Source organism: Synechococcus sp. CS-603 (genome assembly GCF_977929215.1).
In genome coordinates, this window is record NZ_OZ376778.1 from 1,053,938 (window position 1) to 1,105,978 (window position 52,041).

The 52,041-nt window shown below is 65.5% G+C and carries 65 protein-coding genes, 3 tRNA genes and 1 pseudogene (2 of these 69 only partly in view); 16 read left to right on the forward strand and 53 right to left on the reverse strand.

The genetic code is table 11. The annotated features are described in order from the left end of the window. A protein-coding gene (locus ACXMDM_RS05400) for a C40 family peptidase (RefSeq protein ID WP_499570227.1) crosses the window boundary here: on the reverse strand, positions 1-33 show its 5' end (the start). 750 nt of this gene lie to the left of the window's left edge; only the first 33 of its 783 coding nucleotides appear in the window; the start codon lies at positions 31-33; its stop codon lies off the left edge, out of view. 17 nt (positions 34-50) lie between these two features. Between ACXMDM_RS05400 and ACXMDM_RS05405 the strand changes: the two genes are divergently transcribed. Next, entirely contained in the window at positions 51-989 is a 939-nt protein-coding gene (locus ACXMDM_RS05405; RefSeq protein WP_259722814.1) for a serine hydrolase, read from the forward strand. Positions 990-1,056: 67 nt separating this feature from the next. Here the strand turns inward: ACXMDM_RS05405 and ACXMDM_RS05410 are convergent. Further along, a tRNA-Ser gene (locus tag ACXMDM_RS05410) sits at positions 1,057-1,145 on the reverse strand. Positions 1,146-1,164: 19 nt separating this feature from the next. Then, the gene (gene alr / locus ACXMDM_RS05415) at positions 1,165-2,358 is read right to left on the reverse strand and encodes an alanine racemase (protein WP_071800915.1); all 1,194 of its coding nucleotides are present in this window, start codon (positions 2,356-2,358) and stop codon (positions 1,165-1,167) included. A 112-nt stretch (positions 2,359-2,470) separates the two neighbouring features. On the opposite strand from alr, the gene ACXMDM_RS05420 reads away from it, so the two are divergent. After that, a complete protein-coding gene (locus tag ACXMDM_RS05420) occupies positions 2,471-2,968 on the forward strand; it encodes an HNH endonuclease (RefSeq protein ID WP_071800916.1) in 498 nt (165 codons plus the stop codon). 17 nt (positions 2,969-2,985) lie between these two features. On the opposite strand, the gene prfA is transcribed toward ACXMDM_RS05420, so the two are convergent. The 30 genes from prfA to rplC form a co-directional block, all read right to left on the reverse strand. Further along, positions 2,986-4,089, reverse strand: a complete 1,104-nt coding sequence (gene prfA, locus ACXMDM_RS05425; RefSeq protein ID WP_259722813.1) for a peptide chain release factor 1 — start codon at positions 4,087-4,089, stop codon at positions 2,986-2,988. Positions 4,090-4,185: 96 nt separating this feature from the next. Next, entirely contained in the window at positions 4,186-4,455 is a 270-nt protein-coding gene (gene rpmE / locus ACXMDM_RS05430) for a 50S ribosomal protein L31 (protein ID WP_259722812.1), read from the reverse strand. 10 nt (positions 4,456-4,465) lie between these two features. After that, on the reverse strand, positions 4,466-4,873 hold the full coding sequence (gene rpsI, locus ACXMDM_RS05435) for a 30S ribosomal protein S9 (RefSeq protein WP_071800919.1): 408 nt from the start codon (positions 4,871-4,873) through the stop codon (positions 4,466-4,468). After that, complete coding sequence (gene rplM / locus ACXMDM_RS05440; RefSeq protein ID WP_071802139.1) at positions 4,870-5,322, reverse strand: 50S ribosomal protein L13; 453 nt, start codon at positions 5,320-5,322, stop codon at positions 4,870-4,872. Before rplM ends, rpsI begins: the two co-directional genes overlap by 4 nt. Before the next feature lie 115 nt (positions 5,323-5,437). Next, complete coding sequence (truA, locus tag ACXMDM_RS05445; protein ID WP_259722821.1) at positions 5,438-6,304, reverse strand: tRNA pseudouridine(38-40) synthase TruA; 867 nt, start codon at positions 6,302-6,304, stop codon at positions 5,438-5,440. Further along, complete coding sequence (gene rplQ / locus ACXMDM_RS05450; RefSeq protein ID WP_071800921.1) at positions 6,301-6,651, reverse strand: 50S ribosomal protein L17; 351 nt, start codon at positions 6,649-6,651, stop codon at positions 6,301-6,303. The genes truA and rplQ overlap by 4 nt, the downstream gene beginning before the upstream one ends. A 49-nt stretch (positions 6,652-6,700) precedes the next feature. Beyond that, positions 6,701-7,639, reverse strand: a complete 939-nt coding sequence (locus ACXMDM_RS05455) for a DNA-directed RNA polymerase subunit alpha (RefSeq protein ID WP_259722811.1) — start codon at positions 7,637-7,639, stop codon at positions 6,701-6,703. A gap of 69 nt (positions 7,640-7,708) precedes the next feature. Then, on the reverse strand, positions 7,709-8,101 hold the full coding sequence (rpsK, locus tag ACXMDM_RS05460; protein ID WP_071800923.1) for a 30S ribosomal protein S11: 393 nt from the start codon (positions 8,099-8,101) through the stop codon (positions 7,709-7,711). Between the two features lie 64 nt (positions 8,102-8,165). Beyond that, positions 8,166-8,531 (reverse strand): 30S ribosomal protein S13, encoded by a 366-nt coding sequence (gene rpsM, locus ACXMDM_RS05465; RefSeq protein WP_071802141.1) that lies wholly within the window; start codon positions 8,529-8,531, stop codon positions 8,166-8,168. Positions 8,532-8,637: 106 nt separating this feature from the next. Further along, positions 8,638-8,751 carry a 50S ribosomal protein L36 gene (gene rpmJ / locus ACXMDM_RS05470; RefSeq protein ID WP_071800924.1) on the reverse strand — a complete coding sequence of 38 codons (114 nt, stop codon included), beginning with the start codon at positions 8,749-8,751 and terminating at the stop codon, positions 8,638-8,640. Positions 8,752-8,797: 46 nt separating this feature from the next. Continuing rightward, positions 8,798-9,346: an adenylate kinase gene (locus ACXMDM_RS05475; RefSeq protein ID WP_259722810.1), complete on the reverse strand. Its 549-nt coding sequence runs from the start codon at positions 9,344-9,346 to the stop codon at positions 8,798-8,800. Continuing rightward, positions 9,343-10,662: a preprotein translocase subunit SecY gene (gene secY, locus ACXMDM_RS05480; protein ID WP_071800926.1), complete on the reverse strand. Its 1,320-nt coding sequence runs from the start codon at positions 10,660-10,662 to the stop codon at positions 9,343-9,345. Before secY ends, ACXMDM_RS05475 begins: the two co-directional genes overlap by 4 nt. 166 nt (positions 10,663-10,828) lie before the next feature. Further along, positions 10,829-11,281, reverse strand: coding sequence for a 50S ribosomal protein L15 (gene rplO, locus ACXMDM_RS05485; RefSeq protein WP_259722809.1), 453 nt, complete (start codon positions 11,279-11,281; stop codon positions 10,829-10,831). A gap of 8 nt (positions 11,282-11,289) precedes the next feature. Beyond that, entirely contained in the window at positions 11,290-11,952 is a 663-nt protein-coding gene (rpsE, locus tag ACXMDM_RS05490) for a 30S ribosomal protein S5 (protein WP_071800928.1), read from the reverse strand. Positions 11,953-11,965: 13 nt separating this feature from the next. Beyond that, a complete protein-coding gene (gene rplR, locus ACXMDM_RS05495) occupies positions 11,966-12,331 on the reverse strand; it encodes a 50S ribosomal protein L18 (protein ID WP_071800929.1) in 366 nt (121 codons plus the stop codon). A 32-nt stretch (positions 12,332-12,363) separates the two neighbouring features. Continuing rightward, positions 12,364-12,903, reverse strand: a complete 540-nt coding sequence (gene rplF / locus ACXMDM_RS05500; RefSeq protein WP_071800930.1) for a 50S ribosomal protein L6 — start codon at positions 12,901-12,903, stop codon at positions 12,364-12,366. A gap of 14 nt (positions 12,904-12,917) precedes the next feature. After that, on the reverse strand, positions 12,918-13,319 hold the full coding sequence (rpsH, locus tag ACXMDM_RS05505) for a 30S ribosomal protein S8 (protein WP_071800931.1): 402 nt from the start codon (positions 13,317-13,319) through the stop codon (positions 12,918-12,920). An 18-nt stretch (positions 13,320-13,337) separates the two neighbouring features. Then, a complete protein-coding gene (gene rplE, locus ACXMDM_RS05510; RefSeq protein ID WP_071800932.1) occupies positions 13,338-13,877 on the reverse strand; it encodes a 50S ribosomal protein L5 in 540 nt (179 codons plus the stop codon). Positions 13,878-13,974: 97 nt separating this feature from the next. Further along, the gene (rplX, locus tag ACXMDM_RS05515) at positions 13,975-14,331 is read right to left on the reverse strand and encodes a 50S ribosomal protein L24 (RefSeq protein WP_071800933.1); all 357 of its coding nucleotides are present in this window, start codon (positions 14,329-14,331) and stop codon (positions 13,975-13,977) included. Between the two features lies 1 nt (position 14,332). Then, on the reverse strand, positions 14,333-14,698 hold the full coding sequence (gene rplN, locus ACXMDM_RS05520; RefSeq protein ID WP_071800934.1) for a 50S ribosomal protein L14: 366 nt from the start codon (positions 14,696-14,698) through the stop codon (positions 14,333-14,335). A 9-nt stretch (positions 14,699-14,707) separates the two neighbouring features. Beyond that, the gene (rpsQ, locus tag ACXMDM_RS05525) at positions 14,708-14,959 is read right to left on the reverse strand and encodes a 30S ribosomal protein S17 (protein ID WP_071800935.1); all 252 of its coding nucleotides are present in this window, start codon (positions 14,957-14,959) and stop codon (positions 14,708-14,710) included. Between the two features lie 17 nt (positions 14,960-14,976). Then, positions 14,977-15,192: a 50S ribosomal protein L29 gene (gene rpmC, locus ACXMDM_RS05530; RefSeq protein ID WP_071800936.1), complete on the reverse strand. Its 216-nt coding sequence runs from the start codon at positions 15,190-15,192 to the stop codon at positions 14,977-14,979. A gap of 2 nt (positions 15,193-15,194) precedes the next feature. Next, entirely contained in the window at positions 15,195-15,680 is a 486-nt protein-coding gene (gene rplP / locus ACXMDM_RS05535; protein ID WP_071800937.1) for a 50S ribosomal protein L16, read from the reverse strand. A 16-nt stretch (positions 15,681-15,696) separates the two neighbouring features. Next, a complete protein-coding gene (gene rpsC, locus ACXMDM_RS05540; RefSeq protein WP_071800938.1) occupies positions 15,697-16,425 on the reverse strand; it encodes a 30S ribosomal protein S3 in 729 nt (242 codons plus the stop codon). A 19-nt stretch (positions 16,426-16,444) separates the two neighbouring features. Then, on the reverse strand, positions 16,445-16,807 hold the full coding sequence (gene rplV / locus ACXMDM_RS05545) for a 50S ribosomal protein L22 (RefSeq protein WP_083544485.1): 363 nt from the start codon (positions 16,805-16,807) through the stop codon (positions 16,445-16,447). A gap of 13 nt (positions 16,808-16,820) precedes the next feature. Continuing rightward, positions 16,821-17,096, reverse strand: coding sequence for a 30S ribosomal protein S19 (gene rpsS / locus ACXMDM_RS05550; protein ID WP_071800940.1), 276 nt, complete (start codon positions 17,094-17,096; stop codon positions 16,821-16,823). 38 nt (positions 17,097-17,134) lie between these two features. Continuing rightward, positions 17,135-17,998: a 50S ribosomal protein L2 gene (gene rplB, locus ACXMDM_RS05555; protein ID WP_071800941.1), complete on the reverse strand. Its 864-nt coding sequence runs from the start codon at positions 17,996-17,998 to the stop codon at positions 17,135-17,137. 15 nt (positions 17,999-18,013) lie between these two features. Next, positions 18,014-18,316: a 50S ribosomal protein L23 gene (locus tag ACXMDM_RS05560; protein WP_071800942.1), complete on the reverse strand. Its 303-nt coding sequence runs from the start codon at positions 18,314-18,316 to the stop codon at positions 18,014-18,016. Further along, positions 18,309-18,944 (reverse strand): 50S ribosomal protein L4, encoded by a 636-nt coding sequence (rplD, locus tag ACXMDM_RS05565; protein ID WP_071802143.1) that lies wholly within the window; start codon positions 18,942-18,944, stop codon positions 18,309-18,311. The genes ACXMDM_RS05560 and rplD overlap by 8 nt, the downstream gene beginning before the upstream one ends. Positions 18,945-18,955: 11 nt before the next feature. Further along, positions 18,956-19,603 (reverse strand): 50S ribosomal protein L3, encoded by a 648-nt coding sequence (gene rplC, locus ACXMDM_RS05570; protein WP_071800943.1) that lies wholly within the window; start codon positions 19,601-19,603, stop codon positions 18,956-18,958. A gap of 440 nt (positions 19,604-20,043) precedes the next feature. On the opposite strand from rplC, the gene ACXMDM_RS05575 reads away from it, so the two are divergent. The 6 genes from ACXMDM_RS05575 to recA all read left to right on the forward strand — a co-directional run bounded on the left by ACXMDM_RS05575 (position 20,044) and on the right by recA (position 25,595). Beyond that, the gene (locus ACXMDM_RS05575; RefSeq protein ID WP_071800944.1) at positions 20,044-20,505 is read left to right on the forward strand and encodes an NAD(P)H-quinone oxidoreductase subunit N; all 462 of its coding nucleotides are present in this window, start codon (positions 20,044-20,046) and stop codon (positions 20,503-20,505) included. Further along, the gene (locus ACXMDM_RS05580; RefSeq protein WP_071800945.1) at positions 20,492-21,535 is read left to right on the forward strand and encodes a Light dependent period protein LdpA domain-containing protein; all 1,044 of its coding nucleotides are present in this window, start codon (positions 20,492-20,494) and stop codon (positions 21,533-21,535) included. Before ACXMDM_RS05575 ends, ACXMDM_RS05580 begins: the two co-directional genes overlap by 14 nt. Before the next feature lie 140 nt (positions 21,536-21,675). After that, positions 21,676-23,328, forward strand: coding sequence for an AAA ATPase domain-containing protein (locus tag ACXMDM_RS05585; RefSeq protein ID WP_071800946.1), 1,653 nt, complete (start codon positions 21,676-21,678; stop codon positions 23,326-23,328). 118 nt (positions 23,329-23,446) lie between these two features. Then, positions 23,447-23,518 (forward strand) — tRNA-Gln (locus ACXMDM_RS05590). Positions 23,519-23,542: 24 nt separating this feature from the next. After that, entirely contained in the window at positions 23,543-24,292 is a 750-nt protein-coding gene (locus tag ACXMDM_RS05595; RefSeq protein WP_071800947.1) for an HAD family hydrolase, read from the forward strand. 133 nt (positions 24,293-24,425) lie between these two features. Continuing rightward, a complete protein-coding gene (gene recA, locus ACXMDM_RS05600; RefSeq protein WP_071800948.1) occupies positions 24,426-25,595 on the forward strand; it encodes a recombinase RecA in 1,170 nt (389 codons plus the stop codon). 39 nt (positions 25,596-25,634) lie between these two features. On the opposite strand, the gene ACXMDM_RS05605 is transcribed toward recA, so the two are convergent. The 3 genes from ACXMDM_RS05605 to ACXMDM_RS05615 form a co-directional block, all read right to left on the reverse strand. Next, positions 25,635-25,991 (reverse strand): DUF1815 family protein, encoded by a 357-nt coding sequence (locus ACXMDM_RS05605; RefSeq protein ID WP_071800949.1) that lies wholly within the window; start codon positions 25,989-25,991, stop codon positions 25,635-25,637. 85 nt (positions 25,992-26,076) lie between these two features. Further along, positions 26,077-26,322 (reverse strand): DUF2839 domain-containing protein, encoded by a 246-nt coding sequence (locus ACXMDM_RS05610; protein ID WP_071800950.1) that lies wholly within the window; start codon positions 26,320-26,322, stop codon positions 26,077-26,079. 29 nt (positions 26,323-26,351) lie between these two features. Then, a complete protein-coding gene (locus tag ACXMDM_RS05615) occupies positions 26,352-27,782 on the reverse strand; it encodes an ATP-dependent DNA helicase (protein ID WP_071800951.1) in 1,431 nt (476 codons plus the stop codon). Between the two features lie 42 nt (positions 27,783-27,824). On the opposite strand from ACXMDM_RS05615, the gene ACXMDM_RS05620 reads away from it, so the two are divergent. Next, complete coding sequence (locus tag ACXMDM_RS05620) at positions 27,825-28,700, forward strand: prephenate/arogenate dehydrogenase (protein ID WP_071802145.1); 876 nt, start codon at positions 27,825-27,827, stop codon at positions 28,698-28,700. 33 nt (positions 28,701-28,733) lie between these two features. On the opposite strand, the pseudogene crtD reads toward ACXMDM_RS05620, so the two are convergent. Beyond that, positions 28,734-30,217: pseudogene (crtD, locus tag ACXMDM_RS05625) on the reverse strand (C-3',4' desaturase CrtD). A gap of 91 nt (positions 30,218-30,308) precedes the next feature. Between crtD and ACXMDM_RS05630 the strand changes: the two are divergent. Continuing rightward, complete coding sequence (locus tag ACXMDM_RS05630; protein WP_071800953.1) at positions 30,309-31,265, forward strand: fructosamine kinase family protein; 957 nt, start codon at positions 30,309-30,311, stop codon at positions 31,263-31,265. A gap of 66 nt (positions 31,266-31,331) precedes the next feature. On the opposite strand, the gene ACXMDM_RS05635 is transcribed toward ACXMDM_RS05630, so the two are convergent. Beyond that, on the reverse strand, positions 31,332-31,733 hold the full coding sequence (locus tag ACXMDM_RS05635) for a CAAD domain-containing protein (protein WP_071800954.1): 402 nt from the start codon (positions 31,731-31,733) through the stop codon (positions 31,332-31,334). A gap of 46 nt (positions 31,734-31,779) precedes the next feature. On the opposite strand from ACXMDM_RS05635, the gene ACXMDM_RS05640 reads away from it, so the two are divergent. Then, entirely contained in the window at positions 31,780-32,313 is a 534-nt protein-coding gene (locus ACXMDM_RS05640) for a M67 family metallopeptidase (RefSeq protein WP_071800955.1), read from the forward strand. A 47-nt stretch (positions 32,314-32,360) separates the two neighbouring features. Further along, positions 32,361-33,530 (forward strand): molybdopterin-synthase adenylyltransferase MoeB, encoded by a 1,170-nt coding sequence (gene moeB, locus ACXMDM_RS05645; protein ID WP_071800956.1) that lies wholly within the window; start codon positions 32,361-32,363, stop codon positions 33,528-33,530. Between the two features lie 36 nt (positions 33,531-33,566). Here the strand turns inward: moeB and ACXMDM_RS05650 are convergent, their stop codons facing one another. Further along, positions 33,567-34,718 carry a cob(I)yrinic acid a,c-diamide adenosyltransferase gene (locus ACXMDM_RS05650; protein ID WP_259722808.1) on the reverse strand — a complete coding sequence of 384 codons (1,152 nt, stop codon included), beginning with the start codon at positions 34,716-34,718 and terminating at the stop codon, positions 33,567-33,569. 45 nt (positions 34,719-34,763) lie between these two features. On the opposite strand from ACXMDM_RS05650, the gene larE reads away from it, so the two are divergent. After that, complete coding sequence (gene larE, locus ACXMDM_RS05655) at positions 34,764-35,669, forward strand: ATP-dependent sacrificial sulfur transferase LarE (protein WP_259722807.1); 906 nt, start codon at positions 34,764-34,766, stop codon at positions 35,667-35,669. Positions 35,670-35,711: 42 nt separating this feature from the next. On the opposite strand, the gene speD is transcribed toward larE, so the two are convergent. Then, positions 35,712-36,194, reverse strand: a complete 483-nt coding sequence (speD, locus tag ACXMDM_RS05660) for an adenosylmethionine decarboxylase (protein ID WP_071800958.1) — start codon at positions 36,192-36,194, stop codon at positions 35,712-35,714. Between the two features lie 37 nt (positions 36,195-36,231). Beyond that, positions 36,232-37,317: a DNA replication/repair protein RecF gene (gene recF / locus ACXMDM_RS05665; protein WP_499570366.1), complete on the reverse strand. Its 1,086-nt coding sequence runs from the start codon at positions 37,315-37,317 to the stop codon at positions 36,232-36,234. 102 nt (positions 37,318-37,419) lie between these two features. On the opposite strand from recF, the gene ACXMDM_RS05670 reads away from it, so the two are divergent. Then, positions 37,420-37,493: transfer RNA gene (locus tag ACXMDM_RS05670), tRNA-Arg, on the forward strand. A gap of 2 nt (positions 37,494-37,495) precedes the next feature. Here the strand turns inward: ACXMDM_RS05670 and ACXMDM_RS05675 are convergent. The 8 genes from ACXMDM_RS05675 to ACXMDM_RS05710 form a co-directional block, all read right to left on the reverse strand. Further along, the gene (locus ACXMDM_RS05675; protein ID WP_071800960.1) at positions 37,496-37,972 is read right to left on the reverse strand and encodes a GNAT family acetyltransferase; all 477 of its coding nucleotides are present in this window, start codon (positions 37,970-37,972) and stop codon (positions 37,496-37,498) included. A gap of 7 nt (positions 37,973-37,979) precedes the next feature. Next, positions 37,980-41,024, reverse strand: a complete 3,045-nt coding sequence (ppc, locus tag ACXMDM_RS05680; RefSeq protein WP_499570244.1) for a phosphoenolpyruvate carboxylase — start codon at positions 41,022-41,024, stop codon at positions 37,980-37,982. Then, positions 41,021-42,199: a glutamate--cysteine ligase gene (gene gshA / locus ACXMDM_RS05685; protein WP_259722805.1), complete on the reverse strand. Its 1,179-nt coding sequence runs from the start codon at positions 42,197-42,199 to the stop codon at positions 41,021-41,023. The genes ppc and gshA overlap by 4 nt, the downstream gene beginning before the upstream one ends. Further along, complete coding sequence (locus tag ACXMDM_RS05690) at positions 42,196-43,722, reverse strand: anthranilate synthase component I family protein (protein ID WP_071800962.1); 1,527 nt, start codon at positions 43,720-43,722, stop codon at positions 42,196-42,198. Before ACXMDM_RS05690 ends, gshA begins: the two co-directional genes overlap by 4 nt. Positions 43,723-43,808: 86 nt before the next feature. Next, entirely contained in the window at positions 43,809-44,240 is a 432-nt protein-coding gene (locus ACXMDM_RS05695) for a photosystem I reaction center subunit II PsaD (protein ID WP_071800963.1), read from the reverse strand. A 123-nt stretch (positions 44,241-44,363) separates the two neighbouring features. Next, positions 44,364-45,752: a sensor histidine kinase gene (locus ACXMDM_RS05700; protein WP_259722819.1), complete on the reverse strand. Its 1,389-nt coding sequence runs from the start codon at positions 45,750-45,752 to the stop codon at positions 44,364-44,366. Further along, positions 45,746-47,014: a rod shape-determining protein RodA gene (rodA, locus tag ACXMDM_RS05705; RefSeq protein WP_259722818.1), complete on the reverse strand. Its 1,269-nt coding sequence runs from the start codon at positions 47,012-47,014 to the stop codon at positions 45,746-45,748. Before rodA ends, ACXMDM_RS05700 begins: the two co-directional genes overlap by 7 nt. 11 nt (positions 47,015-47,025) lie before the next feature. After that, positions 47,026-48,111: an Mrp/NBP35 family ATP-binding protein gene (locus tag ACXMDM_RS05710; protein ID WP_259722804.1), complete on the reverse strand. Its 1,086-nt coding sequence runs from the start codon at positions 48,109-48,111 to the stop codon at positions 47,026-47,028. Positions 48,112-48,273: 162 nt separating this feature from the next. On the opposite strand from ACXMDM_RS05710, the gene hemF reads away from it, so the two are divergent. Next, positions 48,274-49,323, forward strand: a complete 1,050-nt coding sequence (hemF, locus tag ACXMDM_RS05715; RefSeq protein ID WP_259722803.1) for an oxygen-dependent coproporphyrinogen oxidase — start codon at positions 48,274-48,276, stop codon at positions 49,321-49,323. Here the strand turns inward: hemF and ACXMDM_RS05720 are convergent. Together ACXMDM_RS05720 and ACXMDM_RS05725 are read right to left on the reverse strand one after the other, a co-directional pair. Continuing rightward, on the reverse strand, positions 49,250-50,140 hold the full coding sequence (locus tag ACXMDM_RS05720; protein ID WP_259722802.1) for a dehydrogenase: 891 nt from the start codon (positions 50,138-50,140) through the stop codon (positions 49,250-49,252). The genes hemF and ACXMDM_RS05720 overlap by 74 nt on opposite strands. Before the next feature lie 7 nt (positions 50,141-50,147). Beyond that, a complete protein-coding gene (locus tag ACXMDM_RS05725; protein WP_259722801.1) occupies positions 50,148-50,702 on the reverse strand; it encodes a cofactor assembly of complex C subunit B in 555 nt (184 codons plus the stop codon). Positions 50,703-50,809: 107 nt separating this feature from the next. Here ACXMDM_RS05725 and ACXMDM_RS05730 point away from each other — a divergent pair, with 107 nt between their 5' ends. Then, complete coding sequence (locus tag ACXMDM_RS05730) at positions 50,810-51,475, forward strand: ribonuclease D (protein WP_259722800.1); 666 nt, start codon at positions 50,810-50,812, stop codon at positions 51,473-51,475. A 50-nt stretch (positions 51,476-51,525) separates the two neighbouring features. Here ACXMDM_RS05730 and ACXMDM_RS05735 read toward each other — a convergent pair whose 3' ends face one another. Continuing rightward, positions 51,526-51,783, reverse strand: a complete 258-nt coding sequence (locus ACXMDM_RS05735) for a DUF8658 family protein (protein WP_071800967.1) — start codon at positions 51,781-51,783, stop codon at positions 51,526-51,528. A 31-nt stretch (positions 51,784-51,814) separates the two neighbouring features. Then, positions 51,815-52,041, reverse strand: partial view of a lipid-A-disaccharide synthase-related protein gene (locus tag ACXMDM_RS05740; protein ID WP_259722799.1) — the 3' end only. 1,069 nt of this gene lie beyond the right edge of the window; the window shows 227 of its 1,296 coding nt (coding positions 1,070-1,296); its start codon lies beyond the right edge, outside the window — the gene reads right to left on this strand; the stop codon is at positions 51,815-51,817.

Below are 52,041 nucleotides of genomic sequence, written 5' to 3' on the forward strand. Positions count from 1 at the left end.
AGAGCTGGGGATCGAGGTGCCTAATCTCAGCATTATTGCGGCCTTGGCTGATGGCGTTTTACCGCCTTGAGGGGGCGATGGGCGACATCCTGCACGAGCGGATCCGCGAACTGGAGCAACAGGGCCGCCCCGGACTCGCGGCCCAGCTCTCGGTGTGCTGGCTGCGTTACGACCGTTCCTTGATCGGCAGGGCGGACAGCCTGAGCGATCCACAGGCCTTTTGGACCGAGCCCGTCTCTGGCGCCTGCTGGCGGGGAGACCAGGCCGTTTATCCAGCCAGTGTGGTGAAACTGTTTGTTCTGGCCGGGGTGGAGGCCTGGTTGCAGGCTCGCTTGATCGAGGACGGCAGCGAACTGAGGCGGGCCATGGCCGACATGATCAGGGATTCCAGCAATGACGCCACATCCCTGCTGGTGGACGTGCTGAGCGGCACCAGCAGTGGCCCGGCTCTGCCTGAGGCCAAGCTGCAGGCCTGGATCGCCCAGCGTCAGCTGCTCAATCGCTGGTTCGGCGGCCTGGATTGGCCCGAGTTGACGGGTTGCAATCTCTGTCAGAAAACCTGGGGTGATGGCCCCTATGGACGGGAACGCCAGTTCTATGGACCGGCGATGGAGAACCGCAACCGGCTCAGTGTTGAGGCCACCGCGCGCCTCCTGCACGCGATTGTGGCCGGCAGCTTTGTCTCACCCCCGGCCTGCAGCAGGATGCGTCACCTGCTCAGGCGATCGCTGGATCCAGGTGAACGACGGGCCGATCCGGAGAACCAGGTGGATGGCTTCCTCGGTGAAGGCCTGCCGGAGGGGGCGAGGCTTTGGAGCAAGGCCGGCTGGATGAGCCAGGCGCGCCACGACGCCGCCTATGTGGAGATTGATGGCCACCATCCCTTCATCCTGGTGGTGTTCAGCGAGGGTGCTGCCCGCGCTACCGACCACACCCTGCTGCCGGAGCTGGCCCGCCGGCTGGCCCAGGCCTGCCGGCGCCCTGACTGAAGCTGGGGGCAGAACGCCCAGCACGCCGGTCTTGGCGCCAGCGGCGCGAGCCAGGGCATCAAAGAAACGGAGAGGGAGGGATTCGAACCCTCGACAGAAGTTGCCTCCTGTAACTCCTTAGCAGGGAGCCGCTTTCAACCACTCAGCCACCTCTCCAGGGGGCGATCCGAGCTTATCAGCGCTCTCGCCGACCTGCCTCGGCCTGGAGCCTCGGCAGGCGGTGCTTGAAGCCGCAGAGGATTTCCCAGGAGATGGTGCCCGAGGCCTCGGCCCAGTGCTCCGGTCCGATCACCTGGCCACCTTCTTTGCCGAGCAGGGTCACCACCGATCCCTGCACCAGTTCATGGCAGTCGGTGGCATCGATGATCAGCTGGTCCATGGTGATGGCACCGACCTGGGCCAGCCGTTTCTCGCCGAACAACACCGTCAGAGTGTTGGAAAGGCGCCTGGGCACCCCATCGGCGTAACCAATCGCCACCACCGCCAAGCGACTCGGCCGCTGGGTCAGGAAACGGTGCCCGTAGCTCACCCCTACCCCGGTGGGCACCTCGCGGATCAGGGTCACCCTGGCGCGAACGTCCATCGCCGGCTCCAGTGCGACGCTGCCACCGAGATGGGGAGCAGGGCAATGGCCATACAGGGCCAGCCCCACCCGCACCAGGTCGTAGTGGAGGGATGGGCTGCGCAGGGTTCCTGCCGAGTTGGCCAGGTGGCGGCGGCCGGTGGACAGCCCCTGGCTGGCCATCGCCTGGAGCGCCGCCCCAAACCGCAGCTTTTGCAAGGCGGTCAGGCTGGCGTCGCCATCATCGGGGCTGTCGGCATCGGCCAGATGGGAATACACCCCGGCCACCTGCACGGCATCGAGCCCGTTGAGCACCGCCAACAGCTGGGCCCCGTCTGGCCAGTCAATGCCCAGACGGGTCATGCCCGTATCGAGCTTGAGATGCAGGGCCATGCGGCGGCCACTGCCACTGGCCAGGCTCTGGCAGAGCAGGGCTTGGCGTTGGCTGCTGATCGTGGGCATCAGCTGCCAGTGCAGGCAGCTCCTCAGTTCCTCGGGTTCACTGAGGTTGCCCATCACCAGCAAGGGGGCCTCGATCCCCGCCTGGCGCAGTTCCACTCCCTCCTGGAGGGTGGCCACACCGAGGCTGTTGGCCCCCCCGGCGAGGGCCGCCTGGGCCACCGGCAGGGCACCGTGGCCGTAGCCATCGGCCTTGACAACCGCCATCAGCTCGCAGCCTTGGGCCAGCAGGGCCTTGAGACGGCGAGCATTGCGGGCGATGGCGGCCCCGTCTACCTCCACCCAGGCCCGTTGGCGGGGATGGAGCAGTCCACAGGTTGGGGAGGCAGAGCCTGGCTCAGCGGCCATCGAAGTGGAAGGTACCCAATCGACCGTAGGGCGGACCCGTGATCAGACGTGATTGAACCGTTAGCATGGCGCCATCGGCCGGAACTGGCACCCACTTCATGGGTCGAGCACCGTGAGCCAGGTCCTCGTTCTCAACGCCTCCTACGAGCCGCTCAACATCACCAGCTGGCGCCGCGCCACTGTGATGGTTCTCAAAGGAAAAGCCGAAGGACTGGAGCACGATTCAAGTCACTTCATCCGCAGTGATTTGCTGCTGCCCACGGTGATCCGTCTGCGGCAATTCGTGCGGGTTCCCTTCAAGCAACTTCCGCTCACCCGTCGCAACGTCTTTCAGCGCGACAGCCATTCCTGTCAATACTGCGGCTACCAGGGGGATCAGCTCTCGATCGACCATGTGATCCCCCGCAGCCGCGGCGGCATCGATAGCTGGGAGAACGTCACCACAGCCTGTTTGCGTTGCAATGTGCGCAAGGGCAGTCGCACGCCACGGGAAGCGGCGATGCCCCTGGCGAAAGTGCCCCGCCGGCCGGTGAGCACCTTGTATTTTGAAGCCACCCGCCACATCCGCTCCGGCCGCGGGGAATGGGCCAAATATGTGATCGGGGCCTGAATTGGCCCGCCCTCTGATCACCCGCTTCCACTGGCCTCAGTGGCCAGCTTCTCCATCTGCTGGCGCTGGTCGTCGGCGATGCAGGCGCCGATCAGCTCATCGAGTTGCCCCGCCAGGACCGGCTCCAGGCTGAAATTGCGGTGCAGACGGTGGTCGGTGATGCGGTTGTCTTTGACGTTGTAAGTGCGAATCTTCTCGCTGCGATCACCCCGCCCCACCTGGGCCCGGCGGGCGGAACTCTCCGCTGCTGCCGCTTCGGCCAGCTCCCGCTCCAGCAGCTTGGCCCGCAGGATCTCCAACGCCCGTTCCTTGTTCTGAAGCTGGGAGCGCTCCTGGGTGCAGAACACCCGGATGCCCGTGGGCTTGTGCAGCAGGTCGACCGCCGTTTCCACCTTGTTGACGTTCTGGCCACCGGCGCCACCGGAGCGGGCGGTGCTGATCTCCAGGTCGCCGGGGTCGAGCCGAACTTCAACCGGATCGGCTTCCGGCATCACCGCCACGGTGGCGGTGGAGGTGTGCACCCGTCCCTGTGATTCGGTGGCCGGGACCCGCTGCACCCGATGAACGCCGGCCTCGTACTTGAGCTGGCTGTAGACCCCTTCGCCACGGATCGAGAGGATCAGTTCCTTATAGCCACCAAGATCGGCTTCTGAGGCACTCAAAGGTTTCACGCTCCAGCCCAGGGTCTGGGCATGGCGCTCGTACATCCGGGCCAGATCACCGGCCCACAGCGAAGCTTCATCACCGCCGGCTCCTGCCCTGATCTCCAGCATCACGCTGCGCTGATCGCGCGGGTCGCGGGGCAGCAGGGCGAGAATGAGGCGATCGCGCAGAACTTCGATCTGGGCATTGAGCTCCTGCAGCTCATCCTCTGCCAGCGCTTCCATCTCAGGGTCGCCGCGGTTCTCCCTTAGCAGTTGCCGCGTCTCGCCGAGCTGCCTCTGGAACTGCTGAAGTTGGCCATGGCCCAGCACCAGTGGCTCGAGGCGCGAGCGCTCCCGGGCGAGTGATTCCAGCTGGGTGGGATTGGAAGCCACGGCCGGATCGGCCAGTTGTCGCTCCAGGGTGGCGAAGGTGCGGCAGGCCACCTCCAGCCGCTCGCTCAAAAACGAGACATCCATGGGCCCAGCTCAGCGGACAACAAAAAACCGGAAGCCCAGAGGCTTCCGGCAACGGCTGGGGGCAGACCCCTTGGCCGCAGGGCATGGGGACCCTGATCAGGACGCGACGTCGTCGGTGGCGGCAGCGGGCTGCTCAGCCTGGCTGGCGGCACTGTCGATGCTGCCCATGCCGTACTTGCGCATGAAACGATCAACGCGCCCTTCGGTGTCGAGGATCTTCTGGGTGCCGGTATAGAAGGGGTGGTTGCCACTCCAGACGTCGACATGGAGCTCGCTCTGGGTGGAGCCTGTGGTCATCACCACTTCTCCGTTGCAGATCACCTTGGCGTCGGGATACCAGGTGGGATGAATGTTGGCCTTGGGCATGGGAGGAGAATCAGCGCTTGGAGAACTGGGGAGCCTTACGGGCTTTCTTCAGGCCGTACTTGCGGCGCTCTTTGGCGCGGGGATCCCGGCTGAGGTGGCCTTCGGTCTTGAGCGGCTTGCGGTTGTCAGGCGAGAGATCGCAGAGCGCACGGGCCGCACCTTGCTTAATCGCATCGGCTTGGCCGGTGAGGCCGCCGCCCTTGACGTTCACCAGCAGGTCGTAGGCGCTGGCAAGGCCGAGGGTGTCGAGGGGGGCCTTCACCGCTGCCAGGTAGCTGGGGTTGTAGTTGAGGTAGTTGTCACCGGGGCGGCCGTTGATGGTGATCGAACCGGTGCCGGGAACCACCCGCACCCGTGCCACAGCAGTTTTGCGGCGGCCGGTGCCCCAGTACACGACGCGGTTGGAAGGGGTGCTCATTGGGCGGAGGCGGAAGGATCGAGGGTCATGATCTGGGGCTGTTGGGCCGTGTGGGGATGGTCAGTTCCCTTGTAGACCTTGAGTTTGCGGAACAACTGCCGGCCCAGGGCGTTGTGGGGCAGCATGCCCTTGATCGCCTTCTCGACGATCCGCTCGGGCAGCCGGGCCTGAAGGGCGGCAAAGGTTTCCGTCTTCATGCCGCCTGGCCTGCCGGAGTGGCGGCGGTAGATCTTCTGATCGGCCTTGTTGCCACTGATGCGGATCTTGTCGGCGTTGACAATGATCACGAAATCACCAGTGTCGAGGTGGGGCGTGAAGGCGGGTTTGTTCTTGCCCCGCAGCACGCTGGCCACTTCAGTGGCCAGGCGGCCAAGGGTCTGATTCTCGGCGTCTACCAGGAACCACTGGCGTTCGAGGGAATCCAGGGAGGGAACGGAGGTCTTGTTCATCGCACCGGCAGGCCGGATCACATAACGCCCCATCTCGGCGGAGGGGCTGGACAGGGAAGGAACGGCAGGGAATCCGCTGAACGGGCTCTGGTCTGCGCATTCACAGCTCTTGAGCTTAAACCTTGGCCTGCCCCCCATCGCCAAACCCTGGAGGAAGAGGTGGTGGATCGTTGCCCTGGAGGACGAAGTGCGGCTGGCCATCGAACCAGAGAGCTGGCGCAAACAGCTCCTCGGGGTACCCCACGCGCAGCAGGCAGAGGCCCTGGGGCGGGGCCGCTTCCTTGACCTCCTCCCGAGCCTGCTGGCGCCAGCGCCGCTCGAACTGGGCTAGCGACAGCCGGCCTTCGCCGACCAGGACGAGTTGGCCCATGAGCAGGCGCACCATGCCGTAGAGGAAGCCGCTGGCCTGGATCTCGCAGACGATCAGATCACCGCGCCGCTCCAGAGCCACCTCCTGGACCGTGGTGCGGGAATGCAGCCGCCGGCTGCCGGCTTTGCGAAACGTGGAGAAGTCGTGGTGGCCCAGCAGACCCTCCAGCGCTTCGGCCATCGCCCGCTCGTTGAGGCGGAAGCGGTAGCGGTGCCAGCTGTAGGGCGCCAAGAAAAGATTGGGCGTGCGGCCGTTATAAAGGGTGTAGCGGTAGCGCCGGTAGGTGGCCGAGTAACAAGCATGCCAACTGGAGGGAACCTCGGCGGCGGCGCGGACCCGAACCGTGGGCGGCAGCGGACCATTGAGTGCCTTCGGCCAGCGCGGGGCGGGGATCGGGCCGCTGGCGTCGAAATGAACCACCTGGCCGGCCGCATGCACGCCGCTATCGGTGCGACCGGCGGCCACGCAGGCCATGGGCCGCAAGGGATCGAGCCGGGCTAGGGCCAGCTCAAGGGTGGCCTGGACACTGGACTGGGCGGTTTGGCGCTGCCAACCGCAGAATGCTGAACCCTCGTATTGGAGGCAGAGGGCAATCCTGCGCAGGGCGCTCAGACCAGTTCGATGATGGCCATCTCGGCATTGTCGCCGCGACGGGGCACCGTGCGGATGATCCGGGTGTAGCCACCCTGGCGCTCTCCGTAACGCTCCTGCGCCTTGTCAAACAGGGAGTGGACCAGCTGCTTGTCGAAGATGTAGCCCATGGCCCGGCGGCGGGCGGCCAGGCTGCCTTCCTTGGCCAGGGTGATCATGCGCTCGGCCTCATTGCGCAGCGCCTTGGCGCGCGCTTTGGTGGTGGTCACGCGACCTTCCCGGATCAACTGGGTGGTCAAGCCGCGGAGCAGGGCTTTGCGTTGGTCGGCGGGGAGGCCCAGCAGGGGGACTCGGCACTGGTGTCGCATGGTTCCGGGGCGGTGAGAAGAAAGGGGGCGAGCTGAGGGGGGCGGCCGTTCAGGCTGTGGTGCGGCTCTGGGGCAGGGAAATGCCGATGCGCTCGAGGGCTTCGATCACTTCGTCGGCCGACTTGGAGCCGAAGTTCTTGATCTCGAGGAGATCCTCATAGCTGAAGCCCATCAGATCGGAGACCGAATTGACCTGGGCGCGCTTGAGGCAGTTGTAGGCGCGAACCGAAACGTTCAGCTCCTCCAGGGGGATCTGGCTTTCGGCGGAGGGTTCTGGCTCCAGGCCAGGCTCCTCAACCATGGTGAGGCTGGCCAGGGGCTGGAACAGGGCGATCAGTTGATTGGCTGCCTGGGCCATGGCGTCGTCTGGGGTGATGGCGCCGCTGGTGTGGATGTCGAGGCGAAGGCGCTCACGGGCCGAGCCGCCTTCGCCCACGGCCGTTTCATCGATCGTGTAGTTGACCCGCCGCACCGGCATGAACACGGCATCGATCTGGAGCAGATCGATCGAACTGGTGTCTTCCTGATGACGATCCACCGGGCGATAGCCCACACCTCGCTCGACGTGAACCTCCAGCTCCAGGCTGTGGCCATCGGCCACTGTGGCGATCGGGCGATCCAGGTCGATGACCTGTACCTGCGAGGAGAATTGGAGATCGGCGGCAGTGACCGTGGCGGGGCCGGTAACCACCAGCCGGCCGATCTCCACTTCGCGGGTGCGGCTGCTGACAACCACTTCCTTGCAGTTCAGCAGGATGTCGAGGACGTCTTCACGCACCCCAGGGATGGTGGCGTATTCGTGGTTCACACCGGCGATGCGCACGGCGGTGATGGCACTACCTTCCATGCCACCCATCAGGACACGCCGCAAGGCGTTACCCAGGGTGACAGCTTGACCACGGTCGAGGGGCCCGATCACGAACACCCCGGTCTGGGAGCGGTCGTCGGCAATCTCATGCTCGACGCGATCGATCTGATACTGATGCACGGCCGGAAGGAGGGGGGAATGGAACGCCCGAGGGCTTGGTGAAGCCGAGGGCTTAATGGAAACGACGACTCAGACCCGGCGCCGCTTGGAACGGCGGCAGCCGTTGTGCGGCAGGGGGGTGACATCGCGGATCAGGGTGATCTCCAGACCGGCCACCTGCAGGGCACGGATCGCGGTTTCCCGGCCTGAGCCTGGGCCCCTGACCAGCACTTCGATCTGGCGCATGCCCTGATCGAGGGCGCGGCGTCCAGCGGCTTCTGCGGCCGTCTGCGCAGCGAAAGGGGTGCCTTTGCGAGCGCCCTTGAAACCGCTGGCACCAGCCGACGACCAGGAGATCACTTCACCTGCCGAGTCGGTGATCGACACGATGGTGTTGTTGAAGGTGCTCTGGATGTGAGCAACGCCATTGGGGACGTTGCGCTTGGTTTTTTTGGCGCCGGTTTTCTTGGCTGGCTTTGCCATGGATCGTGGCCTGGGGTAGGGGAATGGAGAACCTGAGCGCCGCAGCTGGCATCAGGGGGACGGCTTATTTCTTCTTGCCGGCCACGGTTTTGCGAGCACCCCGGCGGGTGCGGGCGTTGGTGCGGGTGCGCTGGCCGCGAACAGGCAAGCCCATGCGATGGCGACGACCGCGCACACAGCCGATGTCTTGCAGACGCTTGAGGGCCATGCCCTCCTGCCGGCGCAGATCGCCCTCGAGGGTGAAGGATTCGGCGGCGGCACGCAGCTTCTGAATGTCGCCGTCTTCGAGATCCTTGACGCGGATATCGGGGCTGACACCAGCCTTGGCCAGGATCTTGTGGGACCTGGTCAACCCCACGCCGTACACGTAAGTGAGTGAAATCTCGACCCTCTTGTCACGAGGGATATCAACACCGGCAATCCGAGCCACGAATGAAAACAATCAGTTGGGAAGGTTGGGTCGCCCGGCCCCTTGGGGTCTGGGCGGTTGCGCCCCCGAAGCGGGGACGGCAAAGTTAGGAGAAGAGCCGTTCGGCTCAGCCCTGGCGTTGCTTGTGCTTGGGATTGGAGCAGATCACCATCACCCGGCCGTGGCGACGAATCACCCGGCACTTGTCACACATTTTCTTGACTGAGGCACGCACCTTCATGGGCGTCGGCTCTCCAATTTTTCAAACAGCTAAGCTATCACAGGGGCTAACCGACAACAGCAGCCACCCGCTGGGCGATGGCGTCGATCGAACCGGTGGCATCGACCGGCACCAGCAGGTTGCGTGAGCGGTAGAAAGCGATCAGGGGCTCCGTTTGCTCCTGGTAGACAACGAGGCGATTGCGGATCACCGCCTCGTTGTCGTCGTCGCGGCCGCGGCTGAGCAGTCGTTTGATCAGCTCGTCATCATCGAGCTCCAGCAGCAGAACCGATTCGATCGGTTGCTGGAGTTCTTCGAGCAACAGAGTGAGGGCTTCGGCCTGGGCGACGTTGCGGGGAAAGCCATCCAGCAGCCACCCTCCGGTGTGGGCCTCCAGTCGGTGGCGAACGATCGCCAGCACCAGGGCATCGCTGACCAGCTCGCCCCGGGCCATCACCGCCTCGGCTTCCTGGCCAAGCGTGCTGCCGGCCTTGACTTCGGCCCGCAGCAACTCGCCGGTGGAGAGGTGAAGCAGCTCGCGATCGGCTGCCAGCCTCTCGGCCTGGGTGCCCTTGCCGGCCCCAGGCGGACCAAGGAACAAAATACGGTTGGTCATTGACGCACCATCCCTTCGTAACGTTGAGAGATCACATAGGTTTGCACCTGCTTGGCCGTGTCGATGGCGACGCCCACCAGGATCAGCAGGGATGTGGCCCCCAAGCCTTGAAAGGTGCGCACCTGGGTGGCACCCTCGACGGCTGAGGGAATGATGGCCACGGCACCAAGGAAGAAACCGCCGAGCAGGGTGAGACGGTTCTGAACACCGCTCAGGTAGGTGGCCGTGGCGGAGCCGGGCCGGACCCCCGGGATCGCCACACCGGTGCGCTTCAAATTGGTAGCGATGTCGACAGGGTTGACAGTGAGCGAGGCGTAAAAGAGTGAGAAGCCGATGATCAAGCCGAAAAACACCAGCGCATAGAGCCAAGGCGTGCTGCTGTTCGGGTTGAGATAGCCGGCCAGACGGATCAACCAGGGCGATTGCGTCAGGTTGGCGACCGTGAGTGGCAGGAACACCACCGCTGAAGCGAAAATGATCGGCATTACCCCGCCGGCGTTGAGTTTCAACGGCAGATAGCTCTGGCGGGCCGCGAGCAGGCTGACCTGGCCCACCTGGCGCTTGGCACTCACGATCGGGATGCGGCGGCTGCCCTCCTGGACGAAGATGATGCCGACGATCGTGACGAGAAAAATCACCACCAGGATGATGATTCCGCCCACGGTGGCCCGGTCACCGCTCTGGGCGAGCTCGACGGTGGAGCCGAGCGCCCTGGGCAGGGTGGCCACGATGTTCACGAAGATCACCAGGGAGGCACCCTGGCCGATGCCGCGCTCGGTGATCACCTCACTGATCCACATCACCACCATCGAACCGGTGACTAAGGCCAGGGCGGTCTGAATCACGAAGACAGGCTCGGGTACACCCGGCAGGGCGTACTGCCGCAGGATCAGGGCAAAGACGGTGCTTTGCAGCACGCCCCAACCCAGGGCCACATAGCGGGTGATCTGGGCGATCTTGCGCCGTCCGGCCTCCCCTTCGTTCTTCTGGAGATCTTCGAGCTGGGGAATGGCCGCTGTGAGCAGCTGCAGGATGATCGAAGCGTTGATGAACGGCAGAATCCCCAGCGCGAACACGCCGAGGGTGGAGATGCCGCCGCCGGTGAAGATGTCAAGGAAGCCGATCAGCTGGCCGCCCTGCTGGATGAATTCCTGAAAGGCCACCCGATCGATGCCTGGCACAGGGATGTAGATCCCGAGCCGCACCAGAAGCAGCAGGCCGAGGGTGGTCAAGACGCGGTCGCGCAGCCCCTTCGATTGGACCAGTTGGGTGAGGATTTCACCGGCACTGGGGTTACGCCCCCGGCTGACGAGCATGGTGTGAGCGAGCGAAGAACGGGGGCGAGATAGTCAAAGCCGCCTGCGCAGCCGGTGATCGGTGGCAGACGGCTCAGGTTGCGGAGACCGACTCCGGTTCCAGCAGTTCATTCAAGCGGTTCAAGGGGATGGCGGCGGTTGCCGCCTCCTTGTCGATCAGGGTTGATCAGGCAATCAGTTCACAACTGCCACCAGCCGCTTCGATCTTCTCACGGGCACTGCTGGTGAAACCAGCGGCCTGGACAGTGAGGCTGACGCCCAGATCACCATCCCCGAGCACCTTGAGGGGATGCTTCGGGCTGGTCACCAGCCCAGCGGCCTCCAGCGAATCGAGGTTGACCGTGCTGCCAGCAGCCAGGCCGGCGAGTTTGCCGACATTCAGCACGGTGAAGGCTTTCGGATTCACCAGGGTGAAGTGCTTGAGCTTGGGCAGACGCCGATAGAGGGGCATCTGGCCACCCTCAAAGCCGGGCCGGGTCGGACGGCCGGAGCGGGATTTCTGCCCGCGCATGCCGAAACCGCAGCTGGCGCCCTGACCGGCGGCGATGCCGCGCCCCTTGCGCAGCTTGCGGCGGCGGGAGCCGACCTGGGGTTTGAGGGTTTGGAGTGAAAGTGTCATCAGGGGGCTCAGGAGTAGATCTGCTCGAGGGAGATGCCCCGCTCTTTGGCGGTCTCCTTGTGGGTGCGCAACACCTGCAGGGCGTGGATGGCGGCGCGGGCGTTGTTGAGGGGTGTTTTGCTGCCCAGGCGCTTGGCCAGGACGTTCTTGATGCCGGCGAGCTCAAGGACCGTGCGAATCGAACCACCCGCGATCACGCCGGTGCCCGGTGCGGCCGGCCGCATCATCACGCTGGCGGCACCGTCTTCGCCGCGGCTGTCGGTGGGGATCGAACTGGTGCGGGTCAGGGGCACCTTGACCAGATGCTTTTTGCCATCGGCCACGCCCTTGCGGACGGCACCGATCACATCACCGGCCTTGCCGACACCGACACCGACCTGGCCGCGCTCGTTGCCGACGACGACGATCGCCCGGAAGCTCATCTTCTTACCGCCTTTGACGGTTTTGGAGACGCGGCGGATCTGGACCACCCGCTCCTGCCATTCGGAGTCGCGCTCCTGACCACGCCGGTTGTCGCCCCGACGTCCACCACCGCGTCGGTCACCCGACCTGGCATCGCCACCCCTGCCGCCGCCGCCACCGCGGCGCTCCTGCTGGCCTTCGGCCGCTGCTGGGACAGCGGCGGCTCCTGGAATCTCGCTGGACTGGACCTGTTGGTTGATTTCGCTCATGGTTGGATCCGGTTCAGAACAGGAGGCCCGCTTCTCGGGCGGCATCGGCAAGGGCCTTGACCCGGCCGTGGTACAGCTTGCCACCGCGGTCGAAGACGACCTGCTGGATGCCCTTGGCCAGGGCCCGCTGGGCCACCAGCTGCCCCACGGCTATGGAAGCATCGCAACAGGCGCTCACTTCGAGGCTGGCGCGCAGGTCTTTGTCGAGGGTCGAGGCGGCACAGAGGGTGTTCTGGGCCTCGTCGTCGATGACCTGGGCGTAGATGTGGTTGTTCGAGCGGAACACAGCAAGCCGCGGCCGTGCCGCCGTGCCGTTGAGGTGGCGACGCAGGCGACGGTGACGCTTCTGGGTCTGCTGTTTGCGTGGAAGGGAGGACATGACGGATAGGGGTAGGGAGGCTTAGGCCGTCCTCATTTCTTGCCAGATTTGCCGGCCTTGCGCAGGATGCGCTCGCCCTCGAACTTGATGCCCTTGCCCTTGTAGGGCTCAGGAGGACGAATGGCGCGGATCTTGGCGGCTTCATTGCCTACCAGCTCCTTGTTGGAACCGGAGACCATCACCTGGGTGTTGTTCTCAACGGAGAAGGTGATCCCCTCGGGAGGAACCATCTCAAGCGGGTGGCTGTAACCGGCGCTGACCATCAGCTTGCGGCCTTGGACTGCGGCCCGGTAGCCGACGCCGATGATCTCGAGCTTGCGGGAAAAACCTTTGCTCACCCCTTCGACCATGTTGGCCACCAGGGTGCGGCAAAGCCCATGGCGTTCGCGGGAGCGACGGCTGCCGTTGGCGGCCTCAACGCGGACAAAGCCATTGTCCTGGCTGACAACAACGCCATCGGGGAGGACGCGGCTGAGCTCACCCTTGGGACCTTTGACCGACACGGCCAATCCGCTCAAGGTGACGGTCACCTTGTCGGGGATGGGGATCGGCGCTTTACCTATGCGTGACATGGATGACCTTCGTATCAGTAGATGTAGCAGAGCACTTCACCGCCCACGCCCTGCTTACGGGCGTCACGGTCGCTCATCACACCCCGGGAGGTGGAGATGATCGCCACACCCAGGCCACCCAGCACCTTGGGCAGCTGACGGGTGTTCTTGTAGATGCGCAGACCGGGCTTGCTGACGCGCCGCACGGAGCGGATCGTCGGCTGGCGATGCTTGCCGCTGTACTTGAGTTCGAGGACGAGATGCCTGAGAACGCCTTCGCCTTCTTCGCTGATCTCAGCGATGAAGCCCTCTTTCTGCAGCACCTTGGCGATGCTGTGGGAGAGGCGCGAAGCCGGAACTTTGGTGGACTGGTGCTTCTTCTCACTCGCATTGCGAATGCGGGTGAGCATGTCTGAAATCGGGTCGTGGTTGGCCATGGTGGGTCCGAAGAGGGCTCAGTTGCTGCGGAACGGCATTCCCATCTCGCGGAGGAGGGCCCGGCCCTCTTCGTCGTTACGGGCACTGGTCACGATGGTGATGTCCATACCGCGGATGGCGTCGATCTTGTCGTAGGAGATTTCGGGAAAGATGATCTGTTCCCGCACCCCGAGGGTGTAATTGCCCCGCCCGTCGAAGCTTTTGGGGCTGACGCCACGGAAATCCCGGATCCTCGGAAGGGCCAGGTTGATCAGGCGCTCCAGGAAGGCGTACATCCGCTGACCACGAAGGGTGACGGCCACGCCGATCGGCATGCCCTCGCGGATCTTGAAGGCCGCAATGGCCTTCTTGGCCCGGGTCACCACCACTTTCTGACCGGTGATGGTGGCCAGCTCCGCGATCGAAGCCTCCAGGGCCTTGGCGTTCTGGGCGGCTTCGCCAAGTCCCCTGTTCAGGGTGACTTTGACCACCTTGGGAACTTCGTGGACGTTGGAGAGGTTCAGATCCTTGAGCAGCTTGGGCTGGATCGTCTCCCGGTAGCGCTGTTTGAGTGACATGGCGGGCTGGGGTTTGCGCTTCTGGACGTGGTCAGAAAGCGAGGAGAGGGGGGAAAGGAAAGGACGCTGTGGCGTCGGTGGTCAGAAGGAAGGCTGATCAGTCGATCAACTCACCGGTTTTCTTGAGCCGGCGTTTTTTGCTGCCGTCGGCCTGGATCTCGATGCCGACCCGGCTGGCCACGGACTTGCTGGTGGAGAAGACCATCAAGTTGGAGGCATGCACGGAGGCTTCCTCGGTGGAGATGCGTCCGCTCTCCCCTTCCTGGACGGGTTTGATGTGGCGTGTGCGCAGGTTGACCCCTTGCACAACAGCCCGGTTCAGGTCGGGAAGGGTGCGCAGAACCTCGCCGGTTTTGCCCTTGTCCTTACCGGCAATCACCTTGACGGTGTCGCCTTTACGGATCCGCATCTTGATGCGTTCCGTTGGCTTTTTCTTAGCGATGGCAGTGGCCATTTCAGATCACCTCCGGGGCGAGCGACACAATCTTGGTGAAGTTCTTTTCCCGCAGTTCGCGAGCGACCGGACCGAACACCCGTGTGCCTTTCGGGTTGTTGTCCGCGCCGAGGATCACCGCCGCGTTGTCATCAAAGCGGATCGAATTGCCGGTGTCGCGGCGCATGGTGGCGCGCGTCCGTACGACCACCGCCTTCACCACATCCGACTTCTTGACTCCCATGTTGGGCATGGCGTCCTTGACGGCGGCAACGATCACATCACCGACGTGGGCGTAGCGGCGGTTGGTGCCCAGAACGCGGATGCACTGGATGCGTTTGGCGCCGCTGTTATCAGCGACATTGAGGTAAGTTTCCTGCTGAATCATGGGGTGACCTCAGTTGGCGCCGGTGGGGTTGAGCACCTCGGCGACAGCCCAACGCTTGGTGCGGCTGAGCGGACGGGTCTCGGTGATACGGACTCGGTCGCCGACTTGGCAACGGTTGTCTTCGTCGTGGGCTTTGTAGCGGATGGTGCGGCTGACGGTCTTTTGATAGATGGGATGGGGAAAGCGGTTTTCGACCGCTACCACCACCGTTTTATCCATCTTGTCGCTGACGACGGTGCCGACCCTTTCCTTGAGTGCCATGGTGGGTATCGGGGGGATCAGGAGGCGGTGAGAGCGGAGCGCTGCCGCTCCTTCTGCACCGTCAGCAGCTGGGCCAGCTTGATGCGGCTCTGCTTGAAGCGGTGCGGGTGCTCCAGACGGCGGGTGGCCCGCTGGAAGCGCAGATCGAACAATTCACGGCGGCAACCGTTGATCTGATCGATCAGATCGGCGTCATTGAGGAGACGCACTTCGGCGATGTCAGGACGGGCCATGGTTAGGACTCTCCAGCGGGAACGGCGTCGAGAATGGGCTCGGGACCGGGAAGATCACCCAGCTCCGTTGCCATTTCGGCTTGGCCGATGAACTTGGTTTTGACCGGCAGCTTGTACTGGGCCAGACGCATCGCTTGCTTGGCGATGGCTTCGGTGATCTCAGGTCCACCCATCTCAAAGAGGATGCGACCGGGTTTGATCACGGCCACCCAGAACTCCGGGTTGCCCTTACCGGAGCCCATCCGTGTTTCGGCAGGGCGCATGGTGACCGGTTTGTCGGGGAAGATCCGGATCCAGATCTTGCCCCCCCGCTTGACGTAGCGGGTCATGGCCCGGCGGCTGGCTTCGATCTGGCGGGATGTGATCCAGCCACATTCCTGGGCCTGCAGTGCAAACTGACCAAAGGCAATGGTGTTGCCTCGGGTGGCGACACCGCACATGCGGCCTCGCTGCTGTTTGCGGAATTTGACGCGTCGTGGACTCAGCATGGTTCAGGGCTCCTGATCACTCTTTGTTGGAGCGGTCTTCAAATTCTTGGGGACGCCGGTTGGCGCGGCGACGTGGTGCTCCAGCGGCGGGCAGTTGCTCCTTCTGCCCGGGAAGCACCTCCCCTTTGAACACCCAGACCTTGATCCCAAGCACCCCGTAGGTGGTGGTGGCCACCTTGGTGGCGTAATCAATGTCGGCGCGCAAGGTGTGCAAGGGCACCCGACCTTCCCGGGTCCATTCGGTCCGGGCGATCTCGGCACCGTTGAGGCGCCCGCTCACCTGGATCTTCAGGCCGAGAACACCGGCACGCTGGGCCCGTTGGACGGTCATGCGCATCACCCGCCGAAAAGCCACACGCTTTTCCAGTTGTTGGGCGATGTACTCGGCCAACAAAAAGGCGTCGGCGTCGACCCTTTCGATTTCCACCACGTTGATGCGCACCTGACGGTTGCGATCGCCGAGGGTGGTTTGGATGCCCGTCCGCAAATCTTCGATGCCGCTGCCTTGGCGACCGACCAGCACGCCGGGGCGTGCGGTTTTGAGTTCCACCTCAAGTTGGTCGGCCTTGCGGGCGATCAGCACATCGCTGATGCCGGCACTCGCATACTTCTTGTGGATGAATTTGCGAATCCGATGATCCTCCTGGAGCAGGAGGGGATAGGTCTTGCTTGGGGCGTACCAGCGGGAGCGGTGCTCCTGGGTAATCCCCAGTCGCAGGCCGGTTGGATGGATCTTGTGTCCCATCAGTCGGTGTCCTCGGGATTCAGGTGATGGGTGCTGCCACAGCAATGCTGATGTGGCAGGTTTGTTTTTTGATGGCGAAGGCCCGCCCCTGGGCGCGGGGACGGAATCGCTTCAGGGAGGGTCCCATGTCGGCGATCGCCGTGCTGATGATCAGCGAGGCGGGGTCAAGGCCGAGATTGTTTTCGGCATTGGCCACTGCTGAGCGCAGCACCTTGGTGATCGGTCCTGTGGAGCGGTAGGGCATGAACTCAAGCAGGATCAGCGCCTCGCGATAGGAGCGGCCGCGGATCTGATCGAGCACCCGGCGCACCTTGGAAACGGATCCGCGGATGTAGCGGCCGTGGGCGCGGGCTTCTGTGCTGGGTGGGGTTGGATTGACCATGGTGTTTCGCTCCTTAACGGGCACCTTTTTTGTCCTTGATGTGGCCGCGGAAGGTGCGGGTGGGGGCGAATTCCCCCAGCTTGTGGCCCACCATCTGCTCGGTCACGTAGACCGGCACATGGCTCTTGCCGTTGTGAACGGCAATGGTGTGGCCGATCATCATCGGCAGGATCGTCGAAGCCCGTGACCAGGTTTTGATCACGGATTTATCGCCGGAGCTGTTCTGCGTCTCGACCTTGCGCAGAAGGTGATCGGCGATGAATGGTCCTTTTTTGAGTGAACGTCCCATGGCGGATTAAGCAGAGTGCAAAACGGGGTTGATGACCATCACGAATCCCGTCCGCCACGGCTCCGCTTGGAGGTGCGGCGACGTTTCCGCAGCACAAACCGGTTGCTCGGCTTGTTGCGCTTTCGGGTTTTGAGGCCGAGGGCAGGCTTGCCCCAGGGGGTGACCGGACCAGAGCGGCCGATCGGAGCGCGGCCCTCGCCACCACCGTGGGGGTGGTCACAGGGGTTCATCACACTGCCGCGCACCTGGGGACGGCGGCCGAGCCAGCGCTTGCGTCCGGCTTTGCCCAGGCTGGTGTTGCGTATTTCCGCGTTGCCCACTTCCCCGAGGGTGGCGTAGCACTCGCGACGCACCAGCCGCACTTCGGTGGATGGCAACTTGAGGGCGACGTAATCACCTTCTTTGGCCATCACCTGGGCACTGGCCCCTGCGGTGCGAACCATCTGGCCACCCCGGCCGGCGTAGAGCTCGACGTTGTGAACGCTCGAACCCAGGGGAATGGCCGAGAGGGGCAAGGCATTGCCGGTTTCGATCGGCACCTGAGCGCCGGCGACAACCGTTTGGCCCAGCTCAATCCCAGCAGGCGCAAGGATGTAACGCTTTTCGCCGTCGGTGTAGAAGAGCAACGCCAACCGGGCGTTGCGGTGGGGGTCGTAGTGGATGGCGGCCACGCGGGCGACCACATCGTGCTTGTCACGGCGGAAGTCAACCATGCGGTAGAGCCGCTTATGGCCGCCGCCACGGTGGCGGCAGGTGATCACGCCGCGGTTGTTGCGACCCTTGCTGCGGTGCTTGGCGACGACCAAGCTGCGCTCGGGTTTGCGCTCAGTGATTTCACTGAAGTCGCTGACGACGCGGCCGCGGGTGCCGGGGGTGTAGGGGCGGTACTTGCGAATTGCCATAACGTTTTAGATCCCTCAGGCCTCTGGGAACAGCTGGATGGCATTGCCTTCGGCAAGGCGCACCACCGCTTTTTTGACTTGGGCGCGTTTGCCCGCGAACCGACCGATCCGCCGGGAGCGACGCGGTGGGTTCATGGTGCTCACGCCGATCACCTTCACCGAGAACAACTCCTCGACGGCGGCCTTGATGTCGGGCTTGGCCGCACGCGGATCCACTTCAAAGGTGTACTGATTCAATTCAAGGCCTCGGGTGGCCTTCTCGGTGATCAGTGGCCTGCGGATCACATCCGCCAAACGGCCTGCAAAACGTTCAGTCATCGTTGTAGACCTCCTGAATCTTGGCCAGTGCCTCCTCGCTCAGCACCAATTGCTTGGCATTGAGCAGGTCGAACACGTTCAACTGGTCGGCGGCGATCAATTTCACCGTTTCGAGATTGCGAACCGAGAGACGCACCGCTTCAGACGGCCCGTCGAGGATCAGCAACACTTTCGCCCCTGCGGCAATATCGAGGCGTTGCAGGGCTGCCACGATCTCGCGGGTTTTGGGGGCTTCCAGGTCGGCGGCGAAACCCTTGACCACGACGATGTCAGCGGCCCGGCTGATCAGGGCCGTACGCAGGGCGAGCCGACGCTCTTTGCGGTTCATGGCCACGGCATAGGAGCGAGGCTTGGGACCGAAGATCACGCCACCACCGGGGCGGAGTGGTGTGCGGATGGAACCCTGGCGAGCGCGACCCGTTCCTTTTTGCTTGTAAGGCTTGCGGCCACCGCCCCGCACCTCGGCGCGGGTGAGTGTGCTGGCCGTGCCCTGTCGGGCATTGGCCAGTTGCCGCACCACGGCGCGATGGACCAGTCCGGCGGCGGACGATTTCTTGGCGACTTTCAGGTCGAGGGAAGCTTCACCAGCTTCCTTGCCTTGCCAGTCGCGAACGACGCATTGAATCATGGTTGCCATCCTCAGTTCGCGTCCTTCGCACCGACACGCAGCGCCGGACGGATGTTGAGCAGGGCGCCGGGCTTGCCCGGAACCGAACCCTTCACCACCAGCAAATTGCGCTCGGTGTCCACCTTCAGGATCGTCAGACCCCTCGTGGTGATTTGCTTGCCGCCGTAGCGGCCGGCCATCCGCTTGCCGGGATAAACCCGGCCCGGCGTGGTGCCGGCACCGGTCGAGCCGGGCTGGCGGTGGTTCTTGGAACCGTGGGTCATGGGGCCGCGGCTGAAGCCGTGGCGTTTCTGATAACCACTGAAGCCGCGGCCGATGGTGTCACCACTGACATCGACCTTCTGACCGGCTTCAAAGCGCTCGACTGTGATCGGTTCACCCAATTCCAAACCTTCAACTGTGTTGAGGCGGTATTCGGTGAGATGACGCAGCAGCTCGCTGCCTGATTTGGCCAGGTGCCCCCGAGCTGGCTGGTTGACGAGTTTCTCGCGAATCTCGCCAAAACCAACCTGCACGGCGGTGTAGCCGTCGCTGCTGGGGGTTTTGAGTTGGGTGATGCGGCAAGGACCTGCCTCGATCAAGGTGACCGGGATGGACTTGCCCTCCGCGTTGAAGAACTGGGACATGCCCAGTTTCTTCCCAAGAATGCCGATGGCCATAGGAAGGGAATAACGCCAGCAAGGACAGCGCCTCAAAGCTTTTGCAAGCCTGAAGACGTGAAGCTGATTCGGGCGAACGCGCTGGACCAGACTGGAAGTCTGATTCCGGGGCTGCACCTGAAAATTCAGGGCAGAACCGGTTGGGCTAGCGGTAGGGCGAAACAGCAGGCTGGGACTTTCCCGCCCGATCGAAATCAGGCGACAGTTTCCCGCCATTCCGATGAATTGCTCTTCTGTCCTTTCAAACGGAAGTGAAAAACCTGGAAATGGACTGGCCTAGGTAGACCTCACCGACAGCGGTGAGGTCCTGCAATGGTCCGGAGGCCCGGCTAGCGGTCGGGCGCAGATCAATTGCACAGCTTTAAACCATACCCCACAGCCTTTCTGACCGGTTTAGGCTTCCGGCTGTCAGATTCAGTCCAGTTGTTCTGGAGCCTCCCATGCCCCTCTTGCTGACTGGCCGCCGCTTCCGTGACGACCTTGAGCAAGCAGGAGCGTTGGCCCTTTATGCCCCGCTCGAAGGCGGAGCCGAAACTCGCCTGATGCGCCGCCTGCGCGCTGCCGGCTACCGGGCCCAGATGACCTCGGCGCGAGGGTTGGGTGACCCCGAGGCCTTTCTATTTGAGCTTCATGGGGTTCGTCCACCCCACCTCGGCCACCACAGTGTTGGCCGTGATGCGGCGGTAGGAACCGTTCAGCGGGTCATGCCGCAGTTGGGTTCCCTCTTGGTCGGTAGCCAACCGATGTTGTTGTGGTTGCTTGAGGCCCAGGTGTTGTCCTCGGCGGAGAGGACATCCCTCTGCAACCTGACCCGCAGGGAACCACGATTGAAGATCGTGGCGGAGATGGGCGGCTCGCGCAGTTTGCGCTGGGAGCCTTTGGAGCAGTGTGTCGACGCCTGAGCAGGCCCTTGCCGCTGGTCGCTGGGTCAAGTTGATCTGCGGGGCCAGCAATCAGGACCTTGCCGGGATCGAGGATCTCTGCGGGATCTACACCCTGGCTGGGGTTCATTGTATTGATGTGGCCGCAGACCCCGCTGTTGCCGCAGCCGCTCGTCGGGGCATGGCCTGGGCGCTTGATCAGGCCATGCCCCGACGAGCGGCTGCGGCTCCGCCCTGGTTGATGGTCAGCCTCAGCGATGGGGACGATCCCCACTTCCGCAAGGCCTGGTTCGATCCGCTGTGCTGCCCAGCTGATTGCCCCCGTCCCTGCCAGCAGGTCTGCCCTGCCCTGGCGATTGCAGCGACCGGTGCTGTTCAGTCCGATCGCTGTTATGGCTGCGGCCGCTGTCTGCCGGTCTGCCCCCATGGGCTGATTGAGGAGCAGGGGCAGATCCTCTCGGCCTCGATGGTGGCGCCGCTGCTGGCCCGCCTCCGGCCCGAGGCGGTGGAGATTCACACCCGCGTTGGTCGTGGCGAGGCCTTCGCCAAGCGCCTGCTGCAGGTGGAGGCTTCCGGGCTGAGCCTGCGGCGGCTGGCTGTGAGCTGTGGCCTGGAGGGCCCTGCCGGCGTCCGCCCGCTCCAGCTGGCCGAGGAGCTCTGGGGGCGGTTTGCCCGGCTGCGCGCCGGTGGCCTCCGCCCGCTCTGGCAGCTCGATGGGCGGGCCATGAGCGGGGATATCGGCCAGGGCACGGCCCACGCGGCTCTGCGCCTGCTCGCGGCGGTGCGACCGATCGCTCCTCCAGGCCCCCTCCAGCTGGCCGGCGGAACCAATGCCTCCACCCTGCCGTTGTTCCGCCGCCAGGCCGGTTCCGCCCTGGCGGCCAGGAGCCAGGCCGCTGGCGTGGCCTTCGGCGGTGTGGCTAGGGCGTTGCTGCAGCCTTTGATCCTCCAGGCCGAACAAAGAGGGCACCGTCTGCTTGATGACCGGCTGCTCTGGCCCCGGGCCCTTGAGCTGGCACGGGGGCTGGTGGCTCCCTGGCTGGCCTGCTGATCGCTAGAACTGCTGGTCAGGGCTTGCCAGACTGCCCTTCGAGTGAATTCGTGATCCCTCCCGGCCCTATCCCGCCGTCTGCTGTCGTCCCGCCCGTTCTCCCTCGGCGGGTCATCGATGACCTCGACCTGCTCCTGGAGATGTTGCCGGATGGCGTGCGTCTGGCGCTGGCGAGTCCTGCCAGCCGCGAGGATCTCCTGGAAATTGTCCTGGATCTGGGCCGCAGCCCCCAGGCGCGCTATTCCGGCCGTACCGTTCAGCTGGAGGCTCGGCTGATCGAGCGCGCCGACCTGGCCTCGGTGGTTCAGCGGCTCGGTCCATTCGGCGGCGACAACCGGGCCGGAATCGAGCGCACCCTGCACCGGATCAGCGCCATCCGCAACCGGGTGGGCGAGGTGGTTGGCCTCACCTGCCGGGTGGGCCGGGCCGTGTTCGGCACCGTGGCGATGGTCCGTGACCTGCTCGATTCCGGCCAGTCGCTGCTGTTGCTGGGCCCGCCTGGCGTTGGCAAAACCACGGCGCTGCGCGAGATCGCCCGGGTGTTGGCGGACGACCTGGAGCGTCGGGTCGTGGTAATTGACACCAGCAATGAGATCGCCGGGGACGGGGACATCCCCCATCCCGCCATCGGCCAGGCCCGGCGCATGCAGGTGGCGCGGCCGGAACTTCAGCACGAGGTGATGATCGAAGCGGTTGAAAACCACATGCCCGAGGTGATCGTGATCGATGAGATCGGCACCGAGCGCGAGGCCCTGGCGGCTCGCACCATTGCCGAGAGGGGGGTGCAGCTGGTGGCCACGGCCCATGGCAACGAGCTGGCCAACTTGATCCGTAACCCGACGCTCTGCGACCTGATCGGTGGTCTTCAGTCGGTCACCCTGGGCGATGAGGAGGCGCGCCGGCGCGGCAGCCAGAAGGCGGTGCTCGAGCGAAGCGCCGCCCCCACCTTCCCGCTGGCGGTGGAGATGCGCAGCCGCAGCCGCTGGCTGGTTCACGTCGATGTAGCCGCCACCGTCGATGGCCACCTGCGCGGCCAGCCGCGCCAGCCCCAGATCCGTGAGCTGGAGGCGGACGGGCGGGTGCGGCTGGAGCATCCCGTTGCGCCGCAGGCGGGCCTGCGGCCGCCACGGCGCCAGACTGCCGCTCTGAGCGCACGCCAGCCCCTGGCCCCGCTCCCCCTGCCTGATCCGGCCGCAGCGCGCCCCGATCGACTGCCAGAGCGACTGCTGGAGCGATTGCCAGATCAACCGCCGCCGCCAGCTCTGATGCGGATCTTCTGCTGCGGTGTCAGTTCCCAGCTGCTGGAGCAGGCGGCGCGCAGCCGTCAGTTGCCGGTGCAGCGGGTGTGTGACCTGGAGCAGGCCGAGGCAGTGCTCAGTCTGCGCCTGCAGCTGGGCCGCGACCCGGAGGTGCGCCGCCTGGCCCAGCGCCATCGCCTGCCGATCCTGGTGATCAAGGCCGACACCCTGCCCCAGGTTGTACGCGGGCTTGAGCGGTTGTTGCGCCGTCGTCAGGAGCTGCCGCCAGGGGGGATCACCCCTGGGGAGTTGGCCCCAGGGCAGGCAGGGGTGGCCATGGGTCCTGTTCCGTGGCCCGAGGATGAGTCTGAGGCGATCAAAGAGTGCCGCCTGGCGGTGGAGCAGGTTGTGCTGCCGATCGGCCGCCCGGTGGAGCTGCTGCCGCGCAGCCCCAGGGTGCGGCGGCTTCAGGCGGAGGAGGTGAGCGGTTACGGCCTTCGCAGTGCGGAATTCGGCAGTGGTGATCAACAGCGTCTGCGCGTCTTCCCCCGTTGAAGGCCAAAAGCGTCGGTCGGCTTCGGCGCGCCGAGGGAGAGGAGATTGACGAAGGACGGCCCGCTGTGGGTAACTAGCAAAGCAACCGGTCCCGAGACGTTCGGCTCCACCGGGTTATTGGGCCGTCGCCAAGTGGTAAGGCAGCGGGTTTTGGTCCCGCCATTCCTAGGTTCGAATCCTAGCGGCCCAGTTTTTTCAGTCAGCGCCTGCCCCTGTGTCTTCCAGACCCCTGCTGGTCTTCGATTTTGACGGGGTTCTGGTCGATGGCATGGCGGAGTACTGGTGGAGTTCCCGCCGGGCCGCTCTGGGCCTCGATCCCAGCCTGGTGTTGCCGGAGCAGGCACCAGTTGGTTTTGCCCGTCTGCGCCCCCTGATTCACAAGGGCTGGGAGATGGTGTTGGTGGCCGCCGAGCTGGCTCGCCCCGGCGCTGATCCGGCTGCGATTGAGGCCGATTACGCCGGAGCACTGTCGGCGGCCCTGGCCCGATCCGGTTGGCAGCCTTCCCTGCTGCAGGCGGCCCTGGAGGAGGTGCGCCGTGGGGCGATCGCCAGCGACCGAGGGCGCTGGCTGGCTCTGCATCGTGCCTATCCCGGCGTGCCCGAGCGGCTGCTGGCCCTCTCTGGCGAAGGTGCCGACTGGGCCGTTCTGACCACCAAGGGTGCGGCCTTTGCCCGCGAGCTGTTGGCCGCCTTGCAGCTGAGCCCCTGGCGGCTCTACGGCCACGAGCAGGGTAGTAAGGCGGAGGTGCTGCTGCAGCTGCGTGGCCTGGGGCGGCCGCTGTGGTTCATCGAAGACCGCCGCCCCACCCTCGAGACGATCCTCTCCACGCCCGGCCTGGAGCAGGTGCGCTGTTTCCTGGCCGCCTGGGGTTACCTGGGGCCAGGCGATCGCACCGCCCTGCCGCCGGGGATCGCCCTGCTGGAGCCCGACCGCTTCGCCGGCCCCTTGGCGATCTGGCCTTGACCCGCTAGCGTACGCCTGTACTAATCTCAGTTGATACGCCAGCTCCCATTGGTGGCATCTGTGCCTTGAGGCCGCTGCCGCTCCCGTGCCGGGATCTTCGCGCCGCAGCCTGTTCCTTTGCTTCCCCTGCTCCATGGCCTCCGATCCCAAGACCACTGACCTCCGGCTCGCCCATCCCCGCTCCGGCGGCTCCAGCCCTGCCGCCTCATCGGAGCGCGACAAGGCGCTCAGCCTGGTGTTGGGACAGATCGAGCGCAACTTCGGCAAGGGCTCGATCATGCGCCTGGGCGATGCCTCCCGCATGCGGGTTGAAACCGTGTCCACCGGCGCGCTCACCCTGGATCTGGCCCTGGGCGGGGGCTATCCCAAGGGCCGGGTGGTGGAGGTCTATGGCCCGGAAAGTTCGGGTAAAACCACCCTCACCCTGCATGCCATCGCCGAGGCCCAGCGCCGCGGCGGGGTGGCGGCTTTCGTCGACGCCGAACATGCCCTTGATCCTGTCTATGCCGCTGCCCTGGGCGTCGACGTTGAAAATCTGCTGGTCTCCCAGCCGGATACGGGCGAGATGGCGCTGGAGATTGTTGATCAGCTGGTCCGCTCTGCCGCCGTTGACATCGTCGTGGTCGACTCGGTGGCGGCCCTGACCCCCAGGGCTGAAATCGAGGGAGAAATGGGTGATCTGGCTGTGGGCAGCCAGGCGCGCCTGATGAGCCAGGCGATGCGCAAGATCACCGGCAACATCGGCAAATCGGGCTGCACGGTGATCTTCCTGAACCAGTTACGCACCAAGATCGGCGTCACCTACGGAAACCCGGAAACCACCACCGGTGGTAACGCCCTCAAGTTCTATGCCTCGGTGCGGCTGGATATCCGCCGCATTCAGACCCTCAAGCGCGGCACGGAGGAATACGGCATCCGCGCCAAGGTGAAAGTGGCCAAAAACAAAGTGGCGCCACCATTCCGGATCGCTGAATTCGATATTTTGTTTGGCCGCGGCATCAGCACCCTCGGTTGTGTTCTCGATCTGGCCGAGGAAACCGGCGTGGTGGTGCGCAAGGGCGCCTGGTACAGCTACGAGGGGGACAACATCGGCCAGGGACGTGACAACACGATCACCTGGCTGGAGCAAAACCCGGAGAAGAAAGAGGTGATCGAAGCAGCCGTGCGCCGCAAACTCACCGAAGGGGCCGATGTCACCGCTAATTCGATGAAGCCTCTGGCAGCGGCTGCCGCCAAGTTGGCGAACACGGCCTCCGCTGTAAACGAAGCAGGGGGCGAAGTGGTTGAAGCCAGCTCGAGCTGAAGGACCTGGCCGTTCAGCTCTCCCTCCCGGCCTTGCTAGTCAGCTGGCCAGGGCCACCGGTACCTGGCTGACGCTGACGGTCTGAGAACCTGTTTCCTGGAGGGAAAGGGCGAGCCGCTGCAGCTCCTGGATCGCTTCGGCACCCTCCAGTTTCACCAGCTCACGACCGTTGCGTGATTCCACCCAGGTGATGCCGAAATCGGAAACGAGGAATCGCACCATGTGGCCATCACCAAGATCGGCCACAAAGGAAGCGCCCTGGGCTTCAAGTCCGTCGCCGCAGGCATAACAGGTGGCAGCCAGTCCCTTGGCCTTGAGGCTGCTGGCCAGAGCCTGCAGGCTCATGACAAGGTCTTGGACCAGGCAGCGATAGTGCTCAGCCAGGCGAAGAAACATGGGAAGGTGCACAAGTAGTGCCGCGATCCTAAGGTTTTCTTCCGATTGTTGAGAGTATAAATACTCAGACCCAGACGGGTTGCGCTCAGCGCCCGTCGGCCAGGTCCCACCAGCCGACAGCGGGGCCGATGAAGCGCACGGTGAGCCAGAACAGCACCAAGGCTGCGATGCCCACCCAGGCACCCTGCGTGGAGAGTTGCACGAAGCGGTCGGCCTGCTGCCGGCTGAGGGGGAGCCAGGAGACCAGCCGCGGCGAGGTGTCCTGGTTGGCCTCCTGTTTTTTTTGGCGGGGGGGCAACCCCTGGGCGAAACGCCTCTTGGCTTCTCCCATCGCGCTGCGTCTGACTGAATGGGCTCAGATTAGGTGGGCAGCAACCGGTTGAGTCCTGACCAGGGTTCCAGCTTGGCGAAGACCTGCTGGCCCCAGCTGCGGCTGCGCACCCGGCCATCGAGGATGGCCAGCCGGCCGGGGCCTCTGCGCAGGCAGGCTGTGGCCCGCTGCAACTGGCCAAGGGCCTCGGGGAGCAGCAGTTCCCGGAACCAGTCCCGACCCTGTTCCCGCAGCCTGGCCACCCGGGCAGCGGTCAGGGGATCCTCGAGGCTGTTGATCGGCAACGGCCCGACGATCAACTGACAAGGCAAGGGCAGCCGGTCTTGGTGGTCGAGCCACCAGGCCCAGCCGCAACAGATCACCCCGTTGCTGGCCGGTGCGGTGTTCTGGTGGCAGACCCGGCTGCCGAACTCGGCGGCCAGGCCGCTGGCCAACGACAGCCTCAGGGCTGGATCCTCCACCAGCACGATGCTCAGACCTGCCTGGGCCAGAACCAGCCGACGGCTGTGGTCCAGTAGGTGGTGGCCGTAGTGGGGGCTGTTCGGTAACGGCTGACGCAAGGGCACGTAGAGGGGCAGTGGGTCGCTCAGGGGTGGTTCAGCGAAATCAACCACTACCCGGGGATTGATGCCGGCGAGGGTGGCTTCCTTGCCGAGCTGGCCCACCAGCACCACGCCCCGTCCGTTGAGCAGCCCCTGCATCAACTCCAACGGTTCCAGGGGTTGGCGGTGCAGTTGCCACTGCAGCTGCTGGCGGTCGGCCGTGGCCCAACTGGCCCAGCGGGGGCCGGCTGAGGCCAGCCAGTCAGGCCATGGATCGGGCAGGGGGCCGAACAGCTTGAGGAGTTGCCGCAGCGGGGCCTCCTCCTCTGCGGCCAAGGGAACCTGGGTTGTCGGGCTCTGCGGGTGGCTGAAGATGCGGCGGCTGAGCCGTTGATGCAGGGAGAGCAGGCTGGCATCAGCCGCGGGCAGGCCACGGCGCAGCTGCTCCCAGTGGCCGTTCTCCAGGCTGATTTCAAGGGCTTGGCGCAACCTGGTCTCCAGCAGCTCCGCCTCCGGGACTACCAGCTGGCGGAGGCCCAGGTCATCGCTGCGCCACGCCTTCACCAGGTCCGTGTGGCTCAACAGCCACAGTCGGGCTTGATCCGGGGCACGTTCCCCTTCCCAGCAGGGCAGGCCAAGCCCCGCGGCACGCAGCCGGGGCAGTTCCACCTGCAGCAGGCGGCGGCGCAGCGGTTCGCTGACCACCAGGGCCAAGGGAGCCTCGCTCATCGCCAGGGGCACCAGCAGTCCCACCAGCCAATCGGGGTCACTGCCCGGCGCCAGCCGGATCAAGGTGTGATCGCTGCGGCGCAGGCTGCGCCCCACCAGGCGGCAGAGCGTGAGGTGATGGGGCCAGCCGCTTCCACCTTCAAGCCGAAGGAGTTGCTTGAGCTGATGGTGGGCTTGGGCTTCCAACATCGCCAAAGCGTAGGAAGCTGGGCTGAGCGGGCCGTACCGGTGATGACAACCCTGTGGCGCGACCAACCGGTGGGCTTAGTCGGACTGGGCCTGATCGGTGGCTCGATCGGGCTGGATCTCCGGGCGGCTGGCCTGGAGGTGCGGGGCTGGGTGCATCGCCAGGCGACGGCGGAGCGGGCCAGCCAACGGGGCCTGGCAAGCCAGGTGGGCACCGATCCAGCCGTGCTGGCCGGCTGTGGCCTGGTGGTGCTGGCTCTGCCACTCGATCGGCTGCTGGATCCGGCCGCCGAGCTGATCGCGGCTTTGCCGAATGGTGCTGTGATCACCGATGTCGGTTCGGTGAAAGGCCCGGTGCTCCAGGCCTGGCATGGCAGGGTGCCGCGCTTCGTGGCCAGCCATCCGATGGCCGGCACAGCGGCGGCGGGGGTGGAGGCCGGCCAGCGGGATCTGTTCCGCGGCCGCCCCTGGGTGGCCACCCCGTTGGCCGACACCGACCCTGAAGCCCTGGCGGTGGTGCGTGAGCTGGCCACGCTGCTGGCGGCCCAGTGGCTGGAGTGCGCCGCCGCCGCCCACGACGAGGCCGTGGCGCTGATCTCCCATCTGCCGGTGTTGGTCAGTGCGGCCCTGTTGCAGGCTGCGGAGCGGGGATCGGCTGCCGCTGTCGCCGGGGGTGTGCCGGCCCTGGTGCGGGCCCTGGCCTCCAGCGGCTTTGCTGACACCACCCGGGTGGGCGGTGGCAACCCGGAGCTGGGCACGCTGCTGGCCCGCTGCAACCGGGAGGCGCTGCTGGACGCGCTGAGCGATTACCGGGGCTGCCTTGAGCAGCTGGAGGGGCTGGTGGCTCAACAGCGCTGGGCGGAGCTTGAGGCCACACTGGCGGCCTGTCAGCAGTTGCGGCCTCCTTTCCTCAAGCCTTGAATGGCGATCGGGGTCTCAGGGCCCCAGCTGCGATCAGGCCAGCGCCAGGTTGAGGCCCCGCCCGGCCAGCAGTTGCCGGCAGACCATCAGCGCCGAGAGGCTCACGCCTGCGGTGCCCTCGCCCGGGTGGATGCCGTCGCCGCACAGCCAGAAGCCCGGCAGCGGGGTGCGGCTGGCCAGGCCGAAGGGGCCGAAGCGGGACGGGCGCTGGCCGAGGCCGCCGACGAAGCCAAAGGGCCTTCCTGTCCAGTGGGCAAAGCCCCGCGGCGTGGCCAGCTCGCTGTGGCGGTAGTGCTCCGGCCGCAGCCCGAGGAGTTGGCCCAGCCCCGCCTGGATCTCTGCCAGCGCTTCCTGCTTGCGGGCCTGATAGGTGGGCTCGTCACCATCGAACCAGGGCCGGGCCGGTGTGAACACACTGGCAATCACGGTGGCCTCCCCCGCCGGCGCGCGCCCATCCCCTCCCGGCTGATGGACACAAACAATGAGCCCGGCTCGGTGCCGTCCAACTGGAGGTGGGCGGGACAGCCTGCGGGAAGGGCGCTGCGGGCGACCGCGGCGTAGAGAACCAGGGCGCCGCTGGGATCGCTGAACCCCTGCAGCCGTCGCTGGTACCCCGCCGGCAGGGCCTCCCCCAGCAACGCCGGCAGGGCCTGCGGGGGTGCCGTGCAGATCAGATCGCGGCAACCCAGTTGGAACGGCCGGCCGCCGGGACCCTGGCCCTGGATGTTCCAGCCGGAAACCTGCTCTGGCCGCAGCCGGCTGACGCGGTGACGGAGCCGCAGACTGCCGCCCGCAGCAGTGAGCCCCTGCTCCAGGGCGCTGCTCAGGGCCTGCATCGAGCCCTCTAGGTGCCACAGACCCTGGGGCTCCTGGGCCATGGCCAGCACCGTGGCGCCGTAGAGGGCAGCGGTGCGATCAGCCGGTTCCTGGGAGTAGAGCCGCAGCTGCAGATCAAGGAAGCGGCGCAGCCGCTGGTTGTCCGCGCAGCCGCTCAGCTGCAGCAGATCGGCCACGCTCGCTCCCACCAGCAGGCCGCTGGCCAGATTGCCTGGCCGCAGCGACCCGATCAGCTGGCCCAGGTCCCAGAGGTTGCGGGGCGGCAGCACCGGATCGCGGCCGGCAAATCCCCAGCTGGCCTGATGCAGCCAGTCGCAGAGGTTCCAGAACGGGTCACTGCCGGGAAAGTGTTGCTGCCGCTCCTGCTGCCAACGCCCAGGATCGCGCCAGAGCCTGATCGGCGGCTCGCCATCGCCCAGATCCACCACGCAGCCGGGATCGAGGGGTGTGGCGGCCGGCGCCGGCAGACCCAGATGCCGGAACAGACGGCTATGAATGCCGCCCGGCTCCAGCCCAGCCACCTGGGTCGCCCCCACATCAAAGGTGTAGGCCCCCCGCCGGAAGGTGCCGGCGCAGCCGCCGCTCTGCAGGTGGCCCTCCAGCAGCTCCACGCTCAGCCCTTGGCGCGCCAGCAGGGCCGCTGCCGTGAGGCCGGCGATGCCAGCGCCGACCACGGCCACATCGCAAGTGGCCTGCGGAGGTAATCGGCTCTGGGCCACGCGTGTCCTGCGTCAAAGAGCCGGCATGCTGGCAGCCGGATGAGGGCCTCCGATGGTGGAACCACTGGCGAGCTGGGTGGAGCGTCAGCTGGGAACCAGTCTGGTTCGCTGCCAGCCGGTGGCGGGCGGTTGCATTCATCGGGCCTGGAGTCTGGAGCTGGGCGATGGCCGCCGCTTGTTTGTCAAAACCAACAGCGCGGCGATGTTGCCGCTTTTTGAGGCGGAAGCCGAGGGGCTCAGGGCCTTGGCCGCTGGGGCGGATGCCGAGCTGCGGATCCCGGCCCCGCTGTTCTGCGGCCTGGAGGGGGAGCGGGCCCTGCTGGCAATCGAGTGGCTCGATCTGAGGTCCTCCGGCGATGGCAACGGTTGGACCCGTTTGGGAGCTGCCCTGGCGCGGTTGCACCGGCGCAGCAGCTCGCTGAAGCCCGGTGCCTTCGGCTGGGAACACGACAACTACATCGGCTCCGGCCTGCAGATCAACGGCTGGTCGCCTGACTGGGGCTGGTTTTTCACCGAACGCCGGCTCCGCCCCCAGTTCGAGGCGGCGGCGGCCAGTGGCGGCCCTTGGCAGGAACGGCTGCAGCAGCCGATCGAGAACCTGCTCAAGCGAATGCCGGCTTGGCTCAACGGCCATGGCGCCCTGCCGAGCCTGGTTCACGGCGACCTCTGGGGCGGCAATGCTTCGCTGTTGGCCTCAGGGAGCGAGTGGGCTCGCCCGGGAGCTTCGGCCTGCGGCGCTGTCTTCGATCCGGCGGTGTATCGCGGTGATCGGGAGGTGGATCTGGCGATGGCGCGCCTGTTCGGAGGGTTCCCCGAGCCCTTCTTCAACGGCTATGAAGCCGAATGGCCCCTCGCCCCTGGCCACTGCCAACGCGCACTCTTCTACAACCTGTATCACCTGCTCAACCACGCCAACCTCTTTGGCGGTGGCTACTGGCAACAGGCGGAAGCACGGGTCTGGGAGCTGAACAAACTGATCGCCGCCCGCGCCGACACCTCCGCCGACTGACCTGGGAAGGGGAAGGTGAAGGTTGGCCGGCCTGGCAAGCCATCGGCTTGGCGGTCTAGCTGGCGATCAGCCCAGATATTCCTGACGCAGGGTCTGAAGCTTGCTGATCACGGCGGAGCGTTTCTCGCTGGTGGTCAAGTTGTGCCAGCTCCACTGGCCGACCACCACCAAGCCGAGCAGCTCCAGCAAACCAGGCACCACTGGCAACAGATTGATGGTGTCGAGCACACCCTTGATCAGGACCTGGGCGATGATCACCGCCAGCAAAATACCGACGGCCTTGCCCACCCGGCCGGCCTGGCTCCAGTCGACCTTGTCAAGGGTTTCGTTGACCTTGCCAAGGATTTCGCTGTAGCGCTCGGTGAAAGGGGTGGTGACGGTTTCTGCCGCAGCGTCCGTGGATGATTCGGTCATCGGTCGTTCCGTTTGGGCCGTTTGCTCCTGTTGCTCGGTGCTGGCTTCGCTCATCAACAGAGAGGCAGTGGATTGGGATTCAAACCCATAACGTATCGGCATGGGACAGCCCTGGCCAGAGCTGGTGCACATTGGTCGCGATCGGCTGACCGAGCTCGAAGCGGTTCTGGTGGCCCAGAGCCCCACTGAAAGTTGCGCCTTGCTGCTGGGAACCTGCCTGCCTGCTGGTGATGGACCTGCCTGCCCGCCGGCGTTGCGGATCGAGGCGGTCTGGCCCTGCCTGAATGTCTGGGAGCCTGCTTCTGAGCGCCCCAGACGCTTTGCGGTTGATCCCAGAGAGCAGCTGCTGTCACAGAAATGGGGACGCCGGCACGGCTGGCAGCTGATCGGCACGGCCCACTCCCATCCGCTTGGAGAGGCGTTGCCTTCCGATCTCGACCGGTCCCTGGCTTTCCCGCCGGCGCTGATGTTGATCGCCTCCGGCCTGGTGGCAGGCCCCGGCCGGGCCGAAGGCAGAGGACGCAGCACGGCAACGACGATCCGGGCCTGGTGGCTGAGTGAGCCTGCCGAGCCAGCTTCAGGGCTGGCTGAGGCCCACCCCCTTCCACTGGGGATCGAAGATTTGGGAGAATAGGGACATAGCCGCGACAGGCGGCTGCCCATGGCCCCGGCCCTCTGCCCATGCTTCCTCCCGATACCAGCGGCGTTCAGCTCTGCCCCGATGAGGTGGCGCGCTTCTCCCGACATCTGATCCTGCCGGAAGTGGGCATGGAGGGCCAGAAGCGGTTGAAGGCTGCCTCGGTTCTCTGTGTCGGCACCGGTGGGCTGGGCTCACCGCTGCTGCTGTATCTGGCGGCGGCCGGCGTCGGGCGGCTCGGCATCGTCGATTTCGATGTGGTCGACACCAGCAACCTGCAACGCCAGGTGATTCACGGCACCAGCTGGGTGGGCAAACCCAAGATCGAATCGGCCAAGCACCGCATCGCTGAGATCAACCCCCACTGCCAGGTGGATCTCTACGAAACCGCCCTCACCAGCGACAACGCCCTGGAGATCATTGCCCCCTACGACATCGTCTGCGACGGCACCGACAATTTCCCCACCCGCTATCTGGTCAACGACGCCTGCGTGCTGCTGGGCAAGCCGAATGTCTATGGCTCGATCTTTCGCTTCGAGGGTCAGGCCACGGTGTTCAACTACCAAGAAGGGCCCAACTACCGCGACCTGTTCCCCGAACCGCCGCCGCCGGGCATGGTGCCCTCCTGCGCCGAAGGCGGGGTGGTGGGGGTTCTGCCCGGCATCATCGGCATGATCCAGGCGACGGAAACGGTGAAGCTCATCACCGGCATCGGCACCACCTTGAGTGGTCGTTTGCTGCTCTTTGATGCCCTGAAGATGGCCTTCCGCGAATTGAAGTTGAGGCCGAGTCCGGATCGGCCGGTGATCGATCGCCTGGTCGACTATCAGGAATTCTGTGGTGTGGGGGGCAGCGAGCCCGGCATGGAGGAGGCTGGGGCAATGGACACGATTTCTGTCACCGACCTCAAGGCCTTGCTGGATGCCCAGCCCGCCGATCTGCTGCTGGTGGATGTGCGCAACCCACCGGAAGCCGAGATTGCGGTGATCCCCGGTGCCGTGCTGATCCCACTCGATCGCATCGAGAGCGGTGAGGCGGTGGAGGAGCTGCGCCAGCTCGCCGCAGGCAAGCGGCTTTACATGCACTGCAAGGTTGGAGGCCGCTCAGCCAAGGCCTTGATCGCCCTTCAGCGTCATGGCATCGAAGGGGTCAACGTGGCAGGCGGGATCAATGCCTGGAGCCGGGAGGTTGATGAGGCTGTGGCGCTTTACTGAGCCAGCTTTTGAGGCTGGGGCTCAACGGGGCGTGACTTAGTAGTCGACTCCCCGTTTGAGTTCCACTCCCCTCTCGGCGTAGTGCTTGTGGCAGACCATCTCCGAGTGGATGCTGGCCAGATCAAAGTAGGTCGGAGCATTCTTGCAACGACCGGTGATGATCACCTCGGTTTCTGCTGGTTTGCGCAGCAGGGTCTGCACGATCGGCTCCACCGGCAGTAGCTCGAGATCCACAGTGGGATTGAGCTCATCGAGGATGACTGTTTTATACAGACCGCTGGCGATGGCCGCCCGGGCGATTTCCCAGGCGCGCTCTGCTTCGACATAGTCGATTGTTTGCTGCTGGCCGCGCCAGACGATCGCATCGCGGCCGGAGCGCAGGTGATCAACCAAATGGGGGAAACTCTCGCGCAGGGCGGCAATGGCCGCATCCTCGGTGTAGCCGCTCCCCCCTTTTAGCCACTGCAGGATCAGGACCCGATGGCTCTTGTCCTGGCTGATGCCCCGACCGATCGCCTGGAGTGCCTTGCCCAGAGCGCTGGTGGATTTGCCTTTGCCGTCCCCTGTGTAGATCTCGATTCCCGAGAGGCCTGAGATTCCGGCCTGGGGATGGTGGTGAGCCCGCATTTCCGAATGCAGATCAGCCTGCTGGATCAGTTGTTGGGGGGCACCACGGCCTGTCACGATCACTTCCATGCCCGGCGGTCTGGCGGCCAGGGTGTTCACCACGTCGGCGGTGTCGAGCAGGCCGAGGTCGAGAACGGGGTTGAGTTCATCGAGAACCACCACTGAATACAGGGCGCTGGCAATGGCTCCCTTGGCGATGTCCCAGCCCCGCTGGGCTTCCTGTTTGTCGAAGCGGTTGGCCTCCGTTGCGGTGAAGAAATCACCACGGCCGGTGCGCACCTGATCAATCAGGTGGGGGAATCCCTGCTGCAGCGCTTCGATCGCGGCGTCTTCGTCGTAAGCGCGGCCGGGCCCCTTCAAGAAGCGGAGCAGCAACACGCGCGTCCGCTTCTGCTCGCAGATCCCTAGACCGATCGTGCGCAGCACCACCCCGAGGGCCGCCTGACTCTTCCCTTTGCCTTCTCCGTCATAGAGGTGCAACTGACCGTGAAGACGTTCGTTGCTGTCGGCGGCTGTGCGGATGCCAATGCCTTGGCCCGTGGCCCTTGAAGTCGCTGTCATCACCAGCCTTCTACCGTTGGATTCTAACGAGCTGTGCCTGGGGCCATGCCATCAAAAGGACAGCATCAGCATCCTCTCGTTGAATCCCTGGGCGAGGAGCTCTGGCCGCAACTCCAGGGACTGCGGGATGTCCTGGCCCGATCTGGTTCTGTCGTGGTGGCCTATTCCGGCGGGGTCGACAGCGCCCTGGTGGCAGCCATCGCCGCCGAGCAACTTGGCGATAGGGCCCTGGCCGTCACCGGTGTCTCGCCGGCCCTGGCACCCCATCTGTTGGAGGAGGCCCGCCGCCAGGCTGCCTGGATCGGCCTGCGCCATCAGGAGGTCGCCACGGCGGAACTCGATGACCCGGCTTACGTTGCCAACCCCAGCGAGCGTTGCTACGCCTGCAAGCGTGAGTTGCACGGTCTGCTCGCCCAGGTGGCCGCTGCCGCCGGCGGGACCCGGGTGGTCGATGGGGTGAATCTCGATGATCTCGGTGACCATCGGCCAGGAATCCGCGCGGCCAGGGAGCGTGGCGTTGGTTCACCGCTCGTCGAACTGGGTATCGGCAAGGCGGCGGTGCGCCAGATCTCCCGGGCCCTGGGCTTCCCCTGGTGGGACAAACCGGCCCAACCCTGCCTGGCTTCCCGGTTTCCCTATGGAGAGCCGATCAGTGCCTCGCGGCTCTCGCGGGTCTCAGCGGCCGAAGATTGGTTGCGCCAGCAGGGCCTGCGCGAGATGCGGGTGCGAAGCCAGGGCGAAACCGCCCGGATTGAAGTGCCCGTCGATCAGCTCGGCTTGCTCGTTGAAGATGGCGCGCGCGAAGACCTTGTTACAGCTTTCCGGCAGCTTGGTTTTACGGCCGTGAGCCTGGATCTTGAGGGTTTGGTGAGCGGCAAGTTGAATCGACGTCCCGAAAACCAACCCCCCAACCCCAGCAGCCACAAGATCCTGGGCAACGGGGCTGGCTGAACCATCCCCCGCCGCTTGGTCGTCAGGCTGTGAGCACGGTCGTCAGGCTGCCAGCACGATCGGCAGGCGGAGCTCGCTGCCCAGGGCCGCCGGGGTTTCCCGCCGGAAGCTCTTGAGTTTGTGATGGCCCGCGGTGAGTTCCTGGCAGAGCACCTGACAGGCCCGCTCCGGCATGGTGTGATCGCCGCAGGTGAACACATCCACCGCCGCATAGCCCGATTCCGGCCAGGTGTGGATGGAGATGTGGGATTCAGCCAATAGGGCCAGCCCGGTCACTCCCTGCGGTTCAAAGCGGTGGGTGATCAGATTCAGAAGGGTGGCGCCAGCCCGTTTCGCTGCGTTGGTGATGGCGCTTCTGAGAAAAGCTTCGTCGTCGAGCTTGCCTTTATCGCAGTCGTAGAGCTCGAGGATGCAGTGTTTCCCCACCATCTCGGTGGCACTGGGAGTGGGCGGCTTAAGGCTCTCGTTGCTTTGGGCTCCACTCCATCCCGGGTTGGGGTGAAGGCAGGGCAGGCTCTGGGTCATTGAATCTGATCAACCAACCCCCCATCCTAGTCACCTCTCAATCGCAGCTGGTGACTATTCCTCCGTGGATCTCGATGCGCTGCGACTGCGCAGACCAGCTGGCATGGAAGGCCTCGACGTGGGTGGCGCTGATCAGGCACTGATGGCCTTCCCCCACGGCCTCCAGCAGCAGTTGCTGGCGCTGCGCATCAAGCTCGGCCAGCACGTCATCGAGCAGCAGCAGGGGGGGCTCTCCCCAGAGCTGGCGTACCAGCTCCAGTTCGGCCAGCTTGAGGGCCAGCACGAGGCTGCGTTGCTGGCCGGCCGAGCCGTAGCGACGGGCCGATTGCCCGCCCAGCAGCAGGCCCACCTCATCGCGATGCGGCCCCACCAGGCACTGGCCTAGGCGCAGTTCCTCGCTGCGTTGCTGCCTCAGCTGCTCAGCCAGGGCGTCGCGCCAGGGCCCCTCCTCCTCCTCCCCCTCCAGGCGACTACCGGCCTGATAGCCCAGCTCCAATCGCTCCCGGCCGGCGCTGAGCCGCTCCTGCCAGGCGGCGGCCAACGGCTGCAGCCGGGCGAGGGCGCGGCGGCGGCGGCGGTGCAGGCGTGTGCCCACCAGGGCCATTTGTTGGTCGAAGGCGTCGAGCAGGCCGCCTTGCTCCCCAGGGGCGATGCCGCGGCGCAGCAGCTGGCTGCGCTGACGCAGCAGCCGCCCGTAGCGCCGCAGCAACTCGCTGTAGACGGGCTCAAGCTGCAGCACCACCCGATCCAGCCACTGGCGGCGCAGGGCCGGCTCGCCGCGGACCAGGTCCAGATCCAGGGCACTGAACACCACCACCCGCAGCGGGCCGATCAGGTCGTGGTGGCGCTCCAGGGTCTTGCCATTGCGGCGCGCCTGCCGTCCTCCCCTTCGCCGCAGCTCAAGTTCCAGCTGATCGTCGCCACAGCTGGCCCGGATCAGGGCGGCCGGGTCACCGTGGCGGATCAGATCCTGATCGCTGCCGGTGCGATGGGAGCGCAGGCTGCCCAGCAGCTCGACGGCCTCCAGCAGGTTTGATTTCCCCTCACCATTGGCGCCAATCACCAGCAGCCTCGGGGCCGCCAGGTTCAGCCCCAGCTGGGCGTAGTTGCGAAAGTGGTGCAGCTCCAGGCGGTGCAGCCGAATGGGTCTGGGGCGGCATGCGGTTAAGGTACCTCTGTCAGTAGAAGCGACAGCTTTTCACTGAGCGGCTTTCAGTCGCTGTCAGGGCATGTAGCTCAGCTGGATAGAGCATCAGATTCCGGTTCTGAGGGTCGGGGGTTCGAATCCCTCCATGCTCGTTTCACTCCACCCTCCCCGCCGGAGTTCGCAGGGAGAGTCCCATCGCCCGGATCCCGCCCGGATCCACAAGGAATCCATAGCGTTGCAGGGCCTGGAGAGCTTCCGGTGGGGCCGCCACCGACACACTGCAGCCACTGAGTTCCTTCTTCAGCCGGCTCAGAGCGGTGTGAACCAGGACCGAGAGCACGGCCTGCTGTTGGGGATCCCCGGGAGAAGCGGCCAGGTCCCAGAGGTTGGCGTTGAGTGCCTGATCACTGGTGGCGCGCACAAATCCCACCAGACTGCCGGCCGGATCATGGATGCTCAGCTGCCAGGCGCTGCGTTGCAGCACCAGGCCGAGACGTTGCTCGTTTCTGCTCCTCTCCCCGCAAGCGATCAGCAGCGCATTGAGCTCGCCCACGTCGGGAAAGACGTCACTGCTGATCGCATAACCCTCGGGCAGGCGAGGGGCGGGAGGCTTGTTGCGAAAGGGGATCAAGCGTTCCTCAGCCCGTGTTGCGCATGCCGGCCGCGATCCCGTTGATCGTCAGCAGCGCTCCCCGCAACAGCTCGCTGCGGCTGTAGGTGCGGCTGTCGGGGCTGTCGCCGCTCGCTTCGCTCATCGGTGGCTGGCGGTTCTGGTCCCTGAGTCGGCGCAGCAAGGCAACTTGAAGAAAGCCCAGGGGGATGATCGTGCGGTTGCGCAGGTCGACCGAGAGCTGCAGGGCTGGATCGCCATCGAGCAGGCGGCCATGGCCGGAGATCTGCAGCACCAGATCGCGGGTGAGGGTGAACTCGGCGGCGATCTCCGCGAAAATCTGCTCGAAGGCAACGCGATGTTCCGGGCGGCCGAGCGCTTCAACGTAGTGATGGGCCAGATCCAGGTCCACCTTCGAGAGCGTCATCTCCACCTTGGAGATCAACATCCGGAAGAACGGCCAGCGCTGGTAGAGCAGCCGCAGCAACTCCAGCTGGCCCGGGTCACTGTCGAGTTCCTCCTGCAGGGCCGCCCCCACCCCAAACCAACTCGGCAACAGAAAGCGGCTCTGGGTCCAGCCGAACACCCAGGGGATCGCCCGCAGACTGGAGAGATCCTTGGCCCCGCTCTTGCGCCGCGCCGGACGACTGGAAATCTGCAGCTTGCTGATCTCCTCGATCGGGGTGACCTGCTGGAAAAAAGCGACCAGATCCGGATTGTCGTGGACGAGTTTGCGGTAGTGCAGGCGTGAGCTGGCGCCCAGCCGGGCCATCAGCTCGTTCCAGCTGGGGGTGTCGTCGAGGCTGGTGCTCACCAGGGTGTTCTGGAGCACAGCGGTGGTCATGGTTTCGAGGTTGTAGAGCGCCAGCTCCGGCAAGGAATACTTCGACGCCAGCACCTCGCCCTGCTCGGTGATCTTGATGCGGCCGTTCATGGTGCCGCTGGGCTGGGCCAGGATCGCCTGGTAGGCAGGCCCACCGCCACGCCCCACCGATCCACCGCGGCCATGGAAGATCCGCAGTGCCACGTCGTACTGACAGGAGAGGCGCTGCAGGGAAATCTGGGCTTTGTGGATCTCCCAGTTGCTGGAGAGGAAGCCGGAATCTTTGTTGCTGTCGGAGTAGCCCAGCATCACTTCCTGCAGGGGCTTGTCGGCCTCGCCGCTGCTGGCCAGCAGTTGGCGGTAGAAGGGCTCGGCAAACAGCCGATCCATCACTGCCGGGGCGCGCTGCAGATCTTCCACCGTTTCGAACAGGGGCACCACCAACAACTGGGTGCTGACCGTTTTCGGGTCGACCAGGCCGGCTTCTTTGGCCAGCAGCATCACTTCCAGCAGATCCGAGACCGTGTGGCACATCGAGATCACGTAACTGCGGCAGATTCGCGCGCCGAATTCCCGTTGCAACCGCTCCAGCATGCGAAAAACCGCGAAGGTCTCGGCGGTGGCCGGGCTCCAGCTGGCGGCTGGCGGCAGCAGGGGCCGGCGGGTCTGGAGTTCCGCCAGCAGCCAGGTGATCCGCTGGTCTTCGTCCATGGCGCCGTAGGCCACGGGTAGCTGCAGGTAGCGGCTCAGTTCGTCGAGGGCATCGCTGTGGCGGGTGCTCTCCTGGCGGATGTCGAGGGTGGCCAGGCTGAAGCCGAAGATGTGCACCTGGGAGAGCAGTTTGCGCAAGGGCTCGCAGCTCAGACCGGTGTTCTCCAGGCTGTCGCGGAGCAGTTCCAGTTCGGCCCGCAGTTCGCCCACGGAGCCGTAGTGGAGGTCTTCAGCGGGTGAGGAGACCATGCCGGTGCCGAAGGAGAGGCCGGCCGTGTTGCTGGGACCGTCGCAGGGGGATTCCCAGCCCGCATCGGCGAGTTGCTGGTTGCGTTGCTGGGTCAGCTGCAACCGCTCCAGGGTGTAGCTGAGTTTCAGCCGATAGGGCTCAAGCCGGTAGCGCGCCGCTCGTTCTTCATAGATGTCGGGGAAGCGCAGCCGGTCGATCTCCAGCGATTCGAGCAGCGGTGCACTCACCTGGCTCCACTGCATCGAGATGCTGAGCTGATCGCGCAGATCCTGCACCGAGGCGATGTAGCGCTCGATCATCAACTGACGCTGAAAGCAGGCGGTGCGCCAGGTGATGTCCGGGGTGACGGAGGGGTTGCCATCGCGATCCGAGCCCACCCAGGAGCCAAAGGTGCAGAAGGCATCCCGCGGTGGTTCCACATCCGGATAGCTGCCGGCTAAGGCGCTGTGGATGCGCAGGCGCAACAGGGGCATGGCATCGAAGAGCACCTGCTGGAAGTAGTGCAGGGCGTAATCCACCTCATCGAGCACCGAGGGCTTGAACTGGTGGAGTTCATCGGTGCGCCACCAGAGCCGAATCTCTTCTTCGAGCTGGAGACGCAGGTTGCGCTTGTCATGGAGCTCGGCGGGGCTGTCCTGCTGGAGCTTCTGGATCAGGGAGGCGACCCGGCGTTGTTTGTGCCGCACCGTATGCCGCACGATTTCGGTGGGGTGGGCTGTGAAAACGAGGCGGATGTCGAGTTCCCGCAACAGGGTTTCGAGCTGGGCGGGCGGCACGTTCAGCCCGCGCAGCCGCGTGAACAGTTCCTTGAAGGTGGCCGGATCGGTCTGGCTGGCCAGCGGCGGGGCAAAGGGGTCGGGGCTGGGCGGAGGCAGCCCGTCTTTGAGGCTGGCGAGATAGCTGTCTTCCTCGATGTGCTGCTCAAGGATGTTGACCAGCTGGAAGTAGAGCGAAAAGGCCCTGGCCGCGGCAATCGCCTCAGCCAGATCCATCTCCCGGATCAGCTGAACGATCGGCGCGTTCTTCTCCGGCTGCAGCGCCGACTCACTGGTTTCTTCGCTGAGCTCCTTGAGCCTCAGCAGCCGCTCAGCCTGCTCGGGCGGACACTCGCTGCGCAGCACCGTTTTCCAGAGATCCTCCACCAGCTCCAGGCGCTCGCCCAGAAGCCGGGTCACGCGCGGTGCCGGCTGGGTGGGGTCGGGGCCAGGGGACTCCTCCATGGCGGCTGAAGCTGCGGTCAGAAACTGCCGCATGGGAGCCGGCTCAGCGAAGGAAGGAACCATGATCATCCCAAAGGGTTCAGGGCTTCTGTGTTGTGTGGTGCCGGTTGCCGCTCAAGGTTGGCCATCGCCTCGATCTCAGAAGTCAAGATCGACTCGATGCTTTCCCCCCGTTGGTGACGCCCCAGCCAGCGCATCGCCTCATTGCCACCGTCATGGGCGCCGTCATGGCCACCGTCCAGCACCTTGGCCAAGGGAGCCAGCCAGGGCCCAAGGCCCAGTTGGATCGCCAGCGGCTGCATGGATTCAAGCTCCCGCCGCAGCCAGGTGCGGGCCGGCAGGGGCTCGCCGCTGCGCCAGTCGAGCAGTTCGGCGTCCAGGCTGGCCCTGGCGGCGGCCAGGTCGTTGGCGTCAGATAGTTCGGCCAGCTCGGCAGGGCTGAGGCTGCTGGCGCGTAGGGGGTCATGGGCCTCTGGATTCGAGTCGAGCTGCAACAGCCGCAACTCGATGAAGGCCGTGATCGCCAGCAGCACCAGGGGGTCGCTGATCAAATCGCAGATGCGGATCTCCAGCCGATTGAGATCGTGGGGGCGGCTCTCCCCGTTGGGGCGCACCGAGGTCCAGAGATGGCGGACGTTCTGCATGCTGCCGGCCGCCATCTGCTCCTCCATCCAGCGGATGTAGTGGTGGTGATCGAGGAACAGCGGCACCTTGGCCGGGGTGAGCGGGAACTGCAGCCAGCGCTGGGAATGGGCTCCGCTTGCTTTGCCATCGAGGAAGGGCGAACTGGCGCTCAAGGCCAGTAGCAGGGACGCCTCGCAGCGCATCAGCCGGCAGGCGGCGAAGAGTGATTCCATCGCCGTGATGCCCAGATTGATGTGAACGCTGGCGGTGACCACGCTGGTGCCGTAGGTGCTTTCAATGAAGCCGTGGTACGCGTTGGTGGGATCGGAGCGCTCGAAGCGGCTGCTGTCGCCCAGGCTCAGGGTGCTGCCGGGAATCAGGGTCAGCCCCTGCTGCTTCAACCAACGCCGCAGCTGCCGGCGTGGCACCTGGAGCATGGTCAGTTGGTCGGTGTAATTGGCATCGGGGTGGGTGATGTATTCGAGATTGCGGTGATCCGGCTCGGTCACGAAGCCAGGAAGCGCCGCCGCCACCTGCTCGGCCATCCCGACCACAGTGCCGTTGGCCTGGCCGGTGAACAGCTCCACCTCGAATCCCTTCAGCAGCAAAGGGCCACTCATGGCGTTCCATCCTCAAGGCAGGCCAGCGCCTTGAGCAGGCCACGGGCCTTGTTGAGGGTTTCTTCGTATTCGGCTGCCGGCTGCGAATCGGCGACCAGACCGGCGCCCGCCTGCACCTGAACACGCCAGCCGCCGGCTGGGTCAGGCAGCACCACCATGGTGCGAATCGTGATGGCGGTGTTGAGGGCGCCGCCCAGATCGACGGCGCCGTAGACGCCGGAGTAAGGCCCCCGGGCGTCGGGTTCAAGCTCGTGGATCAGCTGCATGGCTCTGATTTTCGGGGCTCCGCTGACCGTTCCTGCCGGAAAGGAGGCCTGGAGCAGGTCCCAGATGTCCTGGTCTGCTGCCAGCAGACCCTCCACCTGGCTGACGATGTGCATGACGTGGGAATAGCGCTCAATCACCATTAAGTCGGTGACCGCGACGCTGCCAGGTCGGCAGACCCGGCCCAGATCGTTGCGGCCCAGATCGACCAGCATCACATGCTCTGCCCTTTCCTTGGGATCGGCAAGCAGCTCCTGCTCCAGCCGCTGGTCCTCCGCCTCGCTCTGGCCCCTGGGGCGGGTTCCGGCAATGGGCCGAAGCGAGGCCAGCACGCCCTGCTCGCTCGGCTCGGCCTTGACCATCACTTCAGGGCTTGAACCGATCAGATACCAGCCGCCGAAGTTGAAGAAGGCCATGTACGGGGAGGGATTCACCATCCGCAGGCTGCGGTAGAGCTCAAAGGGATCGCGTTGGATCGGCGTCTCCAGCCGTTGGCTGATCACCAGTTGGAACACGTCACCGGCGGCGATGTGGCCCCGGGCCGCCTCCACGGCCGCTTCGTAGTCGGCCTGACTGCGGTTGCTGGTGGTGGCCAGCGGCTGGGTGGGCTCGGCGTTCCAGCGCAGGGGTTTGACACCCTTGGGCAGGGGGGCCTGCATGCGTTGCTCCAGGCTGTGGATCCTGGCTTCGGCGCTGGCGTAGGCCTGCTCGGCACTGCTGCCGTCGCTGAGATCGCCATAGGCCACAGCAATCAACTGCCGTTTCACCTGGTCGAAGACCAGCAGGCTGTCGGCCAGCATCCAGCAGCCGTCGGCAGGCCCGGCTGGATCATTGGCGTGGACCGGCACGCTGGGCTCGATCCAGCGGATCAGTTCGTAGCCCCAGAAGCCAAACAACTGACCCACCGGTGGCAGACCCGGCACCGGGGTGGAGTGAAGGTGACTGAGGCGTTCTCGAAGTAGTTCGAATGGATTTCCCTGGTGGTGGCAGATCCGGCCATCCCGCCAGACCTGCTCGGCGCGTTCGCCTCGCACCGTCAGGGTCCAGAGCGGATCGGCCACCACGTAGCTCCAGCGCCCCAGGTGCTCCCCTCCTTCAACGGATTCGAGCAGCACGCCATGGCGACTGGCAGCCCCCACCTTCAGCCAGGTGGTCAGCGGCGTTTCCAGATCGGCGGGCCAGCGCTTGGCGATCGGGATGAAATTGTTGCCGGCGCTCGCCAACGCAAGGAAGGCAGCGTGATCGGGAGAGGTCTTCACGGCGACGGCCAGGCAAAAAAAACGGGGCCCCGGGCCCCGCCTTTCTAAATGGTGATCGGTTCAGGTTCTCAGGACCTGCCTGCCGCTCAGGAGTCGAAGGTGTTGCGACCGGTGAACTTGATCGTGGATGGGTTGGGGTTATCGCCGATGCGACGGGAATTGAAGCCCACCATGGAGCGGCCTTCGTTGACCTTCTCGGGGAAAACACCATCCTTGGGGTGCAGATATTCGGTGTCACCACCGGGGAAGATCCGGTAGATCTTGAAATCTTCGATGCGGGGCTTGAACTTGGTGCGCAACTGAGTGCCGAGGGCCAGGCACTGCTCCTTGCGTGCAAAATACATGATGTTCTCACCTTCGTTCATCTCGGCGGCCCCGCCGGTGGGAAGTTCGAAAACCTGGGAGGTGCTGCTTGTCCAGGTGATGGCGTATTTCTCCTCGGTTTCCGCTGAGTTCAGCAAACCTCCGGTGCTACCGATGTACTTGGGGAGTTGACCGCTCAGCGCCGTTGCTGTCATGGCTGTTGGGGGAGGGGAGTGGGCGTTCCCGGAGGAGCTGCCGGACCGTTTCGGCTGGAAGCTAGCACCGTGTTTCCAGCCCTTATCTCAGGAGCTGCCCTCTCTTCACACCCGTCAACAAATTCAGATCTCGCTGGCCTCCGGGCTGGCGGCCAAGGGAAAGAAGACGGTGAGTCCGCTGCCTGCTCTTTCGGTCAGGCGGCCGCCGAGGCTATGGAACAGGCGCTGGGTGGCCTCCCGGCTCAGCTGCAGGCTGCCGGTGAGGGGATCCCAGCTCAGCACCGGACCGAGGGCCGCCGTGGGGGCCGCCGTCGCCGTTTCCGCCCCTGGCGTGTTGAGGCCGTTGAGTTGCAGTTTCAGCCGAGAGCCAGCCGGTTGCAGACGGATCAACACCGCGGTGCCGGCCGGCAGGCTGCGGGTGAAGCGGTCGATCAATCCCCCGAGCATGGTTTCGAGCAGGTTGGGATCACTCATCACTGGCTGAAGCTGATCCTCGATCTCCAGCTTCAGGCCTAATCCCCGCCGCCCCAGCTGCCGCTCCCAAAGCGGCAGCAGCTTCTGCAGCAGGGCCGCCAGATCGGTTCGCGCCAGGGACTGGCTGGGGCGGGGGCGGCGCTGCAGTTCGGCGGCATGGAAGATCAGGCCGAAGCGGTCGATCTGCTCACTGCATTCGCTGTCAATCTGCTCAAGCCGGTGGCGCACCACGGCGGGCAGGTCGGTGCGGCGCAGCAGGGAGCGGATCAGGGTCCGGATCGTGGCCAACGGCGTGCGCACCTCGTGGGTGAGGGCCTCAAGCAGGGCCAGCTCGCCGCTGGCTGGATGCGGCGTCTGCTCGTCCCTGGCGGGGGCGGCCTGGACCACGGGTTGCAGGGTGACGCTCGGCGCCATCGCGGCGAGGCGTTCGCCCAGTCGCGGCCAGAAGGCCTGTGCCGTCTTCTCCTCGCTGCGCAGGGCTCCGAGTTCTTGCATGGCGCTGCGCAGACTGCGGGCTGCGCTGGGGCTGCGGCGCTGCAGGCGTTCATCCACCAGTTGCAGGGCCGCCGCCAAGGTGGCGGGGTCGAAGCGCAGGATCAAGCGCCGCCGTTGAGGCTCCCCCTCCAGGGCCATCGCCATCTGCAGCTGGGGGGTGAACAGCAACAACAGCGGATCGGTGCCGTCGTCGTCCTCGAGGGTCAGGCGCTCGAAATCTGGTGTTGGCCCTGGGTGAGGGTCAGCGGATTGCCGCCAACGCCCCGGCAGCAGGGGCGCAGGGGGCTCCAGCAGGGTTCCGACCGCCTTGGGCGTCCAGACCCAACCCTGCAGTTCCCGCAGCAGGGCGGGCTCGTGCAGCGCTGGCAGCGGCGACGCCAGCCAGACCCCTTTGAGGGGTTGGAGCGGCAGCAGAAAATCTTCCTGCAGGGTGGCCAAGGCTGCCCACCACTGCCGGCGTACGCCGTCCTCATCGCTGCGGCCGGGCGGAACGCCCTGGGCCAGACGTTGCCGTAACTGCTGCAGGGTCGGGCCGTTCACCAGCCCCCCTGGCTGGAGCGGCTGCGACGCAGCACCGAGGCACAGAGCCCGAGGGCAATGAAGTTGACCAACATCGCCGAACGGCCATAACTCATCCAGGGCAGGGGGATGCCGGTCACGGGGCCGAGGCCGATCGTCATGAAGATATTGACCACCACCTGGAACATCACCATGGCGCCGATGCCGACCACCACCAGTGACTCGAAGTCGGTGCGGGCCTTGCCGGCGATCTGCAGCAGGCGCCCCATCAGGGCGATGAAACCGACCACCACCAGCATGGAGCCCACATAGCCGGTTTCCTCGCCCAGGGCACTGAAGATGAAGTCGGTGTGCTGTTCCGGGATGAACTGAAGCTTGGTGAGTTGGCCATGCATCAGGCCCGTTCCCCAGAGACCGCCAGAGCCAATGCCGACCTTGCTCTGCAGCAGGTGGTAGCCCCCGCCGAGGGGATCTTTGGATGGATCGAGGAACAGCACCAGGCGGTCGCGTTGGTAGTCCTTGAGGCCATGGGCCCAGAGGTAGGGGGTGAGCAGGGCGAACAGGCCCTGGATGCCGACCGCCAGGGCCACACCGGGCCACCGCCAGGGCAGGGAGCGGTAGGCGAGCCAACCCATCAGCGGAATCCAGCCCAGCAGGGCCAGCGGCAGCGTGCCTGCCAGCAGGGCCGCCGCCAGCGGCGAGAGCAGCAGCACCACCCACCGGAGCGACATGCCGGCCCAGAACAACATCACGAGCAGCACGACCCCGAAGACCAGCGATGTGCCCAGGTCAGGCTGGATGAACACCAGAAACCAGGGGATCAGGATCACCCCGGAAGGCCGCAGCAGGTCAATCGGTCGTTCGATCGGAAAGCGGCTGAGTACCCCGGCCAGCAGCAGGATTGCCGCGAGTTTGGCGAATTCCGAAGGTTGCACATGGAAGCCGCCGATGCTGATCCAGCGCTGGGCGCCAAGGGCGGAGGTGCCGACCAGCCTCACCGCGATCAGGCTGACCACGATGAGGCCGTAGATCGGCAGTAACAGGGTCTTGAGCCGATCCAGCGGCAGGCGGGCCAAGAGCAGGGCGAGGCCGAGCCCCACCGCCGCCGAGAGCCAGTGCTGGTACCAATCGGCGTAATCGGCCTGGCGCTGGGTGCTGGCGATCAGGATTCCCGCTAGAAGCGACAGGGCCAGGGGAATGCCCCAGAGCACCAGATCGATCTCCTTGAACCACGAACGTTTTCTCGGGCGGCTGCTGGAGAACACCCTGCGCCGACCGCTGAGCATGGCCATGACGCTCAGGCTGGGTTGAGCGTCGGCACCTGAAGGGTTGCGGCCAGCTCCATGAAGGCTTGCGCCGTTGGTGAATCAGGCTGGGCCACCACCAGGGGCAGGCCCCTGTCTCCGCCTTCCACCACGCCCATCTCCAGCGGCAGCTGGGCGAGCAGGGGCACGTTGGCCTCAGAGGCCAAAAGGGCGCCGCCGCCGGAGCCAAAAATCGAGTAGCGGGCTTCGGGCCGATCCGGTGGGATGAACACGCTCATGTTCTCGATCACTCCCAGCACCGATACCCCCATCTGCAGGAACATCGCCAGGCCGCGGCGGGCATCCTGCAGGGATACCTTCTGGGGGGTGGTGACGATCACGACCCCGGCCATTGGAACGGCCTGGGCCAGGGTGAGCTGGGCATCACCGGTGCCCGGCGGCAGGTCGACGACGAGCACATCGCGCTCCCCCCACTCCACCTGATAAAGAAACTGGCGGATGATCCCATTCAGCATCGGCCCGCGCCAGACCACCGGTTGGTTCTCCTGAATCAACAGGCCCATCGACACCATCGCCACACCGCAGACCTCAATCGGGGTCAGAACCTGCTGGTCGCCGCTGCCGCGCACTTCGGGGGTTCGATCGGCCACCCCGAGCATGGTCGGAACGTTTGGCCCGTAGATATCAGCATCCAGAAGTCCCACCTTCAGGCCCTGCCGGGCCAGGGCGCAGGCCAGGTTCACGGCCACGGTGCTCTTACCCACCCCGCCCTTGCCGCTGCTTACGGCGATCACCCGACCGACGCCGGGGATTCCCTTGCGCTCGGGCAGTTGGCCGGCGCCGGCCGGTCCGTGGCTGTGGCCGGCATCGGCTTGCTCGGGCTGGGCCAGCTCGACCTGCACCTCGGCGATACCATCGACGGCTAGCAGTGCGCTGCGGGCATCGGCGGCGATTTTCTCCCGCTGGCTGGTGGCATAGCCCGGTAAGGCGAGGCGGAACACGGCCCGATCGCCCTGTACCCGAACCTGGCTGATCCAGGCCAGCTCCAGCAGGGTGCGGCCACTGCCGGCATCACACAGGGATTTCAAGGCATCGAGGGCCCGATCAGCGCTGGCCATCCCTTGAGCACCCATAGGTGAATCAATCCTACGGGTCGTGCCCATGACAGAGCCTCTCGAAAGGTTGTGAGCGGGTACGGCAGGCTGGAAAGGTGAACAGGATTCCAGTGCCCCGTCAGGGGCTCAGCTCGCGTGCCCGAACAACCACGGATTGATCCAGCCATGGCCCCGGAGATCGGACCGCCGCCCCAGGCTCCGCCGCCCGATTCCCGCCAGCGGGCCAGGCAGCTACTGATGGGCCTGCAAGACAGCATTTGCGCCGGCCTCGAAGCCCTCGATGGTGAAGGCCGCTTTCAAGAGGAGAGCTGGGAGCGGCCGGAGGGCGGCGGTGGCCGCTCCAGGGTGATGACGGCCGGCCGCATCTTCGAGCAGGGCGGCGTCAATTTCTCCGAGGTGGAGGGGGACCGGCTGCCTCCGGCGATCCTCAACCAGCGTCCGGAGGCGGAAGGGCAGCGCTGGTTCGCCACCGGCACCTCGATGGTGTTGCACCCCCGCAACCCCTATGTACCCACGGTGCACCTGAATTACCGCTATTTCGAAGCGGGGCCGGTCTGGTGGTTCGGCGGCGGGGCTGACCTGACGCCCTTCTATCCCTTCCTCGCCGATGCCATCCATTTTCACCGCACCTTGAAGGGGGCCTGTGACGGCGTCAACCCGGCCTATTACCCGGTGTTTAAGGCCTGGTGTGACGATTACTTCCTGCTCCGGCACCGCGGCGAAACCCGTGGCGTTGGGGGCATTTTCTTCGACTACCAGGACCCTTCAGGAATCCTTTACAAGGGTCAGGATCCCCAGTCTGTGGCCGCGGCTCTCTCCGGTGCTGCCGGGCCTCAGACCCAGAGCTGGGAGCAGTTGTTCCAGTTGGCCAGCGCCTGCGGCCACGGTTTTCTGCCGAGCTACGCGCCGATCGTCGAGAAGCGCAACCCGCTGGCCTACGGCGAGCGCGAACGCCAGTTCCAGCTCTACCGCCGCGGCCGTTATGTGGAATTCAATCTCGTCTTCGATCGGGGCACGATCTTCGGTCTGCAGACCAACGGGCGGACCGAGTCGATCCTGATGTCGCTGCCGCCTCTTGTGCGCTGGGAGTACGGCTACACGCCGGAGCCAGGCAGCCGCGAGGCCTTGCTCACCGATCTGTTCACCTGCCCCCAGGACTGGTTGCAGGACGAATCTCTGAGGGATCGCTGCCAACCCCATCAGGCTGTTGGCTGAGCCGTGGCCGGAACGGGGCCTGGCTGTCAGCCAGCCCCGCTTCGATCGCCTCAACCACCCGCAGGGCAATCGCGTCAAGGGCTATATCGCGGCTGCTGGGGTTGCGCAGTGACGCTTCGAGGGTGCCCTCAAGCTTGCCGATCTCCAGCATGGCAATGCCCCGCCGCGGGGCACCAAGCCCACCGCGGAAGTCAGCGGGGAAGGCGCCGAAGGCGGCGGCGAGGCTTTCATCGAGTTGGCTGAAGGGCCCCATCAGCGGCGGAATCAGGCCCGAGCCGATGCCGTCAGGGCCATAGGCATCGAAGTGGATCTCCAGGGCGTAGCCACCCCGACGCACGTGATCTTTACCCACACTCCAGTTGGTGCGCGGATCGTCGCCATCGGCGATGGTCCTCAGCGGAGGCAGGTAAAGGCTGATGTTGAGCCCCCGCTGCTGCCCGAGGCCCACGATCCGCTCAGCGGTCAGCAGGTTCCAGTGGAGCTCGTCGCGGATGGCGGGATTCATCGGCGCGGCGCCGTGGATGTCGACGGCCTCGCCGGGGGTGCCAGCTCCCGCCATGGCCTGGGAGTCGGCGTGGCCAGCCAGCACCAGGATCGGGGTGCCGGCAGCCAGACTGCGGCGTCCGATCCAGTTCTTGTTCAGTGGCGCCCGGGGACCGGTAAGCGGATCGATGGCGGGCAGGGCCGGGGCCCGCGCCGCCACCGCCGTCGCTGCCGCCAGGATCAGGCTGAACACCCCCAGCGCCGCCCATCGGATCGAGGCGGTCCTGGGAACAACGCGGCTGGGTGCCGTTTTGGAGTGTGAACGGGTGGACACAGGTCAATCAGATCGGAGAACGAAGCAGGGAGCCGTCACTGGCGAGCTCGAGAGCGGTGGCCATCTCCTGTTCAAGGGCAATCAGCTCATCGCGATGGGCGCGCAGCCGCAGGGTGCTGCCCGGGGCCGTGTCGTCGCTGATCAGGCGCAGCTCAACTTGCTCTTGTCGAGCCGCTCGGCGCCCGTACACCAATCCCGCCAGGGGGCCGAGCAGGGTGAGCAGCAGCGGCGACCAGCCCAGACCTGGCAGGAGCTGGCGCACCACCAAACCGAGGCAGGCCGCCCCGACGCCTCCGAGCACTGACAGCAGCAAGGCCAGGGGCAGGCTGGCGGCGACCCGGCCGGAGAAGCGCAGCAGGCGCCGTTCCGGGTCGCCGGCCTCGGCCTGCCAGCCCCGTTGTTGCAGCCACCGACTGAGACCGTCGAGCACCTCCAGCGCCGGCCGGGGTGAGTGGACATCCACAACAGTGGTGCGGTCCTTGCTGGCGGCCCGCAGGAAGAACACCAGCCCCACGGTCATCAGCAGGGTGAGCAGAAGGGTGGAGCTCAAGGCGGGGGGCATGCGAACGGCTGACAATCACCCCATCCTGGCCCAGCCGGCAGCGGATGGGAGGGCAGGCAGCGCTCAGTGCACTGGACGCGACGATGGCGGGGTTGCGCATTGCCCCAATGGCCTCCCCCACTGCCCACCCGTCTTCCTCTACCTCTGCTCCAGCCAGCTTTGCCGTCTTCGACGACGACCTGGATCCGGCCTGGCTCGCCCTGCTCTCGGAGGCGTCGGCCCTGGCTGTGGATACCGAGGCGATGGGGCTGGTGCATGGCCGCGATCGTCTCTGCCTGGTCCAGATCGCCGACGCCCGTGACAACGTCTGCTGCATCCGGATTGCGCGCGGTCAGCGGCTCGCCCCCCGGCTGCAGAAGCTGATGGAGAACCCGGCGATCGAGAAGGTGTTCCACTTCGCCCGCTTCGATGTGGCCGCCCTGGGGGAAGGCCTGGGGATTGCGGTGAACCCCCTGTTCTGCACCAAGGTGGCCAGCCGCCTGGCCCGCACCTACAGCTCCCGCCACGGACTCAAAGAAGTGGTTCAGGAGCTGGTGGGTGTGGAGCTCGACAAGCAGGCCCAGAGCAGTGACTGGGGCCGGGTCGAGGAGCTCGGCGAAGCCCAGCTGGCCTATGCCGCCAACGACGTGCGCTTCCTGCTGCCTGCCTATGGGCGCCTCCAGGAGATCCTGGAGCGGGAAGATCGCCTGGAGCTGGCGCGCCGTTGCTTCGCCTGCATTCCGGTGTTCTCCGAACTGGATCGCCGCCGTTTCGGTTCGGTCTTCGAGCACTGAGGAAGGATGGCCCGGCTAGTCCTCAGCTCCCAGTCCTCAGCCTTCAGCCCTCAGTCTTCGTCGAGGTAGTTGGCTTCGTCGGATTCGGCAATCAGCAGGGAATCGAGCAGGCGCACCTGCTCCTGGCGGCTGCCGCTGAGCTCCTCAACCATCTGCTCGGCCATGGCCACCCGGCCGGCGATGTCGCGAATCTCCGCCTTGGCGGCCCGCTGGTCGACCCGACGCCGCGCCGAGGCGATGCTGATGCCAAGCAGGGAGGCCAGGTTGCCGGTGATGGTGGCGTAGGCCCGATCGGTGGGGGCGGGCATCAGAAACCTGCAAAGGCGATATCAACCCCCATCATCGCCAGTCGTCGGCCTGGCCCCCTCCCGGCAGGTTCTGGCCCAGCAGCTCCCGCTCCAGCACGGCGGCGAGGCGCTCACTGCCGCCAGCACCTCCCATGCGCCGCCGCCCGATCCTGCCAAGGGCGGCTCTCGTGTCCGGCTCAGCGAGCAGCCGGGCCAGCTCCTTGGCCAGGGCTTGCGGTGTGGGGCAGACCCGCACCGCCCCCCCCAGCAAGCGGCTCT

What these genes read in the sequence shown, in the direction of transcription:
- ACXMDM_RS05405 (WP_259722814.1), top strand. Translation starts at nt 51, where the DNA reads ATGGCGTTTTACCGCCTTGAGGGGGCGATGGGCGACATCCTGCACGAG.
- alr (WP_071800915.1), bottom strand. Translation starts at nt 2,358, where the DNA reads ATGGCCGCTGAGCCAGGCTCTGCCTCCCCAACCTGTGGACTGCTCCAT.
- prfA (WP_259722813.1), bottom strand. Translation starts at nt 4,089, where the DNA reads ATGGATGTCTCGTTTTTGAGCGAGCGGCTGGAGGTGGCCTGCCGCACC.
- rpmE (WP_259722812.1), bottom strand. Translation starts at nt 4,455, where the DNA reads ATGCCCAAGGCCAACATTCATCCCACCTGGTATCCCGACGCCAAGGTG.
- rpsI (WP_071800919.1), bottom strand. Translation starts at nt 4,873, where the DNA reads ATGAGCACCCCTTCCAACCGCGTCGTGTACTGGGGCACCGGCCGCCGC.
- rplM (WP_071802139.1), bottom strand. Translation starts at nt 5,322, where the DNA reads ATGAACAAGACCTCCGTTCCCTCCCTGGATTCCCTCGAACGCCAGTGG.
- rplQ (WP_071800921.1), bottom strand. Translation starts at nt 6,651, where the DNA reads ATGCGACACCAGTGCCGAGTCCCCCTGCTGGGCCTCCCCGCCGACCAA.
- rpsK (WP_071800923.1), bottom strand. Translation starts at nt 8,101, where the DNA reads ATGGCAAAGCCAGCCAAGAAAACCGGCGCCAAAAAAACCAAGCGCAAC.
- rpmJ (WP_071800924.1), bottom strand. Translation starts at nt 8,751, where the DNA reads ATGAAGGTGCGTGCCTCAGTCAAGAAAATGTGTGACAAGTGCCGGGTG.
- ACXMDM_RS05475 (WP_259722810.1), bottom strand. Translation starts at nt 9,346, where the DNA reads ATGACCAACCGTATTTTGTTCCTTGGTCCGCCTGGGGCCGGCAAGGGC.
- secY (WP_071800926.1), bottom strand. Translation starts at nt 10,662, where the DNA reads ATGCTCGTCAGCCGGGGGCGTAACCCCAGTGCCGGTGAAATCCTCACC.
- rplO (WP_259722809.1), bottom strand. Translation starts at nt 11,281, where the DNA reads ATGACACTTTCACTCCAAACCCTCAAACCCCAGGTCGGCTCCCGCCGC.
- rpsE (WP_071800928.1), bottom strand. Translation starts at nt 11,952, where the DNA reads ATGAGCGAAATCAACCAACAGGTCCAGTCCAGCGAGATTCCAGGAGCC.
- rplR (WP_071800929.1), bottom strand. Translation starts at nt 12,331, where the DNA reads ATGTCCTCCCTTCCACGCAAACAGCAGACCCAGAAGCGTCACCGTCGC.
- rplF (WP_071800930.1), bottom strand. Translation starts at nt 12,903, where the DNA reads ATGTCACGCATAGGTAAAGCGCCGATCCCCATCCCCGACAAGGTGACC.
- rpsH (WP_071800931.1), bottom strand. Translation starts at nt 13,319, where the DNA reads ATGGCCAACCACGACCCGATTTCAGACATGCTCACCCGCATTCGCAAT.
- rplE (WP_071800932.1), bottom strand. Translation starts at nt 13,877, where the DNA reads ATGTCACTCAAACAGCGCTACCGGGAGACGATCCAGCCCAAGCTGCTC.
- rplX (WP_071800933.1), bottom strand. Translation starts at nt 14,331, where the DNA reads ATGGCCACTGCCATCGCTAAGAAAAAGCCAACGGAACGCATCAAGATG.
- rplN (WP_071800934.1), bottom strand. Translation starts at nt 14,698, where the DNA reads ATGATTCAGCAGGAAACTTACCTCAATGTCGCTGATAACAGCGGCGCC.
- rpsQ (WP_071800935.1), bottom strand. Translation starts at nt 14,959, where the DNA reads ATGGCACTCAAGGAAAGGGTCGGCACCGTCGTCAGCGACAAGATGGAT.
- rpmC (WP_071800936.1), bottom strand. Translation starts at nt 15,192, where the DNA reads ATGGCCCGTCCTGACATCGCCGAAGTGCGTCTCCTCAATGACGCCGAT.
- rplP (WP_071800937.1), bottom strand. Translation starts at nt 15,680, where the DNA reads ATGCTGAGTCCACGACGCGTCAAATTCCGCAAACAGCAGCGAGGCCGC.
- rpsC (WP_071800938.1), bottom strand. Translation starts at nt 16,425, where the DNA reads ATGGGACACAAGATCCATCCAACCGGCCTGCGACTGGGGATTACCCAG.
- rplV (WP_083544485.1), bottom strand. Translation starts at nt 16,807, where the DNA reads ATGGTCAATCCAACCCCACCCAGCACAGAAGCCCGCGCCCACGGCCGC.
- rpsS (WP_071800940.1), bottom strand. Translation starts at nt 17,096, where the DNA reads ATGGGACGTTCACTCAAAAAAGGACCATTCATCGCCGATCACCTTCTG.
- rplB (WP_071800941.1), bottom strand. Translation starts at nt 17,998, where the DNA reads ATGGCAATTCGCAAGTACCGCCCCTACACCCCCGGCACCCGCGGCCGC.
- ACXMDM_RS05560 (WP_071800942.1), bottom strand. Translation starts at nt 18,316, where the DNA reads ATGACTGAACGTTTTGCAGGCCGTTTGGCGGATGTGATCCGCAGGCCA.
- rplD (WP_071802143.1), bottom strand. Translation starts at nt 18,944, where the DNA reads ATGATTCAATGCGTCGTTCGCGACTGGCAAGGCAAGGAAGCTGGTGAA.
- rplC (WP_071800943.1), bottom strand. Translation starts at nt 19,603, where the DNA reads ATGGCCATCGGCATTCTTGGGAAGAAACTGGGCATGTCCCAGTTCTTC.
- ACXMDM_RS05575 (WP_071800944.1), top strand. Translation starts at nt 20,044, where the DNA reads ATGCCCCTCTTGCTGACTGGCCGCCGCTTCCGTGACGACCTTGAGCAA.
- ACXMDM_RS05585 (WP_071800946.1), top strand. Translation starts at nt 21,676, where the DNA reads ATGTTGCCGGATGGCGTGCGTCTGGCGCTGGCGAGTCCTGCCAGCCGC.
- recA (WP_071800948.1), top strand. Translation starts at nt 24,426, where the DNA reads ATGGCCTCCGATCCCAAGACCACTGACCTCCGGCTCGCCCATCCCCGC.
- ACXMDM_RS05605 (WP_071800949.1), bottom strand. Translation starts at nt 25,991, where the DNA reads ATGTTTCTTCGCCTGGCTGAGCACTATCGCTGCCTGGTCCAAGACCTT.
- ACXMDM_RS05610 (WP_071800950.1), bottom strand. Translation starts at nt 26,322, where the DNA reads ATGGGAGAAGCCAAGAGGCGTTTCGCCCAGGGGTTGCCCCCCCGCCAA.
- ACXMDM_RS05615 (WP_071800951.1), bottom strand. Translation starts at nt 27,782, where the DNA reads ATGTTGGAAGCCCAAGCCCACCATCAGCTCAAGCAACTCCTTCGGCTT.
- ACXMDM_RS05620 (WP_071802145.1), top strand. Translation starts at nt 27,825, where the DNA reads ATGACAACCCTGTGGCGCGACCAACCGGTGGGCTTAGTCGGACTGGGC.
- ACXMDM_RS05630 (WP_071800953.1), top strand. Translation starts at nt 30,309, where the DNA reads ATGGTGGAACCACTGGCGAGCTGGGTGGAGCGTCAGCTGGGAACCAGT.
- ACXMDM_RS05635 (WP_071800954.1), bottom strand. Translation starts at nt 31,733, where the DNA reads ATGAGCGAAGCCAGCACCGAGCAACAGGAGCAAACGGCCCAAACGGAA.
- ACXMDM_RS05640 (WP_071800955.1), top strand. Translation starts at nt 31,780, where the DNA reads ATGGGACAGCCCTGGCCAGAGCTGGTGCACATTGGTCGCGATCGGCTG.
- moeB (WP_071800956.1), top strand. Translation starts at nt 32,361, where the DNA reads ATGCTTCCTCCCGATACCAGCGGCGTTCAGCTCTGCCCCGATGAGGTG.
- ACXMDM_RS05650 (WP_259722808.1), bottom strand. Translation starts at nt 34,718, where the DNA reads ATGACAGCGACTTCAAGGGCCACGGGCCAAGGCATTGGCATCCGCACA.
- larE (WP_259722807.1), top strand. Translation starts at nt 34,764, where the DNA reads ATGCCATCAAAAGGACAGCATCAGCATCCTCTCGTTGAATCCCTGGGC.
- speD (WP_071800958.1), bottom strand. Translation starts at nt 36,194, where the DNA reads ATGACCCAGAGCCTGCCCTGCCTTCACCCCAACCCGGGATGGAGTGGA.
- ppc (WP_499570244.1), bottom strand. Translation starts at nt 41,024, where the DNA reads ATGATCATGGTTCCTTCCTTCGCTGAGCCGGCTCCCATGCGGCAGTTT.
- gshA (WP_259722805.1), bottom strand. Translation starts at nt 42,199, where the DNA reads ATGAGTGGCCCTTTGCTGCTGAAGGGATTCGAGGTGGAGCTGTTCACC.
- ACXMDM_RS05695 (WP_071800963.1), bottom strand. Translation starts at nt 44,240, where the DNA reads ATGACAGCAACGGCGCTGAGCGGTCAACTCCCCAAGTACATCGGTAGC.
- rodA (WP_259722818.1), bottom strand. Translation starts at nt 47,014, where the DNA reads ATGCTCAGCGGTCGGCGCAGGGTGTTCTCCAGCAGCCGCCCGAGAAAA.
- ACXMDM_RS05710 (WP_259722804.1), bottom strand. Translation starts at nt 48,111, where the DNA reads ATGGCCAGCGCTGATCGGGCCCTCGATGCCTTGAAATCCCTGTGTGAT.
- hemF (WP_259722803.1), top strand. Translation starts at nt 48,274, where the DNA reads ATGGCCCCGGAGATCGGACCGCCGCCCCAGGCTCCGCCGCCCGATTCC.
- ACXMDM_RS05725 (WP_259722801.1), bottom strand. Translation starts at nt 50,702, where the DNA reads ATGCCCCCCGCCTTGAGCTCCACCCTTCTGCTCACCCTGCTGATGACC.
- ACXMDM_RS05730 (WP_259722800.1), top strand. Translation starts at nt 50,810, where the DNA reads ATGGCCTCCCCCACTGCCCACCCGTCTTCCTCTACCTCTGCTCCAGCC.
- ACXMDM_RS05735 (WP_071800967.1), bottom strand. Translation starts at nt 51,783, where the DNA reads ATGCCCGCCCCCACCGATCGGGCCTACGCCACCATCACCGGCAACCTG.